This is a genomic window from Spirosoma fluviale, from assembly GCF_900230225.1.
In the GTDB taxonomy this organism is placed as follows: Bacteria; Bacteroidota; Bacteroidia; order Cytophagales; family Spirosomataceae; genus Spirosoma; species Spirosoma fluviale.
Genome location: NZ_OCNH01000004.1, coordinates 57,672 through 115,342, shown reverse-complemented (window position 1 = coordinate 115,342; position 57,671 = coordinate 57,672). Strand labels below are relative to the sequence as shown.

46 protein-coding genes (2 of these 46 cut by a window edge) are annotated in these 57,671 nt (G+C 52.3%); 25 read left to right on the top strand and 21 right to left on the bottom strand.

The window, feature by feature from the left end:
- The 4 genes from CRO74_RS21775 to CRO74_RS21760 form a co-directional block, all read left to right on the top strand.
- On the top strand, positions 1 to 1,253 hold the 3' end of the coding sequence (locus CRO74_RS21775) for a M1 family aminopeptidase (protein WP_097128908.1). Its footprint begins 2,395 nt before the window's first position; only the last 1,253 of its 3,648 coding nucleotides appear in the window; the start codon falls outside the window, past its left edge; it ends in the stop codon at positions 1,251 to 1,253.
- Positions 1,254 to 1,390: 137 nt separating this feature from the next.
- Positions 1,391 to 2,536 (top strand): AAA family ATPase, encoded by a 1,146-nt coding sequence (locus tag CRO74_RS21770; protein ID WP_097128906.1) that lies wholly within the window; start codon positions 1,391 to 1,393, stop codon positions 2,534 to 2,536.
- Positions 2,537 to 2,539: 3 nt separating this feature from the next.
- Positions 2,540 to 3,202 (top strand): DUF3226 domain-containing protein, encoded by a 663-nt coding sequence (locus CRO74_RS21765; RefSeq protein WP_097128904.1) that lies wholly within the window; start codon positions 2,540 to 2,542, stop codon positions 3,200 to 3,202.
- Positions 3,203 to 3,204: 2 nt separating this feature from the next.
- On the top strand, positions 3,205 to 4,101 hold the full coding sequence (locus CRO74_RS21760; protein WP_097128902.1) for a LysR family transcriptional regulator: 897 nt from the start codon (positions 3,205 to 3,207) through the stop codon (positions 4,099 to 4,101).
- A gap of 9 nt (positions 4,102 to 4,110) precedes the next feature.
- Here CRO74_RS21760 and CRO74_RS21755 read toward each other — a convergent pair whose 3' ends face one another.
- From CRO74_RS21755 to CRO74_RS21745, 3 genes are all read right to left on the bottom strand, one after another.
- A complete protein-coding gene (locus tag CRO74_RS21755) occupies positions 4,111 to 5,043 on the bottom strand; it encodes a sugar phosphate isomerase/epimerase family protein (RefSeq protein WP_097128901.1) in 933 nt (310 codons plus the stop codon).
- 114 nt (positions 5,044 to 5,157) lie between these two features.
- Positions 5,158 to 6,441, bottom strand: coding sequence for a TraB/GumN family protein (locus CRO74_RS21750; RefSeq protein WP_097128899.1), 1,284 nt, complete (start codon positions 6,439 to 6,441; stop codon positions 5,158 to 5,160).
- Between the two features lie 72 nt (positions 6,442 to 6,513).
- Positions 6,514 to 8,379 (bottom strand): DUF6044 family protein, encoded by a 1,866-nt coding sequence (locus CRO74_RS21745; RefSeq protein ID WP_245877942.1) that lies wholly within the window; start codon positions 8,377 to 8,379, stop codon positions 6,514 to 6,516.
- A gap of 105 nt (positions 8,380 to 8,484) precedes the next feature.
- Here CRO74_RS21745 and CRO74_RS21740 point away from each other — a divergent pair, with 105 nt between their 5' ends.
- Together CRO74_RS21740 and CRO74_RS21735 are read left to right on the top strand one after the other, a co-directional pair.
- Complete coding sequence (locus tag CRO74_RS21740; protein ID WP_097128896.1) at positions 8,485 to 10,041, top strand: M20/M25/M40 family metallo-hydrolase; 1,557 nt, start codon at positions 8,485 to 8,487, stop codon at positions 10,039 to 10,041.
- 316 nt (positions 10,042 to 10,357) lie between these two features.
- The gene (locus tag CRO74_RS21735; protein WP_097128894.1) at positions 10,358 to 10,588 is read left to right on the top strand and encodes a DUF4834 domain-containing protein; all 231 of its coding nucleotides are present in this window, start codon (positions 10,358 to 10,360) and stop codon (positions 10,586 to 10,588) included.
- Positions 10,589 to 10,730: 142 nt separating this feature from the next.
- Here CRO74_RS21735 and CRO74_RS21730 read toward each other — a convergent pair whose 3' ends face one another.
- A complete protein-coding gene (locus tag CRO74_RS21730) occupies positions 10,731 to 11,117 on the bottom strand; it encodes a YbjQ family protein (protein WP_097128892.1) in 387 nt (128 codons plus the stop codon).
- Positions 11,114 to 11,695: a phosphoribosylglycinamide formyltransferase gene (gene purN / locus CRO74_RS21725; protein ID WP_097128890.1), complete on the bottom strand. Its 582-nt coding sequence runs from the start codon at positions 11,693 to 11,695 to the stop codon at positions 11,114 to 11,116. Before purN ends, CRO74_RS21730 begins: the two co-directional genes overlap by 4 nt.
- A 155-nt stretch (positions 11,696 to 11,850) precedes the next feature.
- Here purN and CRO74_RS21720 point away from each other — a divergent pair, with 155 nt between their 5' ends.
- From CRO74_RS21720 to CRO74_RS21695, 6 genes are all read left to right on the top strand, one after another.
- Positions 11,851 to 12,477: an ABC transporter ATP-binding protein gene (locus CRO74_RS21720; RefSeq protein ID WP_097128888.1), complete on the top strand. Its 627-nt coding sequence runs from the start codon at positions 11,851 to 11,853 to the stop codon at positions 12,475 to 12,477.
- Between the two features lie 35 nt (positions 12,478 to 12,512).
- Positions 12,513 to 13,217, top strand: a complete 705-nt coding sequence (locus CRO74_RS21715; RefSeq protein WP_097128886.1) for a peptidylprolyl isomerase — start codon at positions 12,513 to 12,515, stop codon at positions 13,215 to 13,217.
- A gap of 88 nt (positions 13,218 to 13,305) precedes the next feature.
- Positions 13,306 to 14,205, top strand: coding sequence for an SDR family oxidoreductase (locus CRO74_RS21710; protein WP_097128884.1), 900 nt, complete (start codon positions 13,306 to 13,308; stop codon positions 14,203 to 14,205).
- Positions 14,206 to 14,227: 22 nt separating this feature from the next.
- On the top strand, positions 14,228 to 15,160 hold the full coding sequence (locus tag CRO74_RS21705) for a glycosyltransferase family 2 protein (RefSeq protein ID WP_097128883.1): 933 nt from the start codon (positions 14,228 to 14,230) through the stop codon (positions 15,158 to 15,160).
- The gene (locus tag CRO74_RS21700; RefSeq protein WP_097128881.1) at positions 15,157 to 15,678 is read left to right on the top strand and encodes a dTDP-4-dehydrorhamnose 3,5-epimerase family protein; all 522 of its coding nucleotides are present in this window, start codon (positions 15,157 to 15,159) and stop codon (positions 15,676 to 15,678) included. Before CRO74_RS21705 ends, CRO74_RS21700 begins: the two co-directional genes overlap by 4 nt.
- 4 nt (positions 15,679 to 15,682) lie before the next feature.
- Positions 15,683 to 15,943 carry a DUF167 domain-containing protein gene (locus CRO74_RS21695; protein WP_097128879.1) on the top strand — a complete coding sequence of 87 codons (261 nt, stop codon included), beginning with the start codon at positions 15,683 to 15,685 and terminating at the stop codon, positions 15,941 to 15,943.
- Between the two features lie 82 nt (positions 15,944 to 16,025).
- Here the strand turns inward: CRO74_RS21695 and CRO74_RS21690 are convergent, their stop codons facing one another.
- Both CRO74_RS21690 and CRO74_RS21685 read right to left on the bottom strand, forming a co-directional pair.
- Positions 16,026 to 17,558 (bottom strand): SusD/RagB family nutrient-binding outer membrane lipoprotein, encoded by a 1,533-nt coding sequence (locus CRO74_RS21690; protein ID WP_097128877.1) that lies wholly within the window; start codon positions 17,556 to 17,558, stop codon positions 16,026 to 16,028.
- A 41-nt stretch (positions 17,559 to 17,599) separates the two neighbouring features.
- Entirely contained in the window at positions 17,600 to 20,785 is a 3,186-nt protein-coding gene (locus CRO74_RS21685; RefSeq protein WP_097128876.1) for a SusC/RagA family TonB-linked outer membrane protein, read from the bottom strand.
- A 470-nt stretch (positions 20,786 to 21,255) separates the two neighbouring features.
- On the opposite strand from CRO74_RS21685, the gene CRO74_RS21680 reads away from it, so the two are divergent.
- From CRO74_RS21680 to CRO74_RS21645, 8 genes are all read left to right on the top strand, one after another.
- Positions 21,256 to 22,077: a phytanoyl-CoA dioxygenase family protein gene (locus tag CRO74_RS21680; protein WP_097128874.1), complete on the top strand. Its 822-nt coding sequence runs from the start codon at positions 21,256 to 21,258 to the stop codon at positions 22,075 to 22,077.
- 13 nt (positions 22,078 to 22,090) lie between these two features.
- The gene (locus tag CRO74_RS21675) at positions 22,091 to 23,317 is read left to right on the top strand and encodes a sterol desaturase family protein (protein WP_097128872.1); all 1,227 of its coding nucleotides are present in this window, start codon (positions 22,091 to 22,093) and stop codon (positions 23,315 to 23,317) included.
- Positions 23,318 to 23,427: 110 nt separating this feature from the next.
- Positions 23,428 to 24,051 (top strand): redoxin domain-containing protein, encoded by a 624-nt coding sequence (locus tag CRO74_RS21670; protein ID WP_097128870.1) that lies wholly within the window; start codon positions 23,428 to 23,430, stop codon positions 24,049 to 24,051.
- 61 nt (positions 24,052 to 24,112) lie between these two features.
- On the top strand, positions 24,113 to 24,985 hold the full coding sequence (locus tag CRO74_RS21665; protein WP_245877941.1) for a DUF1684 domain-containing protein: 873 nt from the start codon (positions 24,113 to 24,115) through the stop codon (positions 24,983 to 24,985).
- Between the two features lie 34 nt (positions 24,986 to 25,019).
- Positions 25,020 to 26,186, top strand: a complete 1,167-nt coding sequence (locus CRO74_RS21660) for a methionine aminotransferase (protein ID WP_097128866.1) — start codon at positions 25,020 to 25,022, stop codon at positions 26,184 to 26,186.
- Positions 26,187 to 26,300: 114 nt separating this feature from the next.
- A complete protein-coding gene (locus tag CRO74_RS21655) occupies positions 26,301 to 26,864 on the top strand; it encodes a carboxymuconolactone decarboxylase family protein (RefSeq protein ID WP_097128864.1) in 564 nt (187 codons plus the stop codon).
- The gene (locus CRO74_RS21650) at positions 26,857 to 27,660 is read left to right on the top strand and encodes a mycofactocin-coupled SDR family oxidoreductase (protein ID WP_097128862.1); all 804 of its coding nucleotides are present in this window, start codon (positions 26,857 to 26,859) and stop codon (positions 27,658 to 27,660) included. Before CRO74_RS21655 ends, CRO74_RS21650 begins: the two co-directional genes overlap by 8 nt.
- A gap of 156 nt (positions 27,661 to 27,816) precedes the next feature.
- The gene (locus CRO74_RS21645; RefSeq protein ID WP_097128860.1) at positions 27,817 to 29,445 is read left to right on the top strand and encodes a DUF8728 domain-containing protein; all 1,629 of its coding nucleotides are present in this window, start codon (positions 27,817 to 27,819) and stop codon (positions 29,443 to 29,445) included.
- A gap of 133 nt (positions 29,446 to 29,578) precedes the next feature.
- Here CRO74_RS21645 and CRO74_RS21640 read toward each other — a convergent pair whose 3' ends face one another.
- The 3 genes from CRO74_RS21640 to CRO74_RS21630 all read right to left on the bottom strand — a co-directional run bounded on the left by CRO74_RS21640 (position 29,579) and on the right by CRO74_RS21630 (position 32,656).
- Positions 29,579 to 31,270: a tetratricopeptide repeat protein gene (locus CRO74_RS21640; protein WP_097128858.1), complete on the bottom strand. Its 1,692-nt coding sequence runs from the start codon at positions 31,268 to 31,270 to the stop codon at positions 29,579 to 29,581.
- Between the two features lie 125 nt (positions 31,271 to 31,395).
- Entirely contained in the window at positions 31,396 to 31,614 is a 219-nt protein-coding gene (locus tag CRO74_RS21635) for a hypothetical protein (RefSeq protein WP_097128856.1), read from the bottom strand.
- 130 nt (positions 31,615 to 31,744) lie between these two features.
- A complete protein-coding gene (locus CRO74_RS21630; RefSeq protein ID WP_097128854.1) occupies positions 31,745 to 32,656 on the bottom strand; it encodes a DUF8428 domain-containing protein in 912 nt (303 codons plus the stop codon).
- Between the two features lie 284 nt (positions 32,657 to 32,940).
- On the opposite strand from CRO74_RS21630, the gene CRO74_RS21625 reads away from it, so the two are divergent.
- The gene (locus CRO74_RS21625) at positions 32,941 to 34,335 is read left to right on the top strand and encodes a TIGR00341 family protein (protein WP_097128852.1); all 1,395 of its coding nucleotides are present in this window, start codon (positions 32,941 to 32,943) and stop codon (positions 34,333 to 34,335) included.
- Positions 34,336 to 34,344: 9 nt separating this feature from the next.
- Here CRO74_RS21625 and CRO74_RS21620 read toward each other — a convergent pair whose 3' ends face one another.
- From CRO74_RS21620 to CRO74_RS21605, 4 genes are all read right to left on the bottom strand, one after another.
- On the bottom strand, positions 34,345 to 34,551 hold the full coding sequence (locus tag CRO74_RS21620) for a hypothetical protein (RefSeq protein ID WP_097128850.1): 207 nt from the start codon (positions 34,549 to 34,551) through the stop codon (positions 34,345 to 34,347).
- Positions 34,552 to 34,672: 121 nt separating this feature from the next.
- A complete protein-coding gene (locus tag CRO74_RS21615) occupies positions 34,673 to 36,037 on the bottom strand; it encodes a sensor histidine kinase (RefSeq protein ID WP_097128848.1) in 1,365 nt (454 codons plus the stop codon).
- 115 nt (positions 36,038 to 36,152) lie between these two features.
- Complete coding sequence (locus CRO74_RS21610; protein WP_097128846.1) at positions 36,153 to 36,830, bottom strand: response regulator transcription factor; 678 nt, start codon at positions 36,828 to 36,830, stop codon at positions 36,153 to 36,155.
- Positions 36,831 to 36,939: 109 nt separating this feature from the next.
- Positions 36,940 to 39,156 carry a bifunctional alpha,alpha-trehalose-phosphate synthase (UDP-forming)/trehalose-phosphatase gene (locus CRO74_RS21605; RefSeq protein ID WP_097128844.1) on the bottom strand — a complete coding sequence of 739 codons (2,217 nt, stop codon included), beginning with the start codon at positions 39,154 to 39,156 and terminating at the stop codon, positions 36,940 to 36,942.
- 222 nt (positions 39,157 to 39,378) lie between these two features.
- Between CRO74_RS21605 and treS the strand changes: the two genes are divergently transcribed.
- Positions 39,379 to 42,723, top strand: a complete 3,345-nt coding sequence (treS, locus tag CRO74_RS21600) for a maltose alpha-D-glucosyltransferase (RefSeq protein ID WP_097128842.1) — start codon at positions 39,379 to 39,381, stop codon at positions 42,721 to 42,723.
- Positions 42,724 to 42,801: 78 nt separating this feature from the next.
- On the opposite strand, the gene CRO74_RS21595 is transcribed toward treS, so the two are convergent.
- The 5 genes from CRO74_RS21595 to CRO74_RS21575 form a co-directional block, all read right to left on the bottom strand.
- The gene (locus CRO74_RS21595; RefSeq protein ID WP_097128840.1) at positions 42,802 to 44,097 is read right to left on the bottom strand and encodes a sugar MFS transporter; all 1,296 of its coding nucleotides are present in this window, start codon (positions 44,095 to 44,097) and stop codon (positions 42,802 to 42,804) included.
- A 56-nt stretch (positions 44,098 to 44,153) separates the two neighbouring features.
- Positions 44,154 to 45,350 carry an N-acetylglucosamine-6-phosphate deacetylase gene (locus CRO74_RS21590; protein ID WP_097128838.1) on the bottom strand — a complete coding sequence of 399 codons (1,197 nt, stop codon included), beginning with the start codon at positions 45,348 to 45,350 and terminating at the stop codon, positions 44,154 to 44,156.
- On the bottom strand, positions 45,347 to 46,114 hold the full coding sequence (locus CRO74_RS21585; protein ID WP_097128836.1) for a glucosamine-6-phosphate deaminase: 768 nt from the start codon (positions 46,112 to 46,114) through the stop codon (positions 45,347 to 45,349). The genes CRO74_RS21590 and CRO74_RS21585 overlap by 4 nt, the downstream gene beginning before the upstream one ends.
- Positions 46,115 to 46,273: 159 nt before the next feature.
- On the bottom strand, positions 46,274 to 47,296 hold the full coding sequence (locus CRO74_RS21580; protein ID WP_097128834.1) for a Gfo/Idh/MocA family protein: 1,023 nt from the start codon (positions 47,294 to 47,296) through the stop codon (positions 46,274 to 46,276).
- Between the two features lie 98 nt (positions 47,297 to 47,394).
- Positions 47,395 to 48,717 (bottom strand): Gfo/Idh/MocA family protein, encoded by a 1,323-nt coding sequence (locus tag CRO74_RS21575; protein ID WP_097128832.1) that lies wholly within the window; start codon positions 48,715 to 48,717, stop codon positions 47,395 to 47,397.
- A 197-nt stretch (positions 48,718 to 48,914) separates the two neighbouring features.
- Between CRO74_RS21575 and CRO74_RS21570 the strand changes: the two genes are divergently transcribed.
- The 3 genes from CRO74_RS21570 (at position 48,915) to CRO74_RS21560 (ending at position 55,444) form a co-directional block, all read left to right on the top strand.
- On the top strand, positions 48,915 to 51,659 hold the full coding sequence (locus CRO74_RS21570) for an alkaline phosphatase family protein (protein ID WP_097128830.1): 2,745 nt from the start codon (positions 48,915 to 48,917) through the stop codon (positions 51,657 to 51,659).
- A gap of 288 nt (positions 51,660 to 51,947) precedes the next feature.
- A complete protein-coding gene (locus CRO74_RS21565) occupies positions 51,948 to 54,437 on the top strand; it encodes a bifunctional YncE family protein/alkaline phosphatase family protein (RefSeq protein ID WP_097128828.1) in 2,490 nt (829 codons plus the stop codon).
- Between the two features lie 71 nt (positions 54,438 to 54,508).
- Positions 54,509 to 55,444: a homoserine kinase gene (locus tag CRO74_RS21560; RefSeq protein WP_097128826.1), complete on the top strand. Its 936-nt coding sequence runs from the start codon at positions 54,509 to 54,511 to the stop codon at positions 55,442 to 55,444.
- Here CRO74_RS21560 and CRO74_RS21555 read toward each other — a convergent pair.
- Both CRO74_RS21555 and CRO74_RS21550 read right to left on the bottom strand, forming a co-directional pair.
- A complete protein-coding gene (locus CRO74_RS21555; protein WP_097128824.1) occupies positions 55,437 to 57,143 on the bottom strand; it encodes a glycoside hydrolase family 43 protein in 1,707 nt (568 codons plus the stop codon). The genes CRO74_RS21560 and CRO74_RS21555 overlap by 8 nt on opposite strands.
- A 9-nt stretch (positions 57,144 to 57,152) precedes the next feature.
- On the bottom strand, positions 57,153 to 57,671 hold the 3' portion of the coding sequence (locus tag CRO74_RS21550) for a pectinesterase family protein (RefSeq protein ID WP_097128822.1). It continues 495 nt past the right edge of the window; only the last 519 of its 1,014 coding nucleotides appear in the window; the start codon falls outside the window, past its right edge; it ends in the stop codon at positions 57,153 to 57,155.

Below are 57,671 nucleotides of genomic sequence, written 5' to 3'. Positions count from 1 at the left end.
TCTCGACCACGCCCGACCAAACGGCCATCATGCCCGGCGAACTGCTGAAAACCTGGACAAAGACGGATGCCGACGGAAAGCCCCGGAAATACTTCCAGTATAAACTTCCCAGTTTCTCCGACTTTTTCTTCAGCATGTGTTCGGCCAAATACGACGTGAAACGGGATAAATGGACCGGTGCCGATGGGCAAACCGTCGCGCTGGAAGTGTACCACCATCCCGGACACGACAAAAACATCGACCGGTTTATGGCCAGCATGAAGGCGTCGCTGACGTACTATGCCAAAAACTTTGCACCCTATCCTTACCCGGTGCTTCGGGTGCTGGAGTTTCCCCGCTATGCCTCTTTTGCGCAGTCGTTCCCCACCACGGTTCCGTACTCGGAGGAGTTTGGCTGGGTGGGCGACTTCCGCGATCCCAATAAAACCGACTACGCGTTTTACGTGACGGCGCACGAAGTGGCGCACCAGTGGTGGGGCCACCAGATCATGCCCAGCCGGACACGCGGAGCCAACCAGATTTCCGAAACTATGGCCGAATATTCAGCCCTGATGGTGCTGAAGCAGCGGTACGGGGCCGATGCCATGCCGAAGTTCCTGAAATATAGCTTGGACAGGTATCTGCGCGGGCGATCCAATGAAGATAAGTTCGAAGCCAACATGCTCGATAACGATACCCGTGCGTATGTCTGGTACCAGAAGGGGTCGATGCTGATGTACGCCTTGCAGGATTACATTGGCGAAGACCGGGTGAACAAGGCCATGAACGACTACATGAAAGCGGCCCGTTTCCGGCAGAAAGCGCCCTTTACAACCTCCCTCGAATGGTACAGTTTCCTGAAAGCCGCCACCCCCGATTCGCTCAAACCCTGGCTGACGGACAACTTCGAAAAACTCACGCTCTACGATAACCGCATTACCAAAGCCGAAGCTAAATCGATTGGTAAGGGGCTGTACCGCGTTACATTGCACGTTCGAACGGCTACGGAATACTACGACAAAGCGGGTAAAGAAATCAGCAAAGGAAAAGGCCCCGTTATTACTGATATTGCCGTGCTCACCGACGATGGCAAGAACAAGGATGGCCTGACCACCAAAGTGCCGCTCCTGCTTCAGAAACGCAGCCTAACCCCCGGCGAACATGTGATCGAGGTAACTGTAAAAGGCAAACCCGTCAAAGCCGGTATCGATCCGTACAACAAGTTGATCGACCGCGTCTCGGACGATAACCTGGTAAAAGTAGATATGCTGTAAGTCTCAATAGCCCGGTCGTCTGTAACGGGCTGGTGTTGTCATACTCAATTGCCCGTTATTGACCCTGTCAGTAACGGGCAATTTTGGTTAATGCCCGTATAAACGCGTATTTTGGCCTACGTTTAAAAAAAGCTGTCATGTTACGTTCGCTCGAAATCCAGAACTACCGCAACCTCCGCCACCTGACCATCGAAAAGCTAGGCCGGGTGAATCTGCTGGTCGGGAAAAACAATACGGGAAAGACGTCGGTGCTGGAAGCGGTGGCTATTTATGCTTCCTTATATAATGAAAGTATAACGATAAAATCTTTATTACAGCGTCGAGGTGAGTATTATACGAATAGGATACGAGAGGTATTAACGGGTGAGAAAGTAACGTCTGAAAATAATCTTGCATCGCTAAGTTCTTTATATACTGATTACATTCCGAAATATTTTTCGTCGAATAATCAAGGTTCAGATATTTATATAGGTGAACAACGTATTAAAGATCAGCACAATCCGAAGTCATTGGCTATAAGTTTTCGAAAGGCATACCAAACACTACGAAACGATGGCTCTGGAAGAGAAATCATTGAGTATGTCACAGCGGAGAAAGAGGAAGATATCGGGTCGCGAGAATTTAGGTATGAAATACATTTTTGGCGAAATTATTTAACCCAAAGTATCTATTCGCTTAATAGTGACCGTCTTTTCAACGAGCCAACAATTCAAATGCCTAATGGAGCACTTGATCAATTTCAGTATGTAGACTCAAAGAATCAAAGTCAAAACTCAGTGGAGGCATTATATAGTAAAATTGCCTTGTCAGATAAAGAAGACATAATTGTTAATGCTCTAAAAATTATTGAGCCCCAAACTGAACGGTTTAGTTTAATTGAGAATAGTAAAATTATTATAAAGCTTACCCATAGAGGAATCAGAAACCTCTCAAGTATGGGTGATGGAGTGAGCCGCGTATTTTCGATTATTCTCGCAATGGTCAATTGTGAAGGAGCTTACCTGCTCATCGACGAATTCGAAAATGGTCTGCATTATTCCGTTCAGGAAAAACTTTGGGAAATCATTTTCTACCTCGCTGAGCGGCTGAATATACAGGTGTTTGCTACAACGCATAGTAATGATACAATCAAGGCTTTTGGTGAGGTAGCTAAGGTAAAGCCAGAATATAATGACGCTCAACTTATTAAGCTTAGGAATGTAAAAGGCGAAATTTCGGCAGTGCTGTTCAGTACACAAGATGTTGAGATCGCTACCGAAACCGATTACCTTGACTTACGCTAATCCATGCCAGATAAATTACTGTTAGTTGAGGGTACTTTTGATAAATATTTTATCGAAGAGTTGCTCAGACAAACACCGAACAAAGTCGGTAAACTTACCATTGAGCCATTCAAAAAAAAGGACGAGGCTGGCTTGAAACCAGACGAGAAAGGTATTTATGCCTTGTTAAGAAGTTTGCCCGTTACTATAAGAGCAACTTCTCCTGACAACATTCTTGGCCTTATCGTTGATGCTGACATCAGCGCAGTTGGACGCTGGCAGCGTATTCGGCAGATCTTAACAGATGCTGGCTATGAAAACCTCCCCGATTTATTTCCTAACGGGCTTATTCTTTCGGGTAATGATATACTGCCCCGGTTTGGTCTTTGGATGATGCCCGATAATCAGGAACAGGGCATTATTGAAAACTTTATCCGTCAGTTAATTTACGAAGAAGACAAACTGCAACCCGAAGTGGATTTTGCTCTTGATTCTTTACAGAGAAAGAATTTGCAACTGTTTACGGATGTTCACCGGCCTAAAGCGTTCATTAGAACCTGGCTGGCCTGGCAGGAAAAACCCGAAATGTCATTTGGTGTTGCGGTCTCTAAACGAGTTTTGACGACAGATGCCGACCTCTGCCTTCGCTTCGTAAGCTGGCTTACTCTGTTATTCAACGCCCAATAGCCATGCTCGACTTTCGTCTCAACGTTTTCTACACCGTTGCCAAACGGCTTAGTTTTACTAAAGCGGCTGCGGAACTGTACGTGACGCAGCCCGCCGTAACCAAGCATATTCAGGAACTCGAACACCAGTTTGGTACCGCCCTCTTCGATAGGCGCGGGAATCAGATCAGCCTGACTGCTGCCGGTAATGTGCTGCTTCGTCATGCCGAAACCATTATGGCTACCTACCGCCAGCTTGAGTTCGACATGAACGCCCTCAAAGGTGAATCCGGCGGGACGTTGCGGGTGGGGGCCAGTACAACCGTGGCGCAGTACGTGATTCCACCAGTGCTGGCCCGCTTTCGGGAGCAGTCGGCCGATGTGGCGATCTCGCTGGTGTCGGGGAATACGGAACAGATCGAGCAGTTGCTGCTCAACAACAACATCGACCTGGGGCTGGTTGAAGGCCGGACGCACCACAGCGATATCCGCTACACCTCCTTTGTGAAAGACGAACTCGTGCTCATCTGCCGCGCCGATCACCCGCTGGCCGATCGGGATGAGATCACACTGGACGAACTCCGACAAATACCGATTGTGCTTCGCGAACGGGGCTCCGGTTCGCTGGAGGTCGTTGAACATGCGTTGCGGGGCGTGGGTCTGAAACTCACCGATCTGACCATCGACATGCACTTGGGCAATACCGAAAGTATCAAGTCTTACCTCGGCAGTTCGCGCTGCATGGCGTTTGTGTCTGTCTTTGCCGTGCAGCATGAACTCCAGGCAGGGAGCCTCAAAATTCTGGATGTGCAGAACCTCTCCATTCAGCGGGACTTGTATTCCATTCAGCTACAGGGCGTAAGTGAAGGTCTGGCCGACACCTTTATGCGGTTTGCCCGGCAGCACTACAAACGGCGATAAGGATACGCTCTAACCTGCTATGGTCGTCAGGGCTTTTTTTACTCTTTCATAGAATACCGGCACTTTCTGGCGCGGGTCGCCCTTGCCAAGCGTCTCGATGGGGAGATACCCCCGATAGCCGGAATCGTGTACGATACGCATGATTTTGCTGAGGTCGGTTTCGACTTCCTTTCCGTTGACAAACAGGTTTTCCTTAAGTTGCCAGGTGGCGGCATAGGGTGCCACACGTGCGATTTGGGCATAGGGGTCGCCAATTTTGAAGCTGCCAATGTCCAGGTTGACGGCCAGCCAGTCGGAGTTGACCCGGCGCACGATGTCCAGAACATGGTCGGCTGTTTCGATGAAATCGGCGTGATTCTGTAGTACGATCATGACGCCCTGCCTGGCCGCATAGTCCGTACATTCCCGAATGGCATCGACAACCCGCGTAGTGACTTCATCCCGATTATAGCCCGTTGGCAATTCTTTTCCCGTACCCGAAAAGATACGGATTACCGGCGCACCCAGGCGGGCGGCTACCTCTGTCCATTTTTTCACTAACTCGATTTCTGCTTTTCGGCGGCTGGTGTCGGGCAGGGTGAAGTCATTGCGTACGCCGGTGCCGCTGATGTCGAGACCCAGTCGGAAGGCTTTTCGCTTGATCTGATACACGTAATTGTCATCTGGCAACGCCGGGTAGTTAGGGAAATAGTACCCGGTTGGGTCGACGGCATCGAAACCAAGATCGGCGCAGAACGCCAGCACCTGTTCGAGGGTCATCTGCCCGCTCATCAGCGGCTCGTTGAACGAATACAGGTTACAGCTTAGCCGAATGGGATTCACCTTGCCTTTTTTCGGCCCCGCCGAATCCAATAGCGATGACGTTTCTGTAGAAGCAACAAACGGCAGGCTGGCCGCAGCGGTTTTGAGAAAGGTTCGGCGATCTTGCGGAATCGTAGACATGCTGGCAAAGGGTCAAATGCACCGGCTGGTTTACCGGCACTAAACCAAACTGGTTTTATGGAACAAGGCACCGGGGGCAACGTATCTACTTGTCGAAGGAGGGCCCGGTTAGGGTCATAAAGGCGCTGACCAGAGTTCGACGGCGGGCGAGTTCCTAATGACGAAAGCGTACTGAAAGAAATCGGTGGTTACGTTATGCTCTGGATCGTTTGGGGTGATTTTGCTACCGGTTATACCACTCATTTTTACCAGATGTACTTTTCTTAGATAGGGTGAATTTGGCCCGTTGAGCCGGATAAGCGTCGTTGTATTGGGCGCGCAAACCGGCTCCAGATCCGAAAATCCATCTATTTTGAAGACAGGGCCATCGGAATTAAGGTACTTCATATGCACGAATTCCTGCCCTTTTTTGCGGAACACAAAGGGGACGGCATCCCGATGAATTAGCGCTTCGCTGTCTTTATAAAATGTATTGATCGTAATGACCCGCCGACCGGTGCTTTTGAGTAAGCCGGAAAACGTCGGCTGGTTATTTACACCGGCCTGTAAAATATGCGTTGTTCCCCAAAGACCGTATAATTTTTCGTGCATGAGACCAAGTTCGTCAACTAGGAATTGGGTCATGTAAACCGCAATTTCATCGCGCGACATTTTCTTGTTAGCGCAGGAGAACGTCTGAAAAAACTGCCTGAACTCCAACAGGCGATTGCCAAAAACGGCCTTGTACTGCTCTTTGTGAGCCAGGTAGTCGGCATTGATTCGGTTGGCAAATGGGAAGAGTTTATTCAGACTTAAAAGGCTATCCTGAACAACCAGCAGGCGCAGACTATCGAGAAGCATGTGGGGTGTTGTTGGGCGATGGGCAACGATCTGTTTCAGCATTGGAATGGCGAGTTGTCCATTACTCTGAAACCAGTTGACACCCAGAAATTGAATACGGGCGTTTGTTGGTAACGTTTGGTTATAGGCTCGAATAGAGACCAGTTTATCGTAAAACTGCTGATTCCCCCATTGCGACGAGCCCGCCCGTGTTTGCTTGAGGAAACACTGAAAAAGTGAATCCAGCAAAATCCGGTTGCCTGTGTCAAGATACGTATTCAACAAAGCCGCCTGACCACAATCCATTTCGGCCAGATAATAGCGCAGTCCTACCCGTTTGTTCAGGTGTTTGAGCAAGGCTAAGTCGATGCCCTGAGTAGCTGCGAATCCGTGAATTTCGCCGAGTAAGAAAACATCATTCTGGTAAAAGGCCGAGTCGAAAAGCCGGAAGGAGCTGGCTTGGGCCGTATCGAAAGACAGGCTGTTCCGACGTAGGTAGGTCGTCAGGTCCTGGGCGCTGACCGGTTTAAAAACAAGCAGTAAAAGGGTGATAATGAAATAGTGAGCGGTGGTTTTCATAAAAGTGTGTTGGCGTTACATTCGACAGGGGCAAATGTAGGACGCTTGTAAACACCCGGCTCGTAAATGGGGCTATTGGCAGTCCGATGGGGAGTTTGGTAACAGATTGGGATAATCGAACGGGCTCAGGGACAAATGGGAAGGGCCAAGGGGTAACGTCAGCGTGTATTTCCGTTGCTCCGCTCCATTCGTAACTTTATACAACCACACCTTCCAGTAACTCTCTGTATTCGTAAAAATGCTTTCCAGATGAAGCCGGTTTTCGGCCGCATTGTCGATCGGTACTGCCGAAATTACGTACTCACCACCCAACGCCATCAGGGCGTTCGTGTCGATCTGTAAATGCTTCAGATGCGGTTGCTGCGTTTTGCCGAACAGGTAATTCAGGCCCAGCTCTGCCGTGTAGAGGTAAGCCCGGCAGGCATAGGCGTCGTAATAAGCGCGCATTTTGGGGGTGCCTTTGGCCAGTTCCGCAGCAATGATTTTTCGGAAAGCGTGCTTGTAGGGAAGGGGGTAATTGTTCTGATAACTGTCCAGCGTATAGAATCCATTGAACTGCGCCACCGACGGGTGCATACCGAGACAAATTACCCGGTAATCGGATTGTGGCTTAGCGATGTATGTGCGAAGTTGTGCGAACTGCTTTTCGGCGAAGAAAGCCCGGAAGGAGGGATGTTCGGCTTCGGTAACGTAGCCCGTCATTTTACCCACGTTAATTTTCCACTCTGTGTTGGCCACGATCATGGTTATGAACTGGGCCGCCAGGAAGAACTTCACCCATCGCCCATTGGCCTCGAACTGGCGCAACGCCATAGCCAGTAGAATAAACCAGAGTGTTGGTAGCAGAAAATAAAACCGGTCGAACTGAAACACCCGAAACCTCATGCCCAGCGGACTATCGCCCAGCCAGATGACCAGGTAATGGTAAAACGCATGAATCAGGCAGATGAGCAGTGCCAGAAGCGGTAAGCCAAGCAACCACTTTGCCGACCGGAACTCCCGTTTCCGTAACGCCTGATAGGCCCCCGCTAGCGCTACCGCAAAAATACCCCGTGTTAAAAAAGCACCCGTGTTGAACATCGGCCACAGGAATAAATTCTTGGCTCGGTGCCAGCTGTTATTAAGCCGTATGGACCGCAGTTGACCATAGTTGAACTCAACCCGATGGGATATATACGTCTCATTGACGAAGCCGTAGATCAACTCCCATTCGCTGGCTAAATACAGAAGTGAAAGCAGAAATAATCCACTAAAGTAATCCCAGTTTATCTGCTTATCCCGAAACATGACCAGCATACCCAGAAGGCCCAGTGCCACGCAGATGAACAGACCCGCCCAAACGAAAAAAGAATAAAAGGGAAACAGGACGATAATGAGCCAGTTGCTCCAGTGCCCCTGCCGGTTCAACAGATTCAGAAACGCAAACAACAACAACGGCTGTCCCGTTACCGAGGCTCCATGAACGATGTAACAGGGCACCAGCGCAAATAGAAAAGCAACCCCTACCCGAGCCAGTGCCCAGTGGGCTTCGGGCAATACGTACTTTCTGAGCAATAGGTACATGCCCAGGAAACCAATGCCGTGAACCGCAACAAAATTGATGACGTGCGCGGTGTAAGGTGCTGCCAGATAAAATGAGAGGACTTCAAAATTCAGCCCCGTTCGGAAGGCCGACCGGGGAATGCCACTAAAGGAGGTAGCAGCATGGGGGCCGCTGCTCATCATCGTTGGAATGACCGTGCTGAGGTCGAAGTCGAAAGCCGTATTCGTAATTTTTAGCAGGTACAGATAGAGAAAATCGCTGTCCAGGTTATCGTGAACGGTTAAATGGGCACCTTCGCCGAGCCATACATACGGCAAAACGTACAGCAAAAGCAACCCAGCAGCAATGAGCAGATACGTTTTTTCAGGATTTGTCGTAGCGAAGCGAGGTGGCATAAAGGGCTAAAATGAACCGCGAAACTACTGAAATTCGCTGAGATGGCCGGAAGGTCGGCAAGCCGTTGTGGTTTTTTGTACTTTTACGCCGTCAACCCGTTCATCATGCAATCATCCTCTATTCTTAATTTACTGGCCGCTCTGGCGCTTACAACAGCGTCGGTACAGGCGCAGAACCGACCCGCCAAAGCGGCCCCTTCGCGTTCGGTGGTTACGACGCCAACAACCAAACTTCCCGAGTTCAGCCTGTCGCGGGCTGAGGTCGAAGCGCATATGCGGTTTCTGGCATCCGACGAGCTGGAAGGTCGCCGAACGGGTGAGCAGGGCAACCGGGTAGCAGCCCGCTACATTGCCGAGCAGTTTCGGCAACTGGGTCTCAAACCGGCGGGTACTGTAGATAATAAGCCGGATTATTTTCAACCCATCAGCTTCGAGCGCGTTAAAGCGGCCAGCAGCGGCACCATGCTCATCGGTAAAGATACGCTGCATCTGGGCAAAGAACTGGTGGTGATGGCAGGCGGTCCAACAACGCTTTCGGGGGAGGTAGTTTACGTTGGGTACGGCCTGACAGACGGTGACGATGGTTATAAAGGGCGCGATGTAAAAGGCCGGATTCTGGTGGCGCAGGGTGGGTCGCCCGATGCCAAAGGTCCCCGTGAAATCTTCAGTGCTGCGGCTGCCAAGCGTAAACTGGCCTCCGAAAAAGGCGCTACCGCCCTGATCGAACTGTATAGTGAATCCATTCCCTGGGGCTTTGTCAATCAGTATTTCAACCGCGAACAGTTGTCCGTTGCTAGTCTGCCGGAAGGATCTGCACCCGTCACGCATCTGTGGGTCAACAACGCCAACAACCAGTACAAACAACTCAAAGAAGCAGGCCAAACCGTTACCATCCGTACATCCGGCCGCCCGCGTACCATGACGACCTCGGCCAATGTGGCGGGTATTATTGAAGGAACCGACGCTACCCTTAAAGATGAATACGTAATTCTGTCCGCCCACTTCGACCACATCGGCGTGGGTAAACAGAGTGGCACGCCCTACCAGCCCGGCGACAGTATTTTTAACGGGGCGCGGGATAACGCCATGGGCACTGTGGCTATTTTAGAAGCGGCCAAGGCATTGTCGCAGCAACGTCCCAAGCGGTCGGTGCTGGTGGTTGCGCTGACGGGTGAGGAAGTAGGTTTGCTGGGCAGTCGTTATTATGCCGACCATCCGCTCGTACCCTTGAAACAGACGATTTTCGACATGAATATTGATGGCGCAGGCTATAATGATACCACCATCGTATCGGTAATTGGGCTGGAACGAACGGGGGCTAAATCAGAAATCGAAACAGCGGCTAAAGCGTTTGGCCTTGGTATATTTGCCGAACCGGCACCCGAGCAGGGCTTATTTGATCGGTCGGACAACGTAAGTTTTGCCGCCAAAGGTATTCCCGCCCCTACGTTCTCTCCCGGTTTTAAATCCTTCGATGAGGCCATTCAGAAATATTACCACCAGGCCATCGACAATCCCGAATCGCTGGATTTTGGATATACGCTGAAGTTCTGTCAGGCGTATGCCTACGCAGCCCGCCTGATCGCCAACCGGGCCACGCGCCCGCAATGGTCGGTGGGGGATAAGTACGAAGCAGCCGGAAAAGCGTTGTACGGACAGTAGAGACGCAACTCTTCGCGTCGTTGGTTGCGATGATGTTTTAGTGTGATGTCGGGTCCTCAGACCCGACATTGCGAGGTTTCTCAAAACCTATAGGTTTCTCAAAACCTATAGGTTTTGAGAAACCTAACCGGGCAGGTTTTAGAACCTGCCCCCACTGCCAATCACGATCGGCGCTACAGGAATTAGTAGAGTTCGTAAAAATCGGCTTTTTACTGTGATTGGTCATGGACAGTTCATCCACCATATAAGCCGACTATCACACCGGAAAACTAAACGAGCTGTCGCAACGTTTATTTACCGATAAAGACAACCAGACATGTTATTCAAATATCTGTTCATCATCACCCTCGTCATTCTGTTTGTGCCGCCGGTACGCCGGTTTGTATTTTACCTGCTCGTTGGCCGACAGTTGGTTAAGCAACAAAAGCAACAGGCATCAACGTCGGGCAGAACCCGGGAAGGTGAAGTACGGGTAAACACAGCGCCCAAAAAAGGCGATTCGTCTTTTACGGGTGGAGAGTACGTCGATTATGAAGAAGTGAAGTAATAGTTTGTCACGCTGACGAAGGAAGCATCTTCGAGCGAAACCATTTAGTTAGGTTACCGAAGATGCTTCCTTCGTCAGCATGACAAAACAGAGAAGCCCGGCACACGTCCATTACGTTGCCGGGCTTCTCTGTTTTGTCGGATTACTGTTCTTCTTCCTTTTTGTATTTGACCGCCAGCCCCGTCATCAGGTATCCGTTATCGGTCATGGAGGTGTAGTAGGTATAGCGAACAGAAACCAGGGCATCGGCACCGAGTTTTTTGGCCTGTAGCGTCAGGCGGGCCAGCATCAGTTCTTTCTGCTGCATGTCGTTGCCCCGGCTGAGCATCCGCCTGTTTCCCGATTGCCGGGCTTCCAGAGGTACCTCGCCTTTTATTTCCAGATCCTGCAATGGAGCAAAAGGTCGTTCGGGTCGTTGTGTATCATAAAACACATCGACCGGGTAGTTGGGCTTGTTTTGCAGGTAAACGGCGGGCGTGAAACAGCCGGTCAAACTAAGTAAACACAGTACAAAAGCCAGCTTCTTCATGGTTGGGTGGTCATTGATGTCAAAACGTCGGCAACGACTGATGGGTAGTGGGTGTGTTCCAGCGCCTGTACCTTCCGGGCAATGTCGTCCGGCGTATCGGTTGGCGATACCGGGCAACTCGCCTGAAAAATAATTTGTCCTTCGTCGTATCGTTCGTTCACGTAGTGAATCGTAATGCCCGACTCGGTTTCTCCGGCGGCTGCAACGGCCTCGTGTACAAAGTGGCCGTACATACCCTTACCACCAAATTTAGGCAATAACGCCGGATGAATGTTAACTATTTTATTCGGAAAAGCCCGTACCAGATCGGCGGGCATCAGCCACATAAAACCGGCCAGTACGATCAGGTCAATCTTCTGATTAAGAAGCAACTGGGTAATTCTGTCGGTATCGTAAAACGTCGTCCGGTCGAAAAGGACTACCGGAATGTGCAGACGCCGACTGCGTTCGATAACGCCCGCTTTGGCGTTGTTCGAGACAACCAGCGAGACGTCCACCCCGGCGTTATCGGCAAAATACTCAGCTATTTTTTCGGCATTGGAGCCGGAACCGGAAGCAAACAGGGCGATGCGTTTCAAGGTGGTAAAGTATTCGAGTGGGTAAGTTCCTGTAGTGTCGGGTTCTAAAACCCGACCTCCTGCCGCATAATTGTGCCGGGTTTACGAACCCGACACCACAGGCACCGTCAAAATTACAACTTTTACCTATTTTTGTGGGTACTCGCTCTACTCCAATGCTGGCAACTCATCAACTTAGGTTTGACTACGGCTCTACCAAACAGTTCACATTTCCCGATGTTCACTGCGCTGACCGCGAAGCTCTGCTGGTTTTAGGGCAGTCGGGTACGGGAAAAACGACGTTTCTACATTTACTGGCCCTCCTGCTGACGCCTAAAAGTGGGTCTGTACTGATCAACCAGACGGATTTGACGAAGCTGAGCGCGGCCGAAACCGCAGCCTTCCGGGCCAAGAATCTGGGCATCGTTTACCAAAAGCCTCATTTTGTCAGTTCCCTCTCGGTAATGGACAATTTGCTGATGGCGAATTACCTCGCGAACAAACCACAGGACAAAGCCCGCGCCCGGGAGCTGGCCGCTCAGTTGGGGTTTGGCGATCATCTGTCGAAAAAAACAAATCAGCTTAGTCAGGGAGAACAGCAGCGGGTGAGCATTGCCCGCGCCGTGATGAATCAGCCCAATGTCATTCTGGCCGATGAACCAACCTCCAGCCTCGACGACGAAAACACAAGTCGCGTGGTTTCGCTGCTGCGGCAGCAATCGGAACAGATCGGGGCCAGTTTGCTGGTGGTAACGCACGACCAGCGGTTAAAAGATGCCTTCGAAAATCGGGTAAATCTGTAATATTCATCCGGCATCGTCGGTACGACAAAAACTATATGCATAAATTTCTCCTGTTGTTTTTATTGATTCCGGCGCTTGCCATTGGGCAAAATCGGAAGAAGAAGGATTACCTCGTTTCGCTCACTACCCCATACGGAACCATGCGGCTGGTGCTCTACGACCAAACGCCGAAGCATAAGGAAAACTTCATCAAGCTCGTCAATCAGAAATTCTACGACAGTCTGTTGTTTCACCGGGTTATTCCAATGTTCATGATTCAGGGGGGTGACCCCAAATCACGCAGGGCAGAGGCCGACCAGCCTCTCGGTAATGGCGACATTGGCTATAAAGTCCCGGCCGAATTTGTTCCGGCGCTATTTCATAAAAAAGGAGCCCTGGCCGCTGCCCGCGACGGTAATCCCGAAAAAGCATCGAGCGGTTGCCAGTTTTATGTTGTACAAGGCCGCGTTTGGGACGATGCCGGGTTGCAGACCCAGGTAAGTCGCATCGAAACCATGAAGGGGCATATGCCTACAGAGGAGCAGACGCAAGTCTATAAAACGCTGGGAGGATCACCCCATCTGGATGGCAATTACACCGTTTTCGGGGAGGTTATCGACGGGTTGGCGATCGTCGACAGCATAGCCAAACAACCCCGCAACGAAATGGATCGCCCCGAAAAAGACGTTCGCATGAACATGACCGGAGAGTGGGTGAAGAAAAAGAAAATTACGAAGCAGTACGGATATAAATACATGTAGAGACGCAATACCTTGCGTCTCAGTCGCGTCAGCTAAAATCATCCGGCTGCTGAGACGCAAGGTATTGCGTCTCTACACATAGACAATTATGAAAAAAATCCTCCTCACCGGTGCCAATGGGCTACTGGGCCAAAAGTTGGTCGACCTGCTTACAAAGCAACCTAATGTTGAACTGATCGCCACCGCACGGGGCGAGAATAGACTCCCGTTTTCGGATGGGTACACGTATCGGGCCATGGACATTACCGACCGGCAACAGGTGCTGGATGTAATTGGTGATGTGCGGCCGGACGTAGTTATCCACGGTGCTGCCATGACCGATGTGGATAAGTGCGAAGTTCAGAAAGACGCCTGCTGGGCGCAGAACGTGCACGCTGTCGAATACATCATTGAAGCCTGCAAAGCCGCCAACGCCTTTCTGGTTCATGTGTCGACTGATTTTATTTTCGATGGTGCCGCTGGTCCCTACGACGAAACGGCTGAGGCAAACCCCATTAGTTTCTACGGATGGAGCAAGCAGGCGGGTGAGTCGGCCGTGCGGCATTCGGACATCCGATGGGCCATTGCCCGGACAGTGCTCGTGTACGGTATTGCCCACGACATGAGCCGTAGCAACATCATCCTGTGGGTTAAAAAGTCGCTGGAAGACGGGAAGAATATCAAAGTAGTAACCGATCAATGGCGTAGCCCAACCCTGGCCGAAGACCTCGCAATGGGATGTTTCCTCATTGCCGATCAGGAAGCGGAAGGTATTTTCAATATTTCGGGCAAAGAAGTACTGACGCCTTACGAAATGGCCATTCAGACCGCCGATTATTTCAACCTCGACAAATCACTGATTACCCAGGCCGATGCGTCGACGTTTACGCAGGTGGCTCGTCGTCCGCCCCGTACCGGCTTCATTCTCGACAAAGCGCAGACGGTACTGGGGTACAAACCGCACAGCTTTTCCGAAGGTATTGCCGTTTTGGCCGGGCAACTGAAATAAGGCTCAGTCAAGTAGGCAAACCATGTTGGAAAATTCGACCCTCAAGCCGGTTGTAACCGTCATTATGGCGACTTACAACCGAAGCAATATACTGCACTACGCGGTTCAAAGTGTCCTGCGGCAAACGGAAACCAACTGGGAGTTACTGGTTATTGGCGATCACTGCACGGATGACACGGAGGCCGTGATGGCTTCATTCACTGATCCACGCATTCGGTTCATTAATCTGGAAACCAACGTAGGTGAACAATCCGGGCCTAATAATGTGGGTTTGCGGCAAGCCAGAGGAGAGTACATCGCCTTCCTGAATCATGATGATATGTGGTTTCCGGACCACCTTGCGGTGTGTCTCACCACTCTTCGTACCCAACAGGCGGATCTTGTATTTGCTATGGGAGCTGTTATCATGCCGGAGGAAGAAATTGCCCTGGTGGGTATTCTGCCCGACAATCGATACAAGCCTGTTTACTTTGTGCCGGCATCCAGCTGGGTTTTTCATCGTTCGGTTGTGGATGCGGTGGGCGAATGGTATTCCTATAAAAAGTTATGGTTAGTACCATCGCATGACTGGCTTCGTCGGGTGGATCGAAAAGGGAAAACGATTTCAATAATTCGGCAATTGACGTGGCTGGCCATTCCCTCAGGAGCCCGTAAAAATTCATATCGCGAACGACAGTCGCGGGAGCATGACTACTATTTCAATGAACTGTGTACCAATCCTGCTTTTAAAGAAAGCCTATTGGCTCGGGTAGCCGTGGCATTCTTGGAGAAAGAGAACCGCTTCGAGGGAGTTGGAATGATTTGGCAGGGGCTGAAAAATATCGTCAAGAAACAGGTAATTGCCGCTGGATTTTTACCCCTTGAGTTGCGGTTGATGTGGCAATACCGCCGAAAAGGAGAGGGGCTCAATTATTTGCGCAGTATGCGCGGACTTCCTAAACTTAATCAAAAATGAATGATTGGTACATTGACGGTTTACAGAAAGATAAACAGAGTATAACGGCCGACTGGATGATGCACCGTCAGTCGCTGATTGCGGGTGTTGAGGTACGTGAGGTGAAGAATGTCATCAAAAGCAACGGCTATTTAACCGAGATATACCGAAAAGACTGGCAATTGGACGATTCGACGGTCGACCAGGTGTTTCAGATCATGATGCAGCCGGGCGGAGTCTCCGCGTGGCATGCTCATGAATCGACAACGGATCGACTATTCGTTACGTTAGGTACTATGAAAATCGTTTTGTACGACTCTCGCCAGGATTCACCCACCTTCGGGCAGATAAACGAGTTTCTCGTCAGTGATTTACGCCCACAGCTGATATCGGTCCCTCCACAAGTTTGGCATGGTGTCAAAAACATAACTGCCAGCGCTGCCCTTATGCTTAATATGGTCGACAAAGCGTATCAATACGACGATCCGGACCATTGGCGTGTACCCGCCGATAGTCCCGCGATCCCCTATACACTTTAGTCCCGTGATACTCCATTTAAAAGCAAAGCCCGGCAGTAAGGTTGACCAACTGTTCTACGATGCCGCCGGGCAGCTCAATGCCAAGATCAGGGCACCGGCACAGGATGGGAAAGCCAACGCCTACCTGATCGAGTTCCTGGCGAAGCAACTGGGTATCCCTAAATCGGGTGTGACCATTGTAGCCGGGTTCACTAACCCACACAAGCGTATTGAGGTGGATGTGCCGGAGGATGTACTTACGCGGTTTTTGGCGGAGTTAGTGTAGCCGGGCCGATGCTCGGTACGACAAAAGGAAGGCCCGACTACGTGTAGCCGGGCCTTTTCATTAGATTAGATTGGTCAATAGCTTACTTTTTATCCCACCAAACGCGGGTGTCCAGATCATCGGGACCCTGCCGCGAAACGGCTTCCTGCCGGTTGGCGGTATTCACCGCAATTTCGGAATCAGGGTAGGATAACCGATTGATGAAGCTGCCTTTGATCTCCTTGCCCGGATAGGGGTTAGGCGTCAGGGTCGGGAACCCACTCCGCCGGAAATTGGCGAACACCTCGGGGCCGTTCAGGAAAGATGCTACCCAGTATTGAGTGTTAATCAACTCCAGACCCTTTGCCGCACTGTACGGATTCTTGGCCAGATAGGCGGTGATATCGGCATCAGCTACCAGCGATGTGGCACCATAATCGCCCAACTGTCTCATGTGTGCTGTAACCCCGGCGTTATAAAAGTCGGTTGCATTGCCGGTTGTCCAGGTGCGCTGGGCGGCTTCGGCCAGCAGAAGCTGCGTTTGTGCGTAGGTGACCAGATAGCAGGGTGCAAACTGGCTGCCCATGCGGGTCCGGTCTAACTGGCTGTAATCGTAAAAACTGGCTAGTCCATCGGCGGTTGCTCTCGCCGGAATGGTTCCGTTATCAAAACCGAGCGGCATGCCTATTTGGGTAGCCACTTCACGATTGGCTCTGGCGGCCGTTTGCTCAGGTCCACTTTTGGCACCTACATACCGCACCGCAATGGATACCAGACGTGGATCGGACGTTGATTTGAGGTAATCCACAAACGTCTTGGTCAGGTAGTAGTTGGCCGCTTCGGTCGAGTTGACAGTGACGCCCACGCCGTTAGTGTAGTTGGCATTGTTGCGAATAACAGCATTGTCGGCGTTGGATTGCATCAGGCCACCGGCAACGGCTTTCTGAACGGTCGACTGCGCCAGTGTCGGGTTTACTTTCGACAACCGCATGCCTACCCGAAGCAGGAGCGAATTGCCAAATCGTTTCCACTTCGTGATATCGCCACCATAGGTAACTTCACCGGCCTCCGTTGCTTTCGACGCATCCAGAGCGGCCGTTGCTTCGGTCAGCTCCTTAATAAGGTCGTTATAAATGCTCTCCTGCGTATCGTATTTTGGCGTTACATTGTTCGAGATGTAGCCAATGCCAGCCTGGCTGTACGGCACGTCGCCATAGGTATCGGTCAGTACCGAAAACGTATATGCTTTCCAGATGCGGGCCATGTTGTATAGGTTGGCCCGGTTGGGATCGGCTTTGGTCTGGTTGATCACGTCGACCAGATACCGAACGACGTTCTGGTAATACTGCCGCCAGATGCCCCCGTTGACACCCGATGGCCCCCGGTTGTCGATGTTGTAATTGCCCCCGGCAACGATGCCTGAGTTTGGCGTGAACATCTGCTGAACGATAGGCTCCTCGAAGGTCAGTATACTGCCCGGAAACGAGGTGCTAATCATGGCATTGTTAAACGTAAATACCGGGTTGAGTGCCGTGGCCGCTGTTGGGTTGACGTTTAGCTCATCGAACCCTTTGTCGCAACTGCTTGTCGAAAAAAGCAGGGCAACCAGGGGTATATATAAAAGTATTTTTTTCATGGAAGTAATAAGATTTTTGGTCCCTTTAGAGCGTGGGGCTTTTAGAATTTGACATTCAGGTTAAAGCCAATGCTGCGCGTAGTTGGCAACCCGGTTGATTCCAGACCAATCAGGTTGTCGGAGCTGAAGCCAAACTGCTCGGGGTCGATGTTGGGTACCCATTTTTTGATAATGGCTACGTTGTTGGCTACGGCACTTAACCGAATACCTTTGATAAACAACGTCTTGGGGAGCATCTTGGTGAAATCGTAGCCCAGGCTGATCTGGCGAAGTTTCCACAAGCCAGCATCGTATACGACTTGCTCGCCCAAGCTCTTGGAACGGCCTACCGAATAGTAATCCTGCACAAATGCCCGAACGGCGTTCACTTCGCCTTTATCATTCACGCCAACACCCACCATTTTGTTATCAGTTTCGCCCCGGCCTACCAGTGTTTCTTTCTGTAGTCCATGACGGAAGGCGTTCAGGTTGGTACCCGAAATCATTTTGCCACCCAGTTTAAAGTCGATCAGGAACGACAGGTTTAGACCTTTGTAGTTGACCGTATTGGTGATACCGCCGGTGTACTTAGGCAGGGCCGAGCCAAACGAAATGGGAGCCGGTGTACGCACGGGCAGACCATCGCCCCCGTGAACGATTTGACCCGCTGCGTTACGCACGTAGCCAAAACTGTATAACTGGCCGAGTTCTTCACCCACAACCTGCCGCAGGTCGCCCACGTAAATACCGTTACCAACTACAATCTGTTCGCCCAGTTTGTCGGTCAGCAGTTTGAGCAGTTTCGTTTTGTTGTAGGCCCCGTTCAGGGTAATATCCCAGGAGAAGTCCTTTGTGCGAATGGGCGAGAGGTTCAGTAATACCTCGATCCCCTGGTTCTGGCTCTGACCATTGTTGATCAGCGTGCTGGTATACCCGGAGGCATCGGACGACTGGGCCTGTACGATCTGGTCGCTGGTAATCTTGCGATAAACGGCCATGTCCAGGCCAACCCGGTTGTTAAACAGCTTCAACTCCAGGCCCACCTCGGTTTCGGCGGTACGGCTGGGCTTGAGGGTGGCGCTGGGTACGGTGCTGGACGTAATGTTACCCACGGGCTGTCCCAGACCTGCCGGATTGGGGAACAGGTTGGCGTTGACCGAGTAGAACAGGTTATTCGAGTAAGGTGCCACGTCGCCGTCACTACCGACTTCCGCATACGCTGCCCGGATTTTACCGAAGTTGATAAAGGAGGGCAGGTTGTCGAAGGCCTGCGAGAAGACGAAGCTACCCGTTAACGAGGGGTACAGAATGCTGCGATTGGCTGGTGAAAGGGTAGAGAACCAGTCGTTCCGCACCGTTCCGTTCAGGAACAGAACGTCTTTGAACGAGAACTCAGCCGCCGTGTATAACGAATTCACTTTTCGCTCGCTCAGGCCATACGTGGGGTCTTTAACCCGTCCATTCTGCGGTACGTATAAGCCCCGCACAATGAAATCCGTTACCTGTACACTGTTGAGATCGCTGCGACGGTATAACTGGTTGCCACCAACGGTGAGGTCGATACCAAAGGCACCAAACTTATGATTGGCACCAATCAGGAAGTCGGCGTTGATTTCGCGGAAACGGCGGGCGTCCTGCACGTAAGCCCCGTTTACGAAACCGGCCGGTGCCGCTGCCAGCGAAGCCTGCCCCGTTGGGAAGTTATAATCCTGATCGCGCGACCAGTAATCCTGTCCAACACGACCCTGCACATACAGCCAGTCGGTCACGTTGTAGCGAGCCGTGAGGTTGCCAAACAGGCGATCCCGCCGAATGTTCTCAAACTTGTTGTTGAGCACAAAGTAAGGGTTTGTGCGGTTCATGAAACGCGAGTATACAAACTCGTTGCCTGTGGCCGGGTTGATCTGGTTGGCTTCCAGCACGTCCAGCGGCATGGAGTTAGCCAGGGTATAAATAACCGTTGGCGTACTGTTGTCCTGCTGGGCAATCTGGGGCGGGTTTTTGTTGTACTCGTTCGAGTAGTTGATCGTTCCCGTAACGGTTAGCCGTGGCGACAGATTATAACTGAAACCCAGGTTCATCGTCTTCCGGTTAAAGGTGTTATTACGCGTAATGCCTTTGTTGTCCAGGTTGGCGATCGACAGGTTGAAGCCGCCTTTTTCGCTACCCGACGATACCGAAATGGAGTTGGTCCAGGTAGAACCATCACGGTAGAAGGTATTGATCCGGTTCCGAACGGGCGCGTAGGGCACCGTTACGCCCCCAAATAGTACTTGTGTCTGACCGGCAAACTTCTCCCCGAAACTCCATACGCCCGATGTTGAGTTGGCCGCCGTTGGCCGCGTACCGTATTCACCCTGTCCGTATTCATACTGGTAATCGGTAAAATCCAGCGGGCGATCTGTCGTAAAGTTGCTGTTGAAGGTTACGCCAATACCCTGGCCGGTACCTTTGGTTTTGGTTGTGATCAGGATGGCACCGTCTTTAGCGCGGGAGCCATACAGCGCTGCCGCCGTACCACCTTTCAGTACGGTCATGCCTTCGATATCGTCCGGGTTGATGGACGAGAGACCGTCGCCACCGTCGGAGTAGTTCCGGTCGCGGTTACCGATGGAGTTGTCGCCACCGGTGTTGCCGTTGTTCTGGCCGAAGTTGGTGTTGTCGATGGGGACACCGTTCACAACGATAAGCGGGCTGTTCTGGCCGGAGAAGGACGACTGACCCCGAATACGAATTTTACTCGTTCCGGCGGCACCCGTACCCAGGCTGCTGATGTTCACCCCGGCAATTTTACCCTGTAAGGCGTTGATGAAGTTAACGGTACGGTTGGTAGTTACCTGCTCGGGGTTGACGATAGCCGTAGCGTATCCCAGTCGTTTGGCTTCTTTCTTAATGCCAAGCGCTGTTACAACCACTTCGCTCAGGTTCTGATCAGCTTCCTGAAGGGTCACGGTTAGCTGCGTTTGGTTACCGATGGTTAATGTTTGCCCGGCAAAACCAATGGCGCTGAACACCAGCGTGGCATTGGCAGGTACATTAAGGTTGAATGAACCGTTGGCATCGGTTGTGGTACCTAATTGAGTATTTCTAACTAATATAGTTACTCCTGGAATTGGCTGTTGGTCCTTGCCAGCTATAACCCGGCCCGTAACGCGCCGATCCTGTGCCAGTGCAGTATGGCTGATCAGGAAAGTAACCCATACCGCTAGTATACAGGCACTAATCCTCGTTCGTAAATTGTGTTCCATTTTAAATTAGATTGGTTTTAAGTTTTGGCATTCAGATTAATCCAAAAATTTCTTTTTTAAATTACAGAATTGCAAAGGTAATAAAATGATGTATCTACGGTGGATTTTTTATACATAAAACGTGGATTTTCTAAGGCTGAATAAAAATTTGGAAATATTAAAATAGATATTCACCTTTGCCTACCAGATAAGGGGGGTAATACCTCATTTTAGATTCGTTATCGTATGAAATTTTACCAACAACACGCTCATTTATGCGTAAACGCCCATTCGGTATTTCCTCTCCTGGACAGGATGATGGACATGTGTTGTTGTTGAATCGCCAATTACCTTCTATACGCTTCTGAACAGATAATCCCTTTTTTCAGTAATCTTAAATCCTCTTTTTATTAACCATATTACTATACTTATTCTGTATAGTAAATAGGAAAATGAATTAATTAAATTAACTGACGCTAATAAACATTCTCATGGTAGCCATATCTGACAAACGGATTGCCACACAACCAACGCAACTCTTAACGGCCGACGAACGGGCCTTTTTTGAAAAGAATGGATTTCTCCACATCAAAAACTTTGTAAGCCGGGAAACGGTACAGCTTTTTCTACACGAATTGCAACAGGTGGAGGCTGATTGGTTGGCTGAGGAGGTCGATAAAATCAATGGTACACCCATCAAATATGGTCGGGACGAAAACGGCCAGCCCATTGTTCAGCGGTTTGCGTTTGCTTCGCTTTTCAGCCCCGTACTGCACGAGTTTTTACAGGATGAGCGCTTGCATGAACTGACGCAGTTATTACAACCGTATAGTGGCCGCATTGGCGAAGAAGAGAAAGATGGGCTGGTTGTCAATCACTACGTCCGCACACCCGAGAGTAATTTTTCTCGCATGGGCTGGCATACCGATAGCCCGCGCGATTTGTTTCTGGGGCACCGTATCCGGCCGATGCTCAACATTGGATTGCACCTCGACGATTGCCCCATGAGCAATGGCGGTTTGCGGGTATTGCCGGGTACGCACAAGCAAAATACCCTGATGACGCTGTTTCGTAAACGACAGTTCATCGATCACCGCCCTGATCCGCGCGAAGTTGGGTTCGACATCGAAGCGGGCGACCTGACCATCCACAACGGTAGCCTGTGGCATCGCGTTGAGCAATCGCCCAACATCGGGGCCGCCAGTCGTCGCCGGGTCATGTATATCCCGCTGGTGACGGGTGAGTACCAGCCGAAAAATGCCGCTAGTAAGACGCCGTTCTATCATCGGTTAGGGGCCAAAATTTTCCGTTAAACCAATACTTACTATGCAGTTCAACTGGCTTGCTTTAGCGGTTCCATTCTTTCTGTTCTGCATAGGCGTGGAATACCTGGTGGCGAAAAAACAGCAGAAGAACTACTTCCGATTCAACAGCTCGGTGGCGAACCTGAACGTGGGAGTTGCCGAGCGTTTGCTGGATATTTTTACCACCGGTGCCTTCTATTTCGTGTATGACTATCTCCATCGGCACTACGCTCTGTTCGACATTCGGGCCAACGTGTGGGGGTGGGCCGGGTTATTGATCGCTACCGATTTTATCTGGTACTGGTACCATCGGCTGGCGCACGAAATCAATGTATTCTGGGCGGTTCATGTTGTGCATCACCAGAGTGAAGAGTTCAATTATACCGTCTCGGCGCGCATTACGGTGTTTCAGGCGGTGGTCCGCACGGGTTTCTGGGCAATATTACCCATCGTTGGTTTTCCGGCGGAGATGATTACGGGGGTGTTGCTGCTGCATGGGTTGTACCCGTTTTTTATTCATACCCGCACCGTTGGGAAGCTGGGCTGGATCGAATATGTATTCGTAACGCCCTCGCACCACCGGGTACACCACGCCAGTAACCCACAGTACCTCGACAAGAATTACGGCGACATGTTTATCATCTGGGACAAGCTGTTTGGCACTTTTGCCGAAGAAGGGGAGGAGCCCGTGTATGGTCTGACAAAACAGCTTGATAGCTATAGCTTTTTATGGCAGCATTTTCAGGGCTGGCTCGAACTGGGTGTAGCCGTACGACGGGCAAGAGGCTGGCGGGCGAAATTGTCCGTATTGTTCGGTCGGCCGGATACCATCGATACAAGAATTCGTCCTGATCTGGAGCGTCAGTTTCTGTCGGCCGATGCTGCTGGGCGCTCGGCTACCCATAATAAAAGTCGGCGGTTCAGGGGGTATGTCGTGGGGCAACTGGCTGGTACGTTGCTGATTCTGTTCGTCTTTCTGTTGGTTGAAAAGAGCGTACCCGGTTATCTTCAATTATTCACCGCTTTGTTTATTTTACTGACGGTAATCAATTGTGGCGCGTTACTTGAACAGCGTCGTTGGGTGCTGTACCTCGAAATCGGGCGCGTGGCGGTGCTGTGGGTGGTGTTGTACGCGCTGCTGGGTTACCCAATGCTCATTGTCCTGGCCTACATTGGCGGGCTGTCCATCTGGGCTTATTTTTCCTTTGTTCAAAAACGTTATTTTCAACTGGTGTACGGAAGTTCCTAAACCTTAGAACTAATCTCGTACCAGACAGCAAGATGCTGTCTGTAGGTGTAGTCCATCTTCCGCAGACAGCAAGATGCTGTCTCGTACAAAACCTGTAAACGCAAATACACATGACACTCGAATTTCAAAATGAATTAGGCGACATTCGCTCGATAACGACCCAATCCCGCGATAAATCAGTTTTGGTAAAGCCATTACTTACGGGCGATACAGCACCGTTTTTCAGCCTTGCCGGTGCGCCAAATAATTGGCGGGCCTCGGACTTTGGTCAGAAGCTGCCCGAAGAGGCTACATCCATTCTGGATCTGGTGAATGCCCGCCCGCTGGTGGTGAGCTTTTACTGCCCTTGCTGGGGGCGTTATGCCCGGCCGTATCTTGAGTCGCTGGTGCGGCTGAATCAGGCATTGCTGGCCACTGATGCGGAACTGGTGGTGTTTTCCAACGAATCACCAAGTATATTGTCCCGTCAGGTAGGTGGGCTGGATTTTCGGGTAGCGTACGATGCCGAGTCGACGGTTGCCCGGCGGTTTGGTGTCTATAGTGAAGATTATCCCGTTTGGGAGCGTATTTCGGGAATCTCGGAAGAGGCCTTCACGCCCGCTTTGTACGTAATTGGGCAGGACCGCCGGATCGCTTATCATTTTCTGGATGAGAATTTCGATCGGGCGCTCGATGCCGAATCCATCGTTTCTGTTGTTCATCATCTTAACCAGGTGCATCATGAAGTTTATTAATCAGCCTGTCGGCCCTTTAAATAACTACTCGCGGTGTTTTTTTTGCTTATGGTTTCTGGCTATGGCTGCTTCTGTCGGCTGGCGTAATCCCGATGGCCCATCGTACAAAGAACAGATCGACGCCTGGCATCAGACGCGTATTAACTCACTCAAAAGCGAAACCGGCTGGCTGAATCTGGCCGGCCTGTTCTGGCTCGACAACGGGAAGAATTCGATCGGGCGCGGCACAGACTTTGCTGTTTCCTTTCCGGTTGCCGACGCTCCGGTTGATTTAGGTACTCTTTATCTGGAGAAAGAGTCGGTTCGTTTTGTGCCAAAAGCAGGTGCATCTGTTTCGGCTGATGGGAAACCCATTACCGAGCCGCTGGTCATTTTTACCCACAATCAGAAACCGGTGGTGCTGGCGCACGGCTCACTCCGCTGGTTTATCATCAGGCGGGGATCTAAATACGGCGTTCGGCTTCGGGATCTGGACAGCCCGAATCTAAAGGAATTTCAAACCATCGACCGCTATCCCGTGGATGAAAGCTGGCGGGTAAAGGCGCGCCTGGAAACGCCCACGACGCCTACGACCATCCCGATCATCGATGTGCTGGGTCTTACGTCCCAGCAACCCCTGGCGGGTACGTTGGTCTTTGAACGGGCCGGAAAAACGTATCGGCTGGATGCCGTTGAAGAAGGTGACAAGCTCTTTATCCTGTTCGGCGATCCGACAAACGACCACGAAACCTATGGTGCCGGCCGGTTCCTGTATGCCGACAGGCCCGCTTCGACGGGTGCAACGAGTGAGAACAGACTGATTATTCTTGATTTTAATCAGTCTATCAACCCACCCTGCGCCTTCACGCCCTACGCTACGTGCCCGATTCCGCCAAAGCAGAACAAGCTGGCGATCGCCGTAACGGCGGGCGAAAAACGATACGGTGAGCATTGAGGGGGTGGGTATTTTGTATAGTTATTGACTTGTGATGAGTATACCGACAACAACAAGGGCCGCGCTTGCCTCCAAATTGCCCAATGTAGGCACCACGATATTTACGGTCATGTCGAAGCTGGCGACAGAAACCGGTGCCATCAATCTGTCGCAGGGATTTCCCGGCTTCGACTGCTCGCCCGAACTGGTATCGCTGGTTGAGAAGTACCTCCGAAACGGGTTCAACCAATACGCACCCATGACCGGCGTTCCGGCCCTGCGGGAAGCCCTGGCCCAGAAGACCTTTGCCGAATACAACGTCGCCTATGACCCGGAATCGGAAGTGACCATCACCTCCGGCGCTACCGAAGCTATCTTTGCGGCCGTTGCCGCCGTTGTTCGCCCAGGCGACGAAGTGATCGTGCTGGAACCCGCCTACGATAGCTACGTTCCTGCCATTGAACTCAACGGGGGAATACCTGTTTATGTCACGCTGACCCCGCCCGATTACGCCATCGACTGGCAGTTGGTTAGCGAAAAAATTACGGATAAAACCCGGCTTATTCTGGTTAATACACCCCATAACCCAACCGGTTACGTCTGGACGGCCGACTATCTGAACCAACTGGCAAACCTGGTTCGCGACCGCAACATCTGGATTGTGAGCGATGAAGTGTACGAGCACATTCTGTTCGACGGACGGAAGCATCTCTCCCTCATGACCCATCCCGAACTTCAGGAGCGCACCTTTGTAGTGGGATCGTTTGGTAAAACCTTTCACGTTACCGGCTGGAAAATAGGTTATTGCCTGGCGCCGAAAGAATTAAGCACTGAGTTTCGAAAAATCCACCAATACTTAACCTTCAGTACCGTTACACCCATTCAGTACGCGCTGGCCGATTACCTGAACGAACCTGCTCATTACCATGAGCTACCCGATTTTTACCAGCGCAAGCGCGACCTGTTTCTGGCCGGTCTGGCAGGTTCCCGCTTTACGTTCAAGCCCGCCGAGGGCAGCTTTTTTCAGACCGTTTCCTATGCCGCCATCACTCAGGAGCCCGATTATGCCTTAACGATCCGCCTGACGAAAGAAATCGGCGTGGCGTCGATTCCCATTTCGGTGTTTTATAACCAGAAGAACGACTATAAAATGATACGATTCTGCTTTGCTAAGAACGACGACGTGTTGATCCAGGCGGCCGAACGCCTGAGGGGTTTATGAGCGCACCTTTCTATACCATTAACGAGTAAATAACCATGAATCAACCGATCGACTGCCCTGTTGATGGGGTACAGGTAAATGAAAATAAGGTATGATCCAACAATAGCAACTCGAATGCCACGTATTACACCGCTCCACAAAAACGAAGCAACGGCCGATGTGCAGGCCGCTTTCGATGCGCACGTTGCCGACCATGCCGCTAGCCGCATCACCAACATGAAAGCGACGCTGGGACGGTCGTTGCTGTCCTTCCAGATTTACATGCAGTGGTATCCACTGTATGAAGAAGTGAAAGCCATTGTGGGTAACCGGCTGGCGTATCTGTACGCGCACGCTATCTCGGAAGGCTCCGACTGCCCCGTGTGTACGACTTTTTTTCGGCGAATTATCATCGACAACGGCGAACGGCCCGAGGACGTACAGTTGACCGAGAACGAGCAACAACTCGTTACCTTCGGTAGTACCATTGCCCAGCGTAAAGGCGAGATTCCGGACGAACTGTACGCGCCCATTGCCGACCGATTCACGGATCAGCAGATTGTTGTGCTGGTGGCCTTTGCCGGGCAGATGATCGCTACAAACGTGTTCAACAACGTGCTGAACGTCGATGTCGACGAATACCTGTACCCCTATCTACCCCTAACTCAACCCGAAAACCCCACCAACACGCATGTCTGATTTACATGGGAAAGTAGCCTTTATTACCGGAGCCGCTCACGGGCAGGGCCGGGCTGTCGCGCTGGCATTGGCCAGGGAAGGCGTTCACATCGTCGCTTTTGATCTGGCTAAACCACTGGCGTATCCTGGTTATGCGCTTGGCTCCGAGAGTGAGCTGGATTCGCTGAAACGAGAGGCAGAAGCAATGGGTGTGTCGTGCCTGATCGCGCAGGGCGACGTTCGGCGGGATGCGGATATAAAACGGGCTGTCGATGAGGCCGTGGGTACGCTGGGGCGGATCGACATTCTTTTTAACAATGCAGGTATCTGTGCGTACGGGCTGGTGCATGAATTACCCGAAGAAGAATGGGACGCCATGCTCGATATTAACCTAAAGGGAGCGTGGCTGGTCGCCAAACGGGTAATTCCAGTTATGATGGCACAGAAATCGGGGGTGATTCTCAACAATTCGTCGATTGCCGGACTCCGGGGCAAGAATCGCCTTAGCCATTACGCGGCTTCGAAATGGGGGCTCGTCGGCCTGACAAAATCGTGGGCTATCGAGTTAGCACCGTATACTATCCGGGTCAATTCCATTCACCCGACGGGTGTCAACACGCCCATGAACGATGGTTTGGCCGAACTGGAAGGTACCACCACGCAGGAAATTGCCGAGCGCTCGGCAGGTAACCTGCTGCCGGTACCCTGGGTAGAGCCGGAAGATGTATCGGCAATGGTGCTTTTTCTGGTGTCCGATAAGGCACGTTACGTGACCGGCTCCCAGTTTGTACTAGACGCCGGGCTACTGACACGTTAAATCTCAGTCTGTAAAAAAACAGGTACTCAGTATATATTTTTGTATTTTAGGTAACAAGTAATTATAAAAATATATAATTTATATACTTAATCATTACCTAATATAGCTTACTAAGTCTTATTATTGAAGTGAAATACCCAATACGTAACTAACTTCATGAATAAGTCTTATAACAAACTCAGCTTATCCATCGGTAGATGGGTACTTTTTAGCATCGTTGTCTCAATCACACTAGGTTTTGCCTTTTACACAAACCATGCCTGGGAGGATTGGTACATGACATTTCGAGCCAGTAAAAACTTGGCGATGGGAAATGGGCTTGTTTTTACGCCCGGAGAACATCTTCATACATTCACCTCTCCGCTGGGAACCCTCATCCCGGCTCTCCTGAGTTACTGGGTTGGTCCCACTAACGATGAGTTAGTTCTTTGGCTATTTCGGATCATTAGTGCCAGTCTATTAGGTTTTTCGGCCATGCTGTTACTCAGGTGTGCCCGAAAGTCGGTTCAATATGCGCTTCCCGTGTTTATGGTGGTAGCCGTTTTAGCGCTCGATGCGAAAATTATCGACTATTCCATAAACGGTATGGAAACGGCGTTTATGGTTTTTTTTCTGTCGTTGCTAATCTATGCGCTTACCGTTCCGCTCCATAATCCGGTTTACTGGCTGGCACTCGCGATTGCTGGTTTGATGTGGAGCCGCCCTGATAGTTTTGTGTATATAGGGTCTGTTATGATTGGGATTTTCCTGTTCAATCCCCAAAGTCGACTGGCGCGTTCGCGTGCTGAGTGGCTTTCCTATTTTGTACGGGCCGGTTTGTGGGGCCTGGTTCTGTATCTGCCCTGGGTAGTGTGTGCGTGGTGCTATTATGGAACCCCCGTCCCCAACACCATTACCGCAAAGGGGCTTGGCTACTTTGATGCTTTAGCGCTGGCAAAAGAATTCATCCTGTTTCCGGTTACGTCGTTATTTTCGATAAACAGTCTTCAATTAACATTTGGGCCTGCTTACATGAGTTTTGGCGGCTGGAATCTGCTCATTCCGTTGTTTAGTAAACTGCTTACGTTCGTTGGCATTAGTTACTGGATGCTGCCGTTTGCCCGGCGGGCTGTTCGTCCGTGGTCATTTGCTGCGTATCTGGCACATTTTTACCTGAGCTACGTTCTACCCACCGCCGAGCCTTGGTACATACCCAGTGTTACTGTGCTGTGTACATGGGCATTGGCCCTAGAGTTTAACCACTTCATCGATTGGGTATGTCAAAAACGACCGACGTTTATCCCTGCCATAAAGAGCATCACGGTAACGGTAATTGGGTTTCAGTTGATCGTTCTGGTGTGTGTAGCCTATCAAATGCGGGTTCAGCAGCAGCTTATTGAAACGACCAATCGGAAGAGCATTGGCCTCTGGTTAAATGAGAATGCTAAGTCAGGGAGTACTGTTTATCTGGAATGCCTCGGCTATATTGGTTTTTACTCCAATATGAAAATGTACGATTTTCCGGGGCTCTCATCAAAAGAGGTGGTTGAAGCGCGTAAAACGTTGAAAAGTAATGACCTGAATAAACTTGTTCCCTATCTAAAGCCGGATTATCTGGTGCTGCGTCCAGTCGACCAGATTAATACGAGCCTGAAGGAACAGTATGTACAGGTGAAGCGGTTCGATGTATCCAGCCTGGTGGATAGTTATCCTTTTTTACCCGGTCGGGGTTATCTTCAGTTCGACCAGACGTTTACCGTCTACAAACGCAAAATCTCTATAGATCAAGTACTTACTCTGAAGTAATTGGCCATTGCTGTTTCGCTTTACCAACCCCATGACGTAATGGGATAAGCGTTAACAACACCGTTATAGACGGGCAAGGGGCCCAAGGATCGTTTAAGATCCTAGGGCCCCTTGCCCGTTTCTTTAATTATGTTTACTGACTATCGGTATCGGTAGAGCTGGCGATTTTGGCTAAGTCCTTGTTTTCGGGGAATAGCGCCAGTCCTTTGGTGAGCCACTCGTTGCGGGCGGTTTGATCTTTCGTGACCAGTTCGTTGTACGAAATCAGGTATTTGAAGGCCAGTACGAGGTCATTCTTATACCGTTTCTGTTCCTCTTCCTTGTCGGCAATCATGCCGATAAACTGCTCGAAATACGGTTTGGCCTTCCCCTTCATCACCGCTTCTTCGGGCGCATAAGCATAGTAATTGGCTTTGGCCCGGTAGAGTACCGTTGGGGCGTAATCGGGCGATCCCTGCTGAGCCAGTGCCAGGGCGGAGTCGGCCAGGGCGAACCGGAGGGTGTCGCGTTCGAGTTTACCCGAACTATCCCGTTTGAACCCGAGGGTGTAGTTGCTCATACCGTACCGGAACAAATCCTGCACGTCGGCTTTGAAACCGTGGTTAGCTGCCGAATCCAGAATAGCGACGGCTTCGGGGTGCTTTTTGGCCCGGTAGTAATACTTGGCGATGTCGCTGTACAGATTGTCTGTCGTATCGAAGGGCGCTGCTTTGGCGAGGTAGACCGCGCCTAAAGAGTCATCGCTGGTGCTGTCGGTAGCCATGTACGCCCGGCCGAGGTACTTATAATCGTCCGGCATGGCTTTGTCTGGTGCTTTTTCCAAGAACGTATTGATGTTCTCGATGGCCTTGTCAGGTTGTTTGAGCGACGAGTACGCCCAGCCTTTTATGCGGTACACAATGGGGTTCTGACCCAGGGCCGTCCGGTTACTATCGATCAGGGTTACGGCCCGCTGGAAATCGTTGGCCAGAAAATGAAATTGTGCCTGACGCAGCAACGTTTCCTGCCGGGCATCGTGTGAAACCCGAACGTACTGGTCAATGTAGTTAGCGGCTTCTTTGTAGCGGTTGACCAGAAAGTACAGTTCGGCGAGCTGGTTATAGGCCGGGGCATAGCCAGCATTGGCCTCAATGGCTTTCTTGTAATTCTCCACGGCCAGATTCAGGTTGCGGCCCTGCCAGTAAATATCGCCGATCCGCTGGTACACCCGCGATGGGTTCATGCCCAGTTCAAGAGCACTTTCGTAGCGGGTAACGGCTGTACCGGCATCCTTGTTCAGGTAATGGGCATCGCCCAGGGCCAGTTGAATCGCTGCGTTTTTCTTGTCACGTTCGGTGGCCTGATTGAGGTAGTCAATGGCCCTGGCGGCATTGACCGCTTTGGCGTAAACGGGTTTTATGGACCCATTGCCAGGGCTCAGGTAGCCCGTGTACGCTTCGCCGATCCGGTACAGAATATCGGCATTTTTACTTTTACTCTTCTTAAGAACTTCGGCCAGTTTAGGCTCGGCATTGGCCGCATTGTTTTCTACCAGATAGCTGATAGCCACGCCGGTTTCGTTGAGTGGCGTGCGCTTTTCATCCATCGGCAGGCCTTTTGTAAACCAGATACGGGCCGAATCGGGCTGACCCGAACGTAGGTATCCGTAGCCCGCATCGAAGAGGCTTTGCATCGACGGACTCTGCTGAGCATTTCGGTTCAGTAGTTGCTTGGCCTCCGTAAACTGGCCAAGATTCATCAGGGTGTTTGCGTCGGGCGCAGGCTCCTGCGCCAGAGCTCCTACAGATAATCCCGACAGAAGTAAGGTTTTTATGTACGTTCTCATGTTGCGTTTAGGTTTAGCCTTCCTATCATGATTGATCTGCTGAAGAAGGCATAAGCAAGGTGCAACACAGAACTAAGAGAGGTCTTAAGGATTTCTTAGAATTGCCTTAGAAGAGTACGTTTAGATTACCCATCTACCTGTTCGGCCTGATACCCCGCCTTTTGAACCGCTTTCATAACCACATCGGCAATGCGGTTGTCGGTAGTTTGTACGGTCAGAAGGTTATCGGGCGCTTCGGTAGCGATGTTCCAGCCATCGACCTGCTCAATATCATTGAGGTTCAGCGTAACGGCGGCTACATCGTCGCTCGATTTAATGTTGGTCTTGAAGTTTAGTGTCTCCATGTCGTTGAGTTGATTATGTACCAAACAGCCTCTGGCTGTTTGAGTGGTTGACTGGCATGATGGTTATCTATTCGTCATATTGTTAAGGGATGTCCTTTCCACAAACAGCTAGAAGCTGTTTGGTACGTAACTAAAAAAAGAGAAAGCTGTCGCGGAACTGGAAGGTGACTGCGCCCAGATACGCATTTTTGGTAAATACCGCTGCCCGATAGCTACCGGGTTTAAGCGTTCCGGCCGGGCTAAGACTAAATAAAATTCGCTGTGGCTTTAGGCTAAAGTTCACCTTCTGCACTGCATGGACGGGTATCACTTCATTGACATCGGCCAGCGAAACCGTCATATCACGCAGCGGTTCGGGTACGGCATTTTGCTGGTTGTCCGTCAGGCTCAGATACACATCCTGTGAGCCCTCCAGCCGTAACTCGGCGGGTATATCCAGCGAAATAGTCAGCGTGTGTACTTTCTTCGCTTTCGCCGTTTCTTTCCGGTTGGTCTTGGTGGCTACGACCAGAAAGGCATCGCCCGTAACCGCCGATTCCGACACTTTTGTGAGCAGCGAGGAGTTGAGGGTATTCACCTGTTGCTGTAGTTCCTTATTCTGACTGAGCAGCAGGTTGTTCGAATTAGTAAGCCAGTTCAATTTATCCCGGATAGCTTCCATTTGGTTTTCCAGGCTATCGCGCAGGACGGTGAGTGTACTTACGTTTTGATGGAGCTGCCGGATCGTGTTGCCGGTGCTGGCAGTACGCTGCCGTAATCCATTCAACTGCTGGTTGCGGGAAGCTACTTGTTCGTGCACGGCAGTGAGCCGTTCATTGAGCCATTCGTTTTCGTCGGCAGCCGTTTCCAACTGACTTTCCAGACTGCGTAGGTCGCCTTCCAGCCGTAGTTTGGCGGAAAACAGCGAATCCGCTCGTTGTTCGTTCAGGTCGTTTTCTTTACGCAGCGTTTGGGTACTCTGCCAATAGTAAAAACCAAAGGCTACAAGAAGCGCAGTCAGCATGGCGAGTACGCCGGTTAACAGGTTGTTTCGTTGTGCCATAGCCTTATTTGTCAATAGTGTTTTTCAGTCTTGTTGCCTGTGTAAAGCTGGCAGAGTCGTGTTATAGGCTGCTTAAGGAAAACTTAAAATCTGCTTAGAGAATGTACACAGACTGATGAGCTAGCCCATGTTGTATCACTGGCTGAAACCCTTGGGTACGCTGTGAGGACAATGGCGTAGGGTAAATAAGTCTACCCAAACGAATGAATTTTGGTAGTTTACCCTAATTTTCGTGTAGAAAACCGGATAGCCGGTTACATTGCCCTGACCTTTACTCGACTGTTATGCTTGTCAATGATCCTAATCTGCGTCGCACCAAACGTTCGGACACTATCGCCCAGATTGGCACTTTCCTGCGCGAACGGTTTAGTCTGGAAGAGGATAAAGACGATCAGGACGGTGTGGTTCAGTCGATCAGCCGGGGTATCGAGTTCAGGGGAATAAATCTCTGGACACTCATTTTTGCCATTTTCATTGCATCGATCGGCCTTAACGTCAACTCTACGGCGGTTATCATCGGGGCCATGCTTATTTCGCCGTTGATGGGACCCATTATGGGTATCGGGCTGGGCGTAGGAATCAACGATCTGGCCATGATTTTGCAATCGTTGAAAAACCTCAGCATTGCGGTCGTTATCAGCCTGATCACCTCAACGGTTTATTTTCTGATCAGTCCTTTACACATTGCCCAGTCTGAACTGCTGGCCCGTACGTCGCCCACCGTATGGGATGCCTTCATTGCTTTTTTTGGTGGGCTGGCCGGTATTGTAGCGGGTTCACGACGCGAAAAGATCACCAATGTCATACCGGGTGTTGCCATCGCAACGGCGCTGATGCCGCCCATCTGTACAGCGGGTTATGGTCTCTCCATCGGTAACCTGTATTATTTCGCCGGTGCTTTTTACCTGTTCCTCATCAACAGCGTTTGTATCAGTCTGGCTACGTTCCTGATTGTCCGGTTTCTGGATTACCACCAAAAGGAATATCCAACACCGGAGGTGGAACGGCGGGTTCGGCACACGATCTGGGTGGCAGTTTTAATTGTGGTTGTACCCAGCACCTACCTCGGGTATCAAATTGTCCGGAAAACGATCTTTGAACAGTCGGCCAAGCGCTTTGTGACCAACGAATGCAATTTTCAGTTTCGACAGGTTATCAAATACGATGCTCATTTCAGCCGAAAGCAGAGTCGGCTGGAGTTAACGCTGGTTGGCGAGCCATTGCCCAAAGATTCGATCAACCTGTTAACGTCAAAGATGGTTGCTTATGGGTTGAACGATGCCCAACTGGTGGTGCGGCAGGGTACGTTCAAGGATGCTGCCGTGGATGTCGATGCTATCACCAACTCCGTCACCGACCAGGTAGTTCGGTACAATCAGGCGTCGATTGCCGTCAAAGACCAGACCATCGATTCGCTGCGCCGGTACATAGAACAGACACAGTCCGATCAACTGCCGATACCTGATTTGCGCAATGAACTTAAAACTCTCATGCCCGATGTCAGGACGTTTACCGCAGCGCGGTCGCTGGTAATGTCTGGCAATAGTCAGAAGCCGGATACGGTTATGCTGGTGTATGCCCGATTTTCCCGGCGGCATACGGCGGCTGAGCGGAAGCGCATTGAAAACTGGTTACAAACACGTACGAAAAGTAAGCGGATTAAGCTGTTGATTGAGTAAGGAGCGGTACTACCGCAGTAAACTCGGTACATCGACCAACCACACAATCATAAGGGAAATCAGGAAGAGCACAATTACGAAAATTAGTAGCCAGTCGGGCTGCCGGGTAGGTTTACCTTCTGTGAACTGATCTGATTGGGTGCGCAGATTATTTGTATCCGTACCGGGCGACCGAAGAGAGGAAACTTCTCTATTGAGACTGTTTTTTTTTGGCATAGACAGACTATTTATCAGTACGGTCGGGCTTAGTTGACGCCATACAGCCAAAGTTGATGTACTCACCTTAATATTCGCTGATAAATTCCTTAGAATCTCCTTAGAATGCAATAACCATCCCTTAATGTGGCATACTGATGGAGAATACGGTGGGTTCACCGGGCTTGGAGTCAACGGTTAATTGTCCGCCATGCAGACGGATAATGCGCGAAACCAGCGATAACCCCACGCCATACCCCCGAACGTCGGCTGTCTGGCGGCTTCGATAAAACGGCTCGAAAATATAAGGTAGGTCATCCGCAGGAATGGAAGCTCCTGTATTTTTTATGCTTACTATTAATGTGTTGGGCTCTGTGCTGACATGTACCTGCGCCCGGCCATCGTCGGCAAATTTACAGGCGTTTTCCGTTAAGTTCTTGAGTGCTGTAGCCAGCAGCGTTCGATTGCCGTGCAGCGTTAACTGATCGGGGTCGTCGGGGAGGGTGCCCATGCTGACGCTTACCTGATAGCGGGAATTGAGGGCCGTTACTTCATCGCGAACATCCCATACAAGCTCGTCGAGCCGTACTACATCCGTCAACATTCCGGGGGCATTGTCCTTATTTACCTGCGAAAGCTGGAGCAACTCGTGGGTAAGGGTGGCCAGCTCGCGCACATCGTCGAGGACCGAACGGATCGTTTGGCGGTACGCTTCCGGCTCACGTTGTTTGAGTAAACTCACTTCCAGTTGCGAGCTGATCTGCGTGAGCGGATTTTTGAGTTCGTGCGAGACGTTGGCGACAAACATACGCTGTAGCCGGAACGACTCCGCAACCCGGTCCAGCAATTGGTTGATCGTTGCCGACAAACGGCTAATTTCATCATCGTCTTTCGCAACGGTTAGTCGTTCACTTCGGTTTTGCGGAAAGATAGCACTCAGTGTATAGTCAATTTGCTGCATGGGTTGCAGCGCATCGCCCGCGAAAAGCCAGCCGGAAATGGCCGTAATGGCGGCAATCAGCACAAAAAGGCTCGACAATGCCCAGATCAGACGCCGTAAAAATTCATCGCCATAAATGTTTTTGGCGCTGGCGATAACGACGTACTGGCCGGAAGCCGTCATGAACCGAATACCGGAGATATAATACCCCTTTTGTTGAAAGTCTTTCTTTTTCGATTGGCGGATGGTAACCAATGTCGGCTTGTCGATTTGCAAGGTCAGCGACTCATTGGTGATGAAGATAATCGAGTCCCGATTATCAAAAATGATAATCTTTTGCTCGGGCAGCTGGTCTTTTCGAATGCGGTTCAACTGGCGGATCAACTGCGCATCCAGCTTATGCCGGATCAGCATATCGCCCGCCGTATTGGCCTTCCGGTCGAGTCGGCGATAAAAATCGGATGAAATAAAATACCAGCAAAAGGCATAGATACTCACAAAGGCAAGCAGCATAATGCTGGATACCAGCCCTGTAAATCGTATCGTAAGCCGCTTGCGGATAGTCATTTCTTTTTTAGTATATAGGAGTTAGTAGCGAGGAGTGAGGAGGGCTGGCGCATGTTTTTTGCTGACGCCGGTCCGCTGGTGCGGTCAGCCCTCCTCACTCCTCGCTACTAACTCCTCACTCCTCCTTAAACATATACCCCATTCCAAAATGAGTGTGAATCAGCTTTTTGTCGAAACCTTTGTCGATCTTCTTGCGGAGGTAGTTGATGTATACTTCCACGACGTTGGTGCCCGTGTCGAAATTCAAATCCCAGACGTGCTCGGCGATGGCGGGTTTTGAGAGTACGCGTCCCTGGTTTCGCATCAGAAATTCCAACAGGGCAAACTCACGGGCGGTAAGCTCAATGGGTTGTCCATCGCGCGTAACGGTCTTGGCGTCCAGATTGATCTCGATTCCGCCATACCGCAGCATCTGAGCTGTCATACTGACTTGCGTGCCCCGCTTGGTTAGGGAGCGAACCCGCGCCAGCAACTCAGCGAACTGAAAGGGTTTGGCCAGATACTGATCGGCTCCGGCGTCGAAGCCCTGAATCCGGTCTTCGGTTTCGTCCAGGGCCGTTAGCATCAGAATGGGCGTCGTTACCCCTTCGGCCCGGAGCTGCCGGCAGAGTTCATAGCCGTTTAGCCCCGGCAAAATAAGGTCGGTGATGATGGCGGCATAGTTATTTTTAAGCGCCAGCCGTTTGGCAAGCAAGCCATCATAGGCAATGTCGACCTCAAACTGGCTCTCTTCCAGCCCCTGCTGAATCGCTTGCAGGGTTTTGGGCTCATCTTCAACGACCAGGAGTTTCATAACGTAAAGTTAGTAGTGCAGGTCAAATTGGCCTGTCCCTGCGCTATTAACTTATTTTACGCGGGTGTGTCCTGAAAAGAGACAAGTATCGCAGAGAAAGCTCCTGCTATCAGGCTTCGACCAGTACTTCGCTCATGCGCTGGAGTAAGGTTTCAACGTCGCGCTGCCGTGCCAGGTGATACCGGGCGAAGGACGTTCCCGATCCCACCTTCACGGTATAGGCCCAGTTTGGCAACTGCCGGAACATGTCTTCGTCGGTGGTATCGTCGCCAATGCTAACAATGAAATCATAAGGTGTCTGCTCGAATATTGAGAGCGCCACCGTGCCTTTGCTGTGCAGAGCAGGCTTCACTTCCACCACTTTACTGCCCTGAATGACCGTGAGCGGAATAGACGAATCGGCCCGTCGGAGCTGACTGGCCAGGTCGTTGGCTTGGGCTTCGATGTCTTCCGTTTCGGCCGTTCGGTAATGCCAGGCGATGGCGGTTTCTTTTTCTTCGATAAACGAACCGGGAAAACGTGTGACAAACTCCTCCATTGTTGTGCGAACGGTATCGACCCAATCGCCGGACGATAGGTCGAGACGTTGCCAGGGCTGGTCGGGTTTTTTCAGGAAAGCACCGTGTTCGGCCACCAGATGCACCGGAACGCCCGCGAAGGTTTTCTCCAGAAAGGCCCGGTTCCGGCCACTGATCACGACCAGATCGCTGTTTTCGGCCAGATTCTGTAATGATTTTTTTATTTCTTCCGATGGTTTCGCCTGCGCCGGATCATTGATGAGCGGAGCCAGCGTACCGTCGAAGTCAAATAATAAGAGCCGTTGTCGGGCCTCGCTCAGGGCGTTGATGAATGGCTGGATCGGGAGGTCGGTTTCCAAGGTTGAATGCGTCGTTTTAAGGTTGTCAAAAGCCGTGAGGAAGTCGCTGCTCCACCGAAACACGTTGTGGTTTTGCAAGTGGTTACGCATCTTTATCAACCGCTCTTCCTGCTCGGCAGCGGGCATAAGCAGGGCCTGTTTGATGGCGTCGGCTACTTCCTGCTTATCGGTTGGGTTGATAATCAGCGCTTCGGGTAACTCCTGCGCAGCTCCTGCCAGTTCACTCAGAATCAGCACACCTCTGTTATCGTAACGGCTGGCCACAAACTCCTTACAAACTAGGTTCATGCCATCCCGAACGGGCGTAATGAGGGCAACATCGCAGGCGGTGTACAGGGCCATTAATTCCGGGAAGCTCAGCGAATTGTACGAATACACGATAGGACGCCAGCCAATCGTGCCGAACAATCCATTGATCCGGCCAACGGCTTCTTCAATTTCGCGTTTGATTTCCTGGTATTGAGGAATGGTATCGCGGGAGGGAACCACCGTGATTACGAACGTCACTTTATCGTGCCAGTCGGGATTTTGCTCCAGAAAGCGTTCATAACCCAGCAGTCGGTACGTAATGCCTTTGGTGTAATCGAGCCGGTCGACCGAAAAGATGATCTTGTTCTGACGAAGCAGGTTCTGGTAATGCTGCCGGGTGTTGGCCACGGTTGTATCCTGGCCGCTGGTATTGAATTTGTTGAAGTCGATGCTGATCGGGAAGTCTTTCACGATAACCGATCGGTCGGGCAAAACGACCCGCTGCTCAATAATGGGCAGGGCCAGCACTTCCGACACACTTCCCAGAAAGTGCTGTACGTAGTCGTTGGTGTGAAAGCCAACTACATCGGAGCCCAGCAGGCCTTTTATCAACAGCTGACGCCAGCTTCGGGGCAGGAGTTTAACGATTTCGTAGGTAGGGAAGGGGATATGAAAAAAGTAGCCAATGGTGGCATCGGGCACGGCCTGTCGAACCATTTCGGGCAGTAGCATCAGCTGGAAATCGTGAATCCAGATCAGATCGCCCGGTTGGATTAGGGCCGTCAACTCGTCCAGAAAACGCTTGTTAGCCTGCTGGTAATGCTGGAAATCGGCCTCGTTGAACGACGCGTAAGACGGAAAATAGTGAAACAACGGCCAGATCAGGTCATTGCTGAACCCTTCGTAAAACCCTTTATGAACGGCCTCGTCCATAAAAACGGGATGCGCGATAAAGGTTTCATTCTCCAGGGCGGGGGCATTATCCTGTTGCATGGACGCATCGCCATGACCCACCCAGTGAATTTTGGTTGACTCGTCGCCCTGATTCTGGCCCATTTGCTCGGCCATGGATAATACTGCCGAAACCAGACCGCCCGAGTTCTGCTTCAGTTCGGGGCCGTCGTCTGTTTGCTGAATGGTAAATGGTAATCGGTACGAAACGATAAGTAAACGTTTATAGGACGACTTAGAGATTTTCATCAGGTTGTAGTGCGTTACTGAACGCGCAGTGTCTTACCCTAAAGTTCGTAGCGGCAACTTAGAGGAGCCTTAAGCAAATCTTAGAAACTGCTTAGAAGCGGGTAAGTGGTTGACTGTTTATCTAAACTTTCTGTTTCGCTCAAGGTTTCAACTAAAACCCCAAAAGCAGACCGGCGGTCCGCTGGCAACGGGTTTCAGAAGACCTTAATCGACTCAACAGATATGATAAACGATAGTGTAGAACAACAGGGTAATCTCCGCTGGTATAAAGACGCCATCATTTATGAATTGCACATCAAAGCATTTTGCGATGGAAATGGCGATGGTATTGGCGATTTTGAGGGGCTACTCGGAAAGCTGGATTACTTGCAGGAACTAGGCGTAACGGCCATCTGGCTGCTGCCTTTCTATCCATCGCCCCTGCGCGATGATGGGTACGATATTGCCGATTACTACACCATCAACCCATCGTACGGGACGATCGAGCAGTTCAAAATACTCCTTCAGGAAGCGCACCAGCGTAATTTGAAAGTCATTACCGAACTGGTTATCAACCACTCATCCGACCAGCACCCGTGGTTTCAACGCGCCCGCCGTGCCCCTAAAGGCTCGCCCGAACGGGACTACTACGTCTGGACCGACGACCCCACCCAGTTTAAGGATGTACGCATCATTTTCCAGGATTTCGAAACCTCCAACTGGACCTGGGATCAGGAAGCGCAGCAGTATTACTGGCACCGCTTTTTCCACCACCAGCCCGACCTGAACTACGATAATCCGCTGGTGCAGGATGAGGTGTTCAGGATGATCGACTACTGGTGCGAACTGGGTGTGGATGGTTTCCGGCTCGATGCCGTTCCCTATCTGTTTGAGCGGGAAGGCACCAACGGCGAGAACCTGCCCGAAACACACGCGTTCCTGAAGAAACTGCGCAAACACGTCGACGATCATTTTCCCGGTGTCGTCTTCCTGGCCGAAGCGAATATGTGGCCGGAGGATTCGGCTTCGTACTTCGGCGATGGCGACGAGTGCCACATGAACTACCATTTTCCGGTTATGCCGCGTATGTTCATGTCGCTGCAAATGGAAGACCGGTACCCTATTACCGATATTTTCGACCAGACACCCGCCATTCCCGAAAGTTGCCAGTGGGCCATTTTCCTGCGCAACCACGACGAGCTAACCCTCGAAATGGTGACCGACGAAGAGCGGGATTATATGTATAAGACTTACGCCAAAGACCCGAAAGCTAAAATTAATCTCGGTATTAGGCACCGGCTGGCCCCGCTTATGGGCAACAACCGGAAGCGTATCGAACTGCTGAATAGCCTGCTGTTTTCGCTGCCCGGTACACCTGTCATTTATTATGGCGACGAAATCGGGATGGGCGACAACGTCTACCTGGGCGACCGGGACGGTGTACGAACGCCCATGCAGTGGTCGCCGGACCGGAACGCGGGTTTCTCGGCTACCAACCCCCAGAAGCTGTATCTGCCCACTATTCTTGATCCGGAATATCATTACGAGGCTGTGAACGTGGAAAACCAGCGGGGGAATACGTCTTCGCTGTTCTGGTTCATGAAGCGGATGATCAACCTGCGCAAACAGTACAAGGCGTTTGGGCGGGGCGACATGAAGTTCCTGAACGTCGAAAACCCGAAAGTGCTGGCCTTTACCCGTACCTACGAAGAGCAGACGTTGCTGATTGTGGTGAACCTGTCGAAGTATGCGCAACCGGCGGAGGTGGAGCTGAGCGGTTTTTCGGGCTATGTGCCGGTAGAAGCATTCAGCAAAAACGCCTTCCCGACCATTTCGAGCACCGAAACCTACTTCTTTACGCTGGCTCCGCACGATTACCAGTGGTTTGTGTTGGAGAAAGCCCCCTCCGAAGCGGCCCGTGCATTCCAGTTGCCCGGCGTTCGCGTCGACGATTGGAACGAGCTGATGAGCCGGCATACACGCACCCTGCTGGAAACGAAAGTATTGCCGGATTACCTCCTCCGGGCGGACTGGTTCGACGATAAGAAGCAGACCATGCGTGGCATCACCATTCTGAAAAACGGTATTCTGCCGCTGGCGAACAGCACGGCCCATGTGCTGCTGCTTGAGGTTTCGTACGAGCGGGGGTTGTCGGAGTTGTTTCAGCTTATCGTTGCCTTTGTCAGGGAAACGTCAGCCGAGAAACTGCTGGCCAACTGCCCGCAGGCCGTGCTGGCGAACATGGAAGTCGGCAACGAATCCGGCATTCTCTGCGACGGCATTTACCTGACAGAGGTTCAGTTGGCTTTGTTGCAGAATATAGGTGGGCTCAAGCAGGATGGCGTACGCAATCTAACGTTCCAGCATACGCCAAAACTGGAGGAATACCTGCGCGGACACAGCGAGATAAAGCCCAAACTAATGCCCGCCACTCCGGGCTACGTGTCCATCAGCTACGACCAGTGCTATTTGCTGAAGCTCTATCGACAGGTAGAAATGTCGGTCAATCCAGACACCGAGCTGACGCGTTTCCTATCCGAAACGGCCAATTTCGACTATGTTCCTGCCTTTGCCGGTTCCATCGAATTAAGTACGACCGAAAAACCCGTTATGCTGGGTACCATGCAGGAACTGGTGGCTAGTCATGGCGATGGCAAACGGTATGTGCTGGAGCGGATCAACAACTTTATCGAACGGATTCTGGCGCGCGACAAAACCCAACTGGCTGCTGCTATGAATGTGCCGGTAAGTAGTCTGAGTAATCCTATTCCGTTTGAGGATTTGCCCGTTGAGACAAGGGAGTTGATTGGTCAGCGGTCGGCCGACCAGTCCAGTTTGCTGGGCACCCGCATTGGCCAGATGCACCTCGCCCTGGCCTCTAACACCAGCCTGAAAGAGTTTGCACCGGAAGAGTTCTCGCTTCACTACCAGCGGTCGCTTTTCTCGGGATTACAGTCGCTGGTGCGGGAGAGCTACCAGACGCAAAAACGGAATGTACAGCGGCTTCCGGAGGGCGTGCGGCAGGAGGTAGAGCAAATGCTGGAACGGAAAGAGGACGTGCTGAATACCCTCAAACGGATTTACGCCCATAAGCTGGAAACCACCAAAATTCGGAGTCACGGTGATTTACAGCTGGAAAAAATCCTGCTTACCGGAAAGGACCTGGCCATTCAGGATTTCGGGGGTGACCCGAACCGGAGTTATAGCGAACGGCGGCTAAAGCGGTCGCCCCTGCGCGATGTGGCGGCCATGATTCGCTCGTTTTATTACGTCGGTTATCAGGGTTTTCTGGAGAACAATCAGGTGCCTAAAGAAGAAACCATCAAATTGTTGCCGTATGCCGCATTCTGGGCGCATTCCATGAGCAGTTTCTTTATGAAGGCGTATCTGGAAACGGTTCAGGGTAGTTCGTTCGTCCCGAAAAGCACCGACGATCTGCAAATGATGCTGGAAACGTACCTGCTCGAAAAAGCCATTTCGGACTTCAACCACGAGCTAAGCTACCGTCCCGATTGGGTGCATGTGCCCCTGCAAATCATTAAGTCGATCGTGGTTTCGCCCGAAGTTACCGTGCCGGAACTGGTATGATGTAATCCGAACCGTTCCGCTGAATTATCGGAACACACCTTTTGAAATCGAAATATAAAATCCGGCGATGGTGAGGGGTCACCATCGCCGGATTTTGTGTCCATAACCCGCGTAAAAAATCAGGTACGAGTAACAGACGGGGAGCAACCAATAAGCTTGTTTTGTGCCGTACACATCGGCGAAGTAACCATATACGAGCGGCATCAGGGCATTACCGCACAGCCCCATAATTAGCAAAGACGCCCCCACTTTAGTGAAACGACCCAGTCCGTCGAGGGCTAGTGGCCAGATACCTGCCCAGATCAACGAGTTCGCGAGTCCGAGACTAATCAGAAACCAGAGTGAAACATCGGTCGTGTGCCCGAGCAGGGTGACGCGCCCGCTGGTGGTTAGTAACAGGAGGCTGAACGTTAGCCCCAGCCCGGTACAGATGCGAAACGCGTTTACCTGCCGAATCCATTTGGGAATGGTGCTGATGCCGACAACATAGCCCGTGATGGTGGCGGTAAGGATGTAGGACGGAAACACTTTGGCTTCGAGGAGGGAGAGTCCCATTGAGGTAGCGTACCCGATTACGGTGTCGATGGCAACGACCTGAGCCCCCACGTGGAAAAAGATGGCAACGGCCCCCAGTACAGCCTGCGGAAATTGCAGAATGCTCGTTTTGTCGGCGTTGGCGATGGCCAGTTCATCGCTTTCCTGTTCGGTGTCGATTTCGGGGAGGGGCGATCGCCAGATTAACAGACCAAGCCCCAGCAATACCGCGCTCACCACCGAATACGGCACGATCACCCGCCGAATCAAGGCATCCAGCGCAGCTGCCCGAACGCCAGGCTCCATAGTGGGCAACTGCTTGAACAGGTCGCTGTCGGTGGGACGAAGGATGGCGGCTGCAAACAGGAGCGGGGCCAGAATGCCCGCCATTTTGTTGCAAATGCCCATGATGCTGATGCGCTGGGCGGCCCGGTCGTGCGGACCCAGCACGGTAATGTAGGGGTTGGCGGCTGTTTGCAGGATAGCCAGGCCAACGCCGATGGTAAACAAACCCGTCAGGAAAACCAGATACGCCCGGCTCAGGGCCGCCGGTATAAAAATCATAGCCCCCAGCGACATCGTGAAAAAGCCCACCATCATCCCGCGCTTAAACCCAACTTTCTTGAGCAACAGCGATGCAGGAACCGACATCACCAGGTAGGAAATGTAGAACGCAAAAGCGACGAGGTATGACTGGAAATTGGTCAGTTCACAGGCGATCTTGAAATACGGAATCAGGATGGCGTTGACCCAGGTGACGAACCCGAATACGAAAAACAGCACGCCGATGATGGTGATAGAAATTGTCGTGTCGCGTGGGCTGAGGGTTCTGGAGTTCATAGTTTTTAAGGGTTTTGCCACAGAGAGGCACGTAGATTGCACGGAGATGCACTGAGTTATTTTTCTCTGCGTATCTCTGTGTTTTCTCTGTGAATCTCTGTGTCACAACCTTTTTTATACACTTTAACAATCTTGTTAAAACTAAATATCACCAGGTCAGCCGGGGCACCAATAGTTAGTCCGCCCTGTTGGGGCAGATTCAGCAATCGACTGGGGTTAATAGATGCCATGTCCCAGGCTTGAGTCAGCGAAGCCAACTGTAAGTGAACTAACTGATTTATACCCCACAAAAGCGGTTGTGCCGAACCGGCCAGCATCATTGGTTTGCCCGCCATATGAAGTTTGCCTTCGTCGGTCAGGACAACCTCACCGCCCACCGGCGAATAGTAGTTTCCGGGAGGCATACCGCCCAGACTAACGCTGTCGCTGATCAAGATGGCTTTTTCGGCCTTCATGCGGAAGATAACTTTAAGAACAGAGGGCGGTAAATGAAAGCCATCGGCAATGACCGATGCGGCCAGTTCATCCTGCGCCAGCTGCTCCCAGATGTAGTTCGGGTGGCGGGGCAAAAGCTGGTGTGCGGCATTGCCGAGGTGAGTCGATAACCGCGCCCCGGCCGCCACCGCTTCCTGAATCTGAGTCGGATTGGCTGCCGTATGCCCAATGGCCACCAGTAAGCCGTGTTCAACACACCGCCGAATGAATTTGGCTGATTCGGGCCACTCCGGTGATAAGGTGATAATCCGAACACGACCGCCGGAGGCTTCGATAAACGAAGCAAGCAATGACCAGTCGGGCGGCTTGACGTGGGCTTTGGGATGCGCACCAAGTGGCCCTTCTTCGGGTGAGATAAATGGTCCCTCCAGATGGATACCGCCGATGCAGGATGCCACTAGCGTAGACGTTTCGCAAGCCAGATCTATGGTTTTTAGAATCGTCCGAATCGTTTCGTTGGCATTCGTGATGATTGTAGGGTAAAACGTCGTAACGCCGAGTTGCAACAGCGATCGAGTGATGGTCATGACCCCATCTGCCGTCAATGCCGCATCGTTGAAGTCAACACCGGCAAACCCGTTTACCTGAATATCCACCAGACCGGGGCCAATGAACGCTAAGGCTTCTTCAGACACTTGCTCCCGTTGATGAATATCCGTAATGATACCTGATGCCACCGTCACATCGACCGGCTCATGGGTTTGGTAATGAATCCCGGACAGAATCAGCGGGTCGGCGCTATGGTCAGGCGTCATCATGGCAGGGCATTGCCGAAGGACGCTTCGTCGACGTATAGTGTGCAGTTTGGGTGAGTTCTCAGAATAGACGCCGGGCAGTCGGTGATTATCGGCCCGGTCAGCATCTGACGAACGGCGTCCCGCTTCGTAGGGCCGGGCACCACGCAAAACAGGTTTGCTCCCGCCATGAGCGTCGGAATGGTGAGCGTAAGGGCCTCCTGCGGCACGTCGTTAAGTGCAGGAAAACAACCATCGTTCACCTGCTGTTGCCGACAAACGTCGTCCAGTTGCACCCGTTTAATAACGGCCGGGTCGTTGAAATCGGCTACGGGCGGGTCGTTGAAAGCGATATGCCCGTTTTCGCCAATGCCCAGACAGATAATGTCAATCGGGGCTGCGGTCAGGAGCTTGGCGTAGTCGCGTTCGGCCTCGTTCGCACTGCTGTCGATGAGGTTCACCGTCCGGGGCTTGACCTGGTCGAATAGGTGTTCGCGCAGGAACGTACCGAACCGCTGTGGGGCATTTTCGGGTAAACCCACATATTCATCCATGTGAAACACGTCGATGCGCGACCAGTCGACGTCCGGGCTTGCTGCCAGATACGCCAGTACTTCGTTCTGCGACGGGGCTGCGGCAAAAATCATCCGGATAACCGGTTTGTCGGACAGTAGTTCGTTGATTTTTTCGGTGATCGCCCGCCCGGCGGATGCGCCCATTTCCTGCCGGGTTGGGTAGACATGAACACGGAGGGAGTCGACTTGTACTGTTTTTATAGGTTGGTTCATGGGTTGTGGGTTGTACCGCGGCTCTTTAGTCCGCGTAGCCGTCAGGCTAATAAGTCGTCCTAATTAGCCTGACGGCTATGCGGACTAAAGAGCCGCGGTACAAAAATGTTCATCTACATTCAACGATCAACCAACGAGTGAAACCGTAACGAAATGCCTTCAGCGGCCTTTCGCCAGTTTTTCGGCTTTCTGCCGTACGGTTTCCAGCAGCACCGGCACACCGCCGAGCCGTTTGCTTTCGTCGGCGGCTTCCATGAAGGTGTAAATTTCCAGGGTTTCTTCCGCGCTGACGGGTGGCACGCCGGTCTTGAAAAACTCAATGATCTGAACGAGCAGGGGACGGTATCCATCGTATGGGCCGAGGGGGGCGTTGCCTTTTTCGCCGTAGGCCGTGCCGCCGTACTCGTTTTTGCCCGTTCGCGTGCCCCGGAAGGTGCCAATTCGGCCATCGGCCCAGGTACCGACCACTACATCGGTGCCCTCGGTCTGCATCCGAACCACCTGTTTGCAGCCCGTACCCATCGCGGTATACAGTGTTTCGACACCGTGAATGCCGTACCAGAACAGGTCGGGGTGGGTTTTCTCCAGATGGGCCGGACTAAACGCGTCGGCACCCAGCACAGCCCCAATCGACCCTTTGGCAACCGCCTGGGCGCTGGCCGAATAGCGCAGGGAAGACGCCGAAAAGATAGGAACACCTGCCTGTTTCGCCTGTGCAAAAATGGTCATGGCATCGGGTAGCGTACCGGCAACGGGTTTGTCGATGAAGAGCCGTTTTCCGGCTTTCAGCACCAGCATGGCCTGTTCGAGGTGCGGCCGACCGTCGTTGGTTTCCAGCAGAACGACGTCTACTTTTTTGAGGAGGTCGGGAATCGAGCTGACAATTTCCAAGCCCATTTTTTTAACCTCGTCGGTATAGCCGGGAATGCGTTTCGTGCTGGATTCAATGTCGGCGCTCCCTTGTGGGTAAGCCGCCACCACCGTAAATCCGGCCAGATCCGCCCCCGGATTGGGGTCGTTGAGCAGCTTCGTAAACGCGGTACTGTGCGATGTGTCCAGCCCGATGATACCCACCCGCCCTTTGTCGGCAGTTGGTCTATTGGCAAAAGCCGTCAGATCGGAGAAGCCAGCCGCTAAACTCAGGGTGGCGGCTGACTGGATGAAGGTGCGTCGTGTGTGCATGAGTGGAGTGGGGAAGTGAACGGAAATAGGCTTTGTAAATGTATCAGACAGCAAGCCGGGTGGCCGGAGCCATGCTGTCTGATACGACTGTCGAATCATCACACCACCGGCTGCCAGGCCGGATTGTACTCCCGGCCCCAAAGCTTCATGGCTTCAGGGTCGTTTTTAATGCGTCCGGTGGCTGGGTCGCAGTGCAGCGAACGGCCTACGCGGTGAGCGATATTGCCTAACTGACACAGCAACACGCTTTTGTTGGCGTCTTCGATGGACGAAACCGGCCGCGCTCCCGTCCGGATGGCGTCGCGAAAGTTAGCGAAGTGGTCAACGTCCATGTCGAAGCCCGGCCCCGATGCGGTGATCTGGTTCGAGTCGCCACTAACCTTTTTAAGTTCTTTATTCTTGTTGTCGTAGAGGGTGTAGCCGTTGCCCTGAATGGCCATGGTGCCTTTTTCTCCGTAGAAATCGACGCCACCCGAAATGCCTTCTACGTTGCGCCCGTTGCAGCTTCGTCCTTCCCATGAAATACTCTTTCGATTGGCAAAGGCGAAGTTGGTGAGCTGTGTGTCCGGCGTTTCCCAATCGTCCTCGAACGCGTACCGGCCCCCTACCGAATTCACTTCCGTTGGGTAGTCGACTTCCAGACCCCAGCGGCACAGGTCGATGAAGTGGGTGCCGTTGTTGAGCAGTTCGCCGGTGCCCCAGTGCCAGAACCAGTGCCAGTTGTAAGGGTGAATATTGTCGCGGTAGTCCCGACGCGGGGCCGGTCCCTGCCAGAGGTCGAAGTTGAATCCGGCCGGAACGGGGGCCGGTTTGCCGTGGCCGATACTCACGCGGGTGTTGGCGTACCACGCTTTGGCAAAGTACGCCCGGCCGATAGCGCCCTCTTTCACTAGGTTGATGGCTTCAACCACTTTGGGCCACGACCGGCGCTGGTTGCCCATCTGCACCACTTTCTTGTATTTCTGAGCCGCTTCGACCAGCCATTCGCCTTCGCGGGGGTTATGGCTGCACGGCTTTTCGACGTACACATGCTTCCCGGCTTTGAGGGCTAGAATAGCGGCTGGTGCGTGCCAGTGATCGGGGGCGGCAATGACCAGCGCGTCGATGGATTTGTCGTCGAGAATCTGCCGGAAATCGGTAACGGTCTTGGGGGCTTTCTTCTGACCACCCGCCAGCACGGCTTTTACACCTTTGGCAACCGCCTGATCGTCCACATCGCAGATGTACCCCACTTCAGCACCGGGCAGTTTGGCAAATCCCTGCGCGAGCGCTTCGCCCCGTCCGTTGGTGCCCATAATACCAATAACCACCTTCTCGGCAGCTGAGCCATTGGTCTGAATAAGCGGGCCGGGAGCGCCCAGTAGAACACTCGCTGCGGTGGCCTGTCTGATAAATTCTCTGCGGGGAACGATGTTTGCCATGAGACCGATGTAGTTGAAAGGGTACTCAGTAAAGAAAGTTAATAACCTCTTTTACCCCTGATAGAAAGACATTCAGAATGTATGTTCTTCGAGACCATTCCGCCATTCGGAAATTATTTGATAACACACCACTCTGCCTCAATCCTGATAGAACCCCCTATATTTAACCGCCGGAATTTCTCTGGCTACGGCATACTATGAAAATTAATTTACGGTCTATTACTTCCGGTCTATTTATACTTTCCAGCTTTTCGCTACTAAGCAGCTGTCATTATTTCGGGCCTACCAGCGGTGGTCGTTCGGCGGTGTCGTCGGCCTATCGGACGGCTACGGACGATAGCACGCTCACCAACACATCCCCTTTTCTAATGCCCTACAACCGGGTGATCGACGGGGCGGGGGAGTCGGTGAGTTTTGGCGAGGCTAATGTGGAAAATCATAGTCTGGATGCGGTGCTGCTGCCCGATAAAAAAACGCTGGTGGTTGAAGATCGTTACGGCATCGCGTTTTTCGATGTGAAAAGCCGCAAACTGGTTTCGCGCTGGGATTACAACAAAGGATCGAGCCTAAAGGGAAGCATGAGTTCCTTTTCCGGAATCAAAGCCATCGTTCACCACGACTCAACCTATATTTTTTGGGGAGCCGGTGGCCGCGGGAAACCCAACTCGCACGTGATGCAGGTCGTTTGGGACGGTGCGCGTGCCCGACTTATTCGAGCCATCCCGTTCGAACCCATTGCTCCGGCAACCATCGCCCTGCCCAATGAGGTGGTACTGAAAGAGGAAGCGGGTGAACTGATGCTCTACACCGTTCTGAACGGGAATAACCAACTGGTCAAAATCCGGGTGAACGACCAGCGGGTCATCTGGACGGCTCCTACTGGCGTGGCCCCGTTTGGCCTGACGCTCCTCGGCAACCGCGCTTACGTAACCAACTGGGCGGGGCCGGTTCCCGATTCTACCAACGGCTTCGAAACGGCCGGTATTCCCTGGGGAAGCGCCTACATCGATCCGAAAACGGGCGCTATGGCTCGTGGAACGGTATCCGTTATCGACATCACGCAAGGTAAACCGGAGCGGGAGTTATCCGTCGGTCTGCACCCTAATGCCATCATCAGCAGCCCCGACCAGCAGTTTATCTATATCGCGAATGGGAATAGTGATTACGTGTCGGTTATCAGTACGCAGACGCAGCAGGTGACCGATTCCATTTTTGTGGGGTTGTTCAATCGGGGGAATGGCTACATTGGCAGCACGCCCAATGCGCTGGCTATCAATCCGCAGGGAACGACGCTGTATGTGGCCAACGGGCTGGATAACGCCCTTTGCGTGGTGGCGCTTGGCGAGAAAGCCTCGGCGACTGGAAAAGGGGCTTCGGTCATTAAAGGCTACATTCCTACGCAGGCGTACCCGTCGGGTATTGTTCTGAATGGCGATGAACTGTACGTAACCAACCTGGAAGCCATCGGTGCTCGAATTGCTAACCCGGTCGATCAGGGAAGCCAGGGAAAGAGCCCGTCGAAGGAATTAAAAGCCTACAATTCGCATAAGCAGCTGGCATCTATTTCTTTTATTCCGGTGCCCACTCAGCCGCAACTGGACACGTATACCGACAAGGTCAAACGCATGAGCCAGCAGTTTCGACTGGCGTTGACGGAGCAGTTGCCGAGGCCCAACGTAGCCCCCAAACCCGTACCGGAGCGCATTGGCGAGCCATCGGTGTTCAAGCATGTGCTGTATATCATCAAGGAAAATCGTACCTACGATCAGGTGCTGGGCGATATGCCGCAGGGCAACGGCGCTCCCGAACTGTGTATCTTCGGCGATAGCATTACGCCCAACCAGCACCGGCTGGCGCAGGATTACCTGCTGATGGACAATTACTATGTATCGGGCAAGTCGTCGGCCGAGGGGCACCACTGGGCCAGTGCGGCTATGGTAACGGATTATACCGAGAAAAGCGTGCGGGCGTGGTTTCGGAGTTACCCGCACGTGCTGTATGATGCCATGGTGTACAACAAAAAAGGGCTGATCTGGAACAACGCCCTCGACCACGGCAAAACGGTGCGCATGTATGGCGAAGCCTGCTCCTGCGATTACGATAAAAAAGCCTACGACTGGAGCAAACTATTTCAGCTTCGGCAGGAAAGTAAGCCCTTTTCGTTTACCAATACCACAACCATATCGCGGGTACGGCCCATTCTGGCCATGGATTTTCCGGGCTGCGACGACGAAACCATCAGCGACCAGATGCGCGCCGACGCGTTCATCAACGAACTGAACAAAACGGCCGCCGACCCCAACGCCGATCTGCCGAACCTGATGGTGATGTCGCTGCCAAACGACCATACCTCGGGCATGACTCCCGGCTTTCCCGTGCCCCGTGCTATGGTGGCCGATAACGACCTGGCTGTTGGGCGGATTGTCGATGCCATCACGCATAGCCGGTTTGCGGCTTCAACGGTCATTTTTATTACGGAGGATGATTCGCAGGCGGGCTGGGACCATGTATCGGCCTACCGGACAACCGGCTTTGTGGTCAGTCCGTACTCGCGCCTGAAGAAAACGGTCTCTACGAATTACAACCAGACCTCGGTTGTGCGGACGATGGAGCAGATTCTGGGCTTACCGCCCATGAACGTCATCGACGCCACCGCCCTGCCCATGTTCGACTGTTTTACCGATAAACCGGATATGTCTTTTGCATACAAAGCCCTGCCAAACCGGGTGTCGCTGACCGAAATGAACGCGTTGCCCGCGGGACAGAAAGGCGCATCGCTGCGCTTTACCAACCAGTCGATCCGCTTTGGTTTCCACCAGATCGACCGGGGGCACGACGATCTGCTCAACCGGATTTTGTGGTTCACGGCCAAAGGAAAAAAGAAGTACCCCGCTCACCTGGCCGGTGCCGAGGATGATGATGACGACGACGACGATGATTAGTGAATTTGTACGTGGTGTGAGTTTCTGTATGTGGTGTCAGTTTTAAGAAACTGACACCATGGAAAACACTGCGTCTCACAAAATGAAGCTATTTAAACTTTTTGTTTTTATCAAAAATGGAGGTTTCGAGGCTGTAGTACCGACCGTCCCGGTCGGGTGAGAAGCGATTAGATACACGCCCGACCGGGACGATCGGTATTACAGCCTCGAAACAACCCTTCATTCAACTTGTAATACAAAAGTTTAAACAGGTTCAATATATACGAACTCTCCTAACCCCTTAATCGCATGAAAAACTATTTAACATTACTCTCCGGACTTGGCCTGCTGCTGTCCGTGATGGCGGGATGCAATCGGAACAGCAACACGGCCGGGTCATCGGAAGAGGCCGAAACGTATCAAAAACTGGCGGCTAAACGGGTCAACCTGCCCAACGGATGGGCCCTGACACCGCCGGGCCGTAGTCTCGACCTCGACGATCTGCCCTTGAATCTGGTCGTTTCGCCCTCCAGAAAGTATCTGGCCGTGACCAACAACGGCCAGAGCACCCAAAGCATTACCCTGATTGATGCCGCTACGGAGCAGATTATCGATACCGCCAAAGTCGGCAAATCATACCTGGGACTGGCCTTTAGCCAGGACGAAACACGGCTCTACGCATCCGGTGGGAACGACAACCGGATTCTGGTCTACAAAATCGAAAACAAGCAACTGGTGCCTGACGAGCCGATTGTATTAGGAAAACCCTGGCCCGTTAAGATTTCGCCAACGGGTTTGTGCGTCGATGATGCGAAGAATAGAATTTACATCGTCACGAAAGAAGATAGCTCCCTATACATCGCCGATACCAAAACTCGGCAGGTACTCAGTAAGCTAAACATCGGCGCTGCGGCTTACACCTGTCGGCTGTCGCCCAGCAAAAATGAGTTGTTTATCTCGTCGTGGGGCGGGGCCAGCGTGCTGGTTTATGATGTCAGCAAACAAACGATAGCGGCCAAAATTCCGACCAATAAAAACCCCAACGACCTGCTGCTTACCAAAGACGGTAAATACCTCTACGTCGCCAATGGCAACGACAACACGGTGGCGCTCATCGACGTATCGAAGCGGCAGGTGATCGAAACGCTTACGACTTCGCTCTTTCCCAACGCCCCCGTAGGCACCACGCCCAACGGTCTGGCCCTGAGCGACGATGAGAACACACTCTACATCGCCAACGCCGATAACAACTGCCTAGCCGTCTTTAATGTAACCCGCAAAGGGCACAGCCAGTCCAGCGGTTTTATCCCTACGGGCTGGTACCCAACAGCGGTGAAGGTGATCGGCACCAAACTTTACGTGACCAACGGCAAAGGGTTTTCCTCGAAAGCCAATCCGAAAGGGCCTAACCCGGTGCGGACGCGCACTCCGCAGCAGGTTGGTCCCAATCCGCAGGCCAACCCCGGTCCGGTGGAGTACATTGCGGGGCTGTTCAAAGGGACACTCTCCATCATCGACACGCCGGATGTTGAAACGCTGGCGGCTTATTCGCGGCTGGTGTATGCCAATACGCCGTACACGAAAAGCAAAGAGCTACGGGCGGAGGGCGAAGCGGGCAACCCCATTCCGATGCGGGTGGGGGATAAGTCGCCCATCAAATACGTGTTTTACATCATCAAGGAAAATCGCACCTACGATCAGATTCTGGGCGATATGAAAGAAGGCAACGGCGATGCGGCTTTATGCCTGTTCCCCGAAAAAGTGACCCCCAATCAACACGCGCTGGCGAAAGAATTTGTGCTGCTGGATAACTTCTACGTCGATGCCGAAGTCAGTGCCGATGGGCATAACTGGTCGTCGGCGGCTTATGCCAATGATTATGTCGAGAAGAACTGGGTAACCAGCTACGGTGGCCGTGGTGGTACGTACGATTACGAAGGCCAGAAAGAAATCGCGCACCCGCGCGATGGCTTCATCTGGGATCATTGCCAGCGGGCGGGCATATCGTTCCGCAGTTACGGCTGGTTTGCCGATGATGAGAAACCGAATATTCAAACGTTGGCAGGCAAGTTTTGCCCGACCTTCAAAGGGTACAATCTGGGCTACATGGACAGCAAGCGCGAAGAAGCCTGGGAAGCCGATTTCGATGAGCTGCTGGCCGCCGGAAAACTCCCCACCTTCAGTACGCTGCGATTTGGCAACGACCACACCTCGGGTGCCCGCATCGGTATGCCCACGCCCGATGCCGCCGTTGCCGACAATGACCTGGCCGTAGGTCGGTTTGTGGAGCACCTGTCCAAAAGTTCAATCTGGAATCAGTCGGTGGTATTTATCCTAGAAGATGACGCCCAGAACGGCCCCGACCATGTGGACGCGCACCGCTCCATTGCGTTTGTAGCGGGGGGATTGGTGAAGCGCGGTTTCGTTGACCACACCATGTATTCGACGTCGGGAATGCTGCGTACCATCGAACTGATTCTGGGGCTGAAACCCATGAGCCAGTACGATGCGGCTGCTACGCCCATGTGGCGTTGTTTTGATAAAAAAGCTAATCCGGCTCCGTTTATAGCCCGTGAAGCCGGTATCGATATCAACCAGAAAAACGTAGCGATCAACGTGAATTCAAAACGGTCGTCGCTCTTTAACCTGACCCGCCCCGACGAAATCGACGACCTTATTTTCAGCGAGATCGTGTGGCAAACGGTGCGTGGGGAGAAAAGTGTGATGCCCGCCCCGCGCCGGGGTGCCTTTGTCCGAACCGGCAAAATGGCCGACGGCGACGATGACGACGATGACTAACTGTACCGGGTAGAACACCGGCTGATTTTCAGCCCAAATCACTACCTTTGCGCTTTGCTGCTCCTTCTATCGTGGATTCTATTCGAGTATTTGCCCCCGCCACTGTGGCTAATGTTGCCTGTGGATTTGATATTTTTGGGTTTGCCGTTGATAACCCCGGCGACCAGATTGTACTGACAACCAGCGACGAGCCGGGCGTTCGGATCATAGATATTATTGGCGACCAGGGTCGGCTGCCCCGCGAAGCATCCCGCAATACGGCGGGTATTGCCATACAGACCTATCTAAAGAGCATTAACCGTACGGACCTTGGTCTCGACATTGTGCTGCATAAGCAGATGCCCCTCGGGAGCGGCCTGGGTTCCAGTGCGGCCAGTGCCGTAGCGGGTGTGTTTGCCGTTAATGAGCTGCTTGGTCGGCCATTGCCTACTCTGAAATTGCTGCCCTTTGCGATGGAGGGTGAACGCATTGCCTGTGGCTCGGCCCATGCCGATAACGTGGGCCCGTCGCTGCTGGGTGGATTTGTGGTAGTGCGAAGTTACAGTCCGTTGGACGTTATCAAGATCGAAACCCCCGCGACGCTGTTCTGCACGCTGGTACACCCCGATATTGAGGTCAATACCAAAGACGCGCGCTTCATCCTGAAGAACGAAGTGTCGCTCAAGAATACGATTACCCAGATGGGTAACGTGGCCGGTCTGATCGCCGGTCTGATGACGCCCGACTATAGCCTTATCAGCCGTTCGCTCGTCGACGTAATCATTGAGCCGGTACGAGCTATCCTGATTCCCGAGTTCAACGAAGCCAAACAGGCCGCGCTGGACAACGGCGCCCTGGGGTGTAGCATTTCTGGCTCCGGTCCGTCGATGTTTGCGCTGAGCCGAGATGCGCAAACCGCCGAAAAGGTGGGTGCCGCCATGCAGCAGGCGTTCTTGGCCGTTGGCATCGCCAGCGAAGCTTACGTATCGGAAATCAACCGGCAGGGACCGAAAGTACTTCCTAATTAAGCGAAGGATTTACGCCCGATACTGGCTCCACCCGGAACCAGTCGAAATCGGCATAGCCCGAATCGTTGATCTGGGTGGTGCGGGTGCAGAAGATACCCAGCTTCGCACCAATCCAGCGGCCCGGTTCAGCCTGAAATTCGTCGCCGGTTTTGATGAAATTCTGGCCGTCGAGGCTATAGCTGAATTGGCACTTCGCGCCTTTCAGTACCTGAACACGCAGGTAAATCGGCGTGTTGGCGTTGATTCGGGCGATGGTCGTTTCGTCTTCCGGCTTCCCGTCGGCGGCCTTTTTGCAAACGGTGTGCACCAGCCGGATGCCATCTTTGGTGCTTTTCAGGGTCAGATTGGCATAACTCATTCCCATCACAATCAGCCCCGTTTTCTCATTTTCGAGCTTCGGGTTGGGCGTAAACGTCAGTTTCGTAGTGGCCATAAACGTCTCCGCCGGGAACTTCTGCATCAGCAGGTTGGGCACGTCCCACAGGTTGCGGGCTTCGTCCGGGGCTTTGGCCGAATACAGCCGCAAAAAGCCCTGATTGCTGGTTGTGTGCCAGATGCCTTTGGGATTCGCCTGCCATTGCCACTGCAAGCCAAGTTTCAGGCTGTTGAATTCATCAGAATCCGGCGGGGTGGCTATCGGCGATGCTTTCCCGGCAACGGCTGGCTTTTTATAGGTTAGAACGGGTTCGCCTTTGCCATCGCCTTCGGCATCCACGCCAATAACGGGCCAGTCGTTCACCCATTTCATGGGTTGCAGATGCACCACCCGCCCGTAAGCGTCTTTATCCTGAAAATGCAGAAACCAGTCTTCGTCGGCTTTTCCCTTGCCTGCGTTCACCGTCACCCATGCGCCCTGATGCGGGCCGTTGATCGGACTCTTGCCCTGATCCATTACCACTTTTCGCTCGTAGGGGCCGTAGATGTTCTTCGAACGTAACACCAGTTGCCAGCCCGTCGAGACGCCACCCGCCGGGGCAAAAAGGTAGTAATAGCCGTTTCGTTTGTAGACCTTCGGGCCTTCGATGGTGGGATCGGTTGCGTGGCCGTCGTACACGATTACGCCTTCATCCATCACCTTCGAGCCAGCCGCGTTGAGCTTTTTGATGGTCAGAATACTCTTGATTCCTGCGCGGCTTCCCGCCCAGCCGTGCGCCAGATAAACCTGCCCGTCGTCGTCGTCCCAGAGCGGACAAGGATCGATCAGCCCTTTGCCGCCTTCCACCAGCACCGGGTCCGACCAGGGTCCGGCCGGATTGGTTGCTTTGGTGAGATAGATGCCGAAATCGGGGTCGGGGTAGTAGATATAGAATTCGTTGTTGTGGTAGCGGATGGCCGGTGCCCACACCCCGTTGCCGTGCTGGGTTTTCTCGAAATGGTCGAACGGAGGCTGGCGTTTCAGGGCGTGCCCGATGAGGGTCCAGTTGACCAGATCCGTCGAGTGCAGAATTGGCAGACCGGGAATGGCGTCGAAGCTGGAAGCGACCAGATAGAAGTCGTTGCCCGCTCGACACACATCCGGGTCGGAGTAGTCGGCGTTCAGGACGGGATTCTTATACGAACCATTCCCTAAATCAGGCACCCAGACGGCTGAGACGGCAGAATTGCTGGAAACGGCTTTCAGACGGGTCGTCTTCGCCGGTTGGGCAACGACCGACAGGGCCGTCAAAAACAATAAACCAAGGGTTAGGCGGGGAGTCATGAGCTTAACTTAAGGGTGTTGGACGGCAGGTAGCCAGGGCGATTTGCCGGAAAAGATGCTTGCCAGTGTCAATTGCTTAACCTCGTTGGCGGTGAGCTGCTTCGACCAGCCAACCCGCCCCGATGTACTGCTGCCCGGTCCGGTGTTGCCGTATTCGGCGTACAGGACCGTTTTTTCGTTGTCGGCATTGTTCCAGTTGTCCCAGCCCGCGGGCAGGATGTGGCTATCCATCTGCGTCCGAACGAAGATAGTTTTGGCGTTCGGTCGCCACGGACGGCCCAGATAGACTTTCTTGGCAACCGGGTCGGCGGTGAGCTTGCAATCAAAGAAGATGAACCCGTAGGGCTGGTAAACGGGTGTGGCGGCTGCGGTGATGAACGAATCCGAGAGGCTTTTGATGGTACACGACTGAAAAACGGACACCGATTTCCCGAAGATAAAATCCGTCGTTCCTTCGATAAAGCAGTTTTCGTAGTACTGACGACTGTCTTCGGCGGCTGCAAAAAGGGTATCCTGATTGCCCAGCAA

Excerpts from the sequence above, each read along its gene's own strand:
- CRO74_RS21770 (WP_097128906.1), top strand. The coding sequence starts at position 1,391 with ATGTTACGTTCGCTCGAAATCCAGAACTACCGCAACCTCCGCCACCTG.
- CRO74_RS21765 (WP_097128904.1), top strand. The coding sequence starts at position 2,540 with ATGCCAGATAAATTACTGTTAGTTGAGGGTACTTTTGATAAATATTTT.
- CRO74_RS21760 (WP_097128902.1), top strand. The coding sequence starts at position 3,205 with ATGCTCGACTTTCGTCTCAACGTTTTCTACACCGTTGCCAAACGGCTT.
- CRO74_RS21755 (WP_097128901.1), bottom strand. The coding sequence starts at position 5,043 with ATGTCTACGATTCCGCAAGATCGCCGAACCTTTCTCAAAACCGCTGCG.
- CRO74_RS21750 (WP_097128899.1), bottom strand. The coding sequence starts at position 6,441 with ATGAAAACCACCGCTCACTATTTCATTATCACCCTTTTACTGCTTGTT.
- CRO74_RS21745 (WP_245877942.1), bottom strand. The coding sequence starts at position 8,379 with ATGCCACCTCGCTTCGCTACGACAAATCCTGAAAAAACGTATCTGCTC.
- CRO74_RS21740 (WP_097128896.1), top strand. The coding sequence starts at position 8,485 with ATGCAATCATCCTCTATTCTTAATTTACTGGCCGCTCTGGCGCTTACA.
- CRO74_RS21735 (WP_097128894.1), top strand. The coding sequence starts at position 10,358 with ATGTTATTCAAATATCTGTTCATCATCACCCTCGTCATTCTGTTTGTG.
- CRO74_RS21730 (WP_097128892.1), bottom strand. The coding sequence starts at position 11,117 with ATGAAGAAGCTGGCTTTTGTACTGTGTTTACTTAGTTTGACCGGCTGT.
- CRO74_RS21720 (WP_097128888.1), top strand. The coding sequence starts at position 11,851 with ATGCTGGCAACTCATCAACTTAGGTTTGACTACGGCTCTACCAAACAG.
- CRO74_RS21715 (WP_097128886.1), top strand. The coding sequence starts at position 12,513 with ATGCATAAATTTCTCCTGTTGTTTTTATTGATTCCGGCGCTTGCCATT.
- CRO74_RS21710 (WP_097128884.1), top strand. The coding sequence starts at position 13,306 with ATGAAAAAAATCCTCCTCACCGGTGCCAATGGGCTACTGGGCCAAAAG.
- CRO74_RS21705 (WP_097128883.1), top strand. The coding sequence starts at position 14,228 with ATGTTGGAAAATTCGACCCTCAAGCCGGTTGTAACCGTCATTATGGCG.
- CRO74_RS21700 (WP_097128881.1), top strand. The coding sequence starts at position 15,157 with ATGAATGATTGGTACATTGACGGTTTACAGAAAGATAAACAGAGTATA.
- CRO74_RS21690 (WP_097128877.1), bottom strand. The coding sequence starts at position 17,558 with ATGAAAAAAATACTTTTATATATACCCCTGGTTGCCCTGCTTTTTTCG.
- CRO74_RS21685 (WP_097128876.1), bottom strand. The coding sequence starts at position 20,785 with ATGGAACACAATTTACGAACGAGGATTAGTGCCTGTATACTAGCGGTA.
- CRO74_RS21680 (WP_097128874.1), top strand. The coding sequence starts at position 21,256 with ATGGTAGCCATATCTGACAAACGGATTGCCACACAACCAACGCAACTC.
- CRO74_RS21675 (WP_097128872.1), top strand. The coding sequence starts at position 22,091 with ATGCAGTTCAACTGGCTTGCTTTAGCGGTTCCATTCTTTCTGTTCTGC.
- CRO74_RS21670 (WP_097128870.1), top strand. The coding sequence starts at position 23,428 with ATGACACTCGAATTTCAAAATGAATTAGGCGACATTCGCTCGATAACG.
- CRO74_RS21665 (WP_245877941.1), top strand. The coding sequence starts at position 24,113 with ATGGCTGCTTCTGTCGGCTGGCGTAATCCCGATGGCCCATCGTACAAA.
- CRO74_RS21660 (WP_097128866.1), top strand. The coding sequence starts at position 25,020 with ATGAGTATACCGACAACAACAAGGGCCGCGCTTGCCTCCAAATTGCCC.
- CRO74_RS21655 (WP_097128864.1), top strand. The coding sequence starts at position 26,301 with ATGCCACGTATTACACCGCTCCACAAAAACGAAGCAACGGCCGATGTG.
- CRO74_RS21650 (WP_097128862.1), top strand. The coding sequence starts at position 26,857 with ATGTCTGATTTACATGGGAAAGTAGCCTTTATTACCGGAGCCGCTCAC.
- CRO74_RS21645 (WP_097128860.1), top strand. The coding sequence starts at position 27,817 with ATGAATAAGTCTTATAACAAACTCAGCTTATCCATCGGTAGATGGGTA.
- CRO74_RS21640 (WP_097128858.1), bottom strand. The coding sequence starts at position 31,270 with ATGAGAACGTACATAAAAACCTTACTTCTGTCGGGATTATCTGTAGGA.
- CRO74_RS21635 (WP_097128856.1), bottom strand. The coding sequence starts at position 31,614 with ATGGAGACACTAAACTTCAAGACCAACATTAAATCGAGCGACGATGTA.
- CRO74_RS21630 (WP_097128854.1), bottom strand. The coding sequence starts at position 32,656 with ATGGCACAACGAAACAACCTGTTAACCGGCGTACTCGCCATGCTGACT.
- CRO74_RS21625 (WP_097128852.1), top strand. The coding sequence starts at position 32,941 with ATGCTTGTCAATGATCCTAATCTGCGTCGCACCAAACGTTCGGACACT.
- CRO74_RS21620 (WP_097128850.1), bottom strand. The coding sequence starts at position 34,551 with ATGCCAAAAAAAAACAGTCTCAATAGAGAAGTTTCCTCTCTTCGGTCG.
- CRO74_RS21615 (WP_097128848.1), bottom strand. The coding sequence starts at position 36,037 with ATGACTATCCGCAAGCGGCTTACGATACGATTTACAGGGCTGGTATCC.
- CRO74_RS21610 (WP_097128846.1), bottom strand. The coding sequence starts at position 36,830 with ATGAAACTCCTGGTCGTTGAAGATGAGCCCAAAACCCTGCAAGCGATT.
- CRO74_RS21605 (WP_097128844.1), bottom strand. The coding sequence starts at position 39,156 with ATGAAAATCTCTAAGTCGTCCTATAAACGTTTACTTATCGTTTCGTAC.
- treS (WP_097128842.1), top strand. The coding sequence starts at position 39,379 with ATGATAAACGATAGTGTAGAACAACAGGGTAATCTCCGCTGGTATAAA.
- CRO74_RS21595 (WP_097128840.1), bottom strand. The coding sequence starts at position 44,097 with ATGAACTCCAGAACCCTCAGCCCACGCGACACGACAATTTCTATCACC.
- CRO74_RS21590 (WP_097128838.1), bottom strand. The coding sequence starts at position 45,350 with ATGATGACGCCTGACCATAGCGCCGACCCGCTGATTCTGTCCGGGATT.
- CRO74_RS21585 (WP_097128836.1), bottom strand. The coding sequence starts at position 46,114 with ATGAACCAACCTATAAAAACAGTACAAGTCGACTCCCTCCGTGTTCAT.
- CRO74_RS21580 (WP_097128834.1), bottom strand. The coding sequence starts at position 47,296 with ATGCACACACGACGCACCTTCATCCAGTCAGCCGCCACCCTGAGTTTA.
- CRO74_RS21575 (WP_097128832.1), bottom strand. The coding sequence starts at position 48,717 with ATGGCAAACATCGTTCCCCGCAGAGAATTTATCAGACAGGCCACCGCA.
- CRO74_RS21570 (WP_097128830.1), top strand. The coding sequence starts at position 48,915 with ATGAAAATTAATTTACGGTCTATTACTTCCGGTCTATTTATACTTTCC.
- CRO74_RS21565 (WP_097128828.1), top strand. The coding sequence starts at position 51,948 with ATGAAAAACTATTTAACATTACTCTCCGGACTTGGCCTGCTGCTGTCC.
- CRO74_RS21555 (WP_097128824.1), bottom strand. The coding sequence starts at position 57,143 with ATGACTCCCCGCCTAACCCTTGGTTTATTGTTTTTGACGGCCCTGTCG.